At 74.0% G+C, this 57671-nt stretch carries 37 protein-coding genes and 2 pseudogenes (2 of these 39 only partly in view); 20 read left to right on the top strand and 19 right to left on the bottom strand.

Going from position 1 to position 57671, the window contains the following annotated elements:
- From OG556_RS38040 to asnB, 6 genes are all read right to left on the bottom strand, one after another.
- On the bottom strand, window positions 1-4164 hold the 5' portion of the coding sequence (locus OG556_RS38040; RefSeq protein ID WP_331744771.1) for an SDR family NAD(P)-dependent oxidoreductase. Its footprint begins 309 nt before the window's first position; the window shows 4164 of its 4473 coding nt (coding positions 1-4164); it begins with the start codon at window positions 4162-4164; the stop codon falls past the left edge of the window.
- 104 nt (window positions 4165-4268) lie between these two features.
- Window positions 4269-5006, bottom strand: a complete 738-nt coding sequence (locus OG556_RS38035; protein ID WP_331744769.1) for an aspartyl/asparaginyl beta-hydroxylase domain-containing protein — start codon at window positions 5004-5006, stop codon at window positions 4269-4271.
- 1 nt (window position 5007) lies between these two features.
- Complete coding sequence (locus OG556_RS38030) at window positions 5008-11499, bottom strand: amino acid adenylation domain-containing protein (RefSeq protein WP_331744767.1); 6492 nt, start codon at window positions 11497-11499, stop codon at window positions 5008-5010.
- The gene (locus OG556_RS38025) at window positions 11496-13283 is read right to left on the bottom strand and encodes a non-ribosomal peptide synthetase (protein ID WP_331744765.1); all 1788 of its coding nucleotides are present in this window, start codon (window positions 13281-13283) and stop codon (window positions 11496-11498) included. Before OG556_RS38025 ends, OG556_RS38030 begins: the two co-directional genes overlap by 4 nt.
- Window positions 13280-14023, bottom strand: a complete 744-nt coding sequence (locus OG556_RS38020; protein ID WP_331745473.1) for an aspartate/glutamate racemase family protein — start codon at window positions 14021-14023, stop codon at window positions 13280-13282. Before OG556_RS38020 ends, OG556_RS38025 begins: the two co-directional genes overlap by 4 nt.
- Window positions 14020-15903 carry an asparagine synthase (glutamine-hydrolyzing) gene (gene asnB, locus OG556_RS38015; protein ID WP_331744764.1) on the bottom strand — a complete coding sequence of 628 codons (1884 nt, stop codon included), beginning with the start codon at window positions 15901-15903 and terminating at the stop codon, window positions 14020-14022. The genes OG556_RS38020 and asnB overlap by 4 nt, the downstream gene beginning before the upstream one ends.
- A gap of 324 nt (window positions 15904-16227) precedes the next feature.
- On the opposite strand from asnB, the gene OG556_RS38010 reads away from it, so the two are divergent.
- Window positions 16228-17061, top strand: coding sequence for an alpha/beta fold hydrolase (locus OG556_RS38010; protein WP_331744763.1), 834 nt, complete (start codon window positions 16228-16230; stop codon window positions 17059-17061).
- A 74-nt stretch (window positions 17062-17135) separates the two neighbouring features.
- Here the strand turns inward: OG556_RS38010 and OG556_RS38005 are convergent, their stop codons facing one another.
- A complete protein-coding gene (locus OG556_RS38005; RefSeq protein ID WP_331744761.1) occupies window positions 17136-24392 on the bottom strand; it encodes an amino acid adenylation domain-containing protein in 7257 nt (2418 codons plus the stop codon).
- 446 nt (window positions 24393-24838) lie between these two features.
- Window positions 24839-25315 carry a GNAT family N-acetyltransferase gene (locus tag OG556_RS38000; RefSeq protein WP_331745471.1) on the bottom strand — a complete coding sequence of 159 codons (477 nt, stop codon included), beginning with the start codon at window positions 25313-25315 and terminating at the stop codon, window positions 24839-24841.
- A gap of 466 nt (window positions 25316-25781) precedes the next feature.
- Between OG556_RS38000 and OG556_RS37995 the strand changes: the two genes are divergently transcribed.
- The 6 genes and pseudogenes from OG556_RS37995 to OG556_RS37970 all read left to right on the top strand — a co-directional run bounded on the left by OG556_RS37995 (window position 25782) and on the right by OG556_RS37970 (window position 30561).
- Window positions 25782-26693, top strand: a complete 912-nt coding sequence (locus OG556_RS37995) for an ABC transporter ATP-binding protein (RefSeq protein ID WP_331744759.1) — start codon at window positions 25782-25784, stop codon at window positions 26691-26693.
- Between the two features lie 87 nt (window positions 26694-26780).
- Window positions 26781-27605, top strand: coding sequence for an ABC transporter permease (locus OG556_RS37990; protein ID WP_331744757.1), 825 nt, complete (start codon window positions 26781-26783; stop codon window positions 27603-27605).
- A 98-nt stretch (window positions 27606-27703) separates the two neighbouring features.
- Window positions 27704-28531 (top strand): annotated as a pseudogene (gene ddaH / locus OG556_RS37985) (dimethylargininase); the annotation flags it as partial.
- Between the two features lie 49 nt (window positions 28532-28580).
- Window positions 28581-28781: an MbtH family protein gene (locus OG556_RS37980; protein WP_331744753.1), complete on the top strand. Its 201-nt coding sequence runs from the start codon at window positions 28581-28583 to the stop codon at window positions 28779-28781.
- A 221-nt stretch (window positions 28782-29002) separates the two neighbouring features.
- Window positions 29003-29680, top strand: coding sequence for a hypothetical protein (locus OG556_RS37975; RefSeq protein WP_331744750.1), 678 nt, complete (start codon window positions 29003-29005; stop codon window positions 29678-29680).
- A 170-nt stretch (window positions 29681-29850) separates the two neighbouring features.
- The gene (locus OG556_RS37970; RefSeq protein WP_371523121.1) at window positions 29851-30561 is read left to right on the top strand and encodes a hypothetical protein; all 711 of its coding nucleotides are present in this window, start codon (window positions 29851-29853) and stop codon (window positions 30559-30561) included.
- A gap of 85 nt (window positions 30562-30646) precedes the next feature.
- Here the strand turns inward: OG556_RS37970 and OG556_RS37965 are convergent, their stop codons facing one another.
- Window positions 30647-31618, bottom strand: a complete 972-nt coding sequence (locus tag OG556_RS37965; protein ID WP_331744747.1) for a chlorophyllase — start codon at window positions 31616-31618, stop codon at window positions 30647-30649.
- 188 nt (window positions 31619-31806) lie between these two features.
- Here OG556_RS37965 and OG556_RS37960 point away from each other — a divergent pair, with 188 nt between their 5' ends.
- From OG556_RS37960 to murF, 3 genes are all read left to right on the top strand, one after another.
- Window positions 31807-32433: a TetR/AcrR family transcriptional regulator gene (locus OG556_RS37960; protein ID WP_371523120.1), complete on the top strand. Its 627-nt coding sequence runs from the start codon at window positions 31807-31809 to the stop codon at window positions 32431-32433.
- 620 nt (window positions 32434-33053) lie between these two features.
- The gene (locus tag OG556_RS37955; protein WP_331744745.1) at window positions 33054-34055 is read left to right on the top strand and encodes a hypothetical protein; all 1002 of its coding nucleotides are present in this window, start codon (window positions 33054-33056) and stop codon (window positions 34053-34055) included.
- Window positions 34056-34784: 729 nt separating this feature from the next.
- Window positions 34785-36182 (top strand): UDP-N-acetylmuramoyl-tripeptide--D-alanyl-D-alanine ligase, encoded by a 1398-nt coding sequence (murF, locus tag OG556_RS37950; RefSeq protein WP_331745468.1) that lies wholly within the window; start codon window positions 34785-34787, stop codon window positions 36180-36182.
- Here the strand turns inward: murF and murC are convergent, their stop codons facing one another.
- Together murC and OG556_RS37940 are read right to left on the bottom strand one after the other, a co-directional pair.
- The gene (gene murC / locus OG556_RS37945; protein ID WP_331744743.1) at window positions 36183-37610 is read right to left on the bottom strand and encodes a UDP-N-acetylmuramate--L-alanine ligase; all 1428 of its coding nucleotides are present in this window, start codon (window positions 37608-37610) and stop codon (window positions 36183-36185) included.
- Window positions 37611-37664: 54 nt separating this feature from the next.
- The gene (locus OG556_RS37940; RefSeq protein ID WP_331744740.1) at window positions 37665-37859 is read right to left on the bottom strand and encodes a hypothetical protein; all 195 of its coding nucleotides are present in this window, start codon (window positions 37857-37859) and stop codon (window positions 37665-37667) included.
- Window positions 37860-38018: 159 nt separating this feature from the next.
- On the opposite strand from OG556_RS37940, the pseudogene OG556_RS37935 reads away from it, so the two are divergent.
- The 3 genes and pseudogenes from OG556_RS37935 (at window position 38019) to OG556_RS37925 (ending at window position 41209) form a co-directional block, all read left to right on the top strand.
- Window positions 38019-39550: pseudogene (locus tag OG556_RS37935) on the top strand (peptide deformylase).
- Window positions 39551-39983: 433 nt separating this feature from the next.
- Window positions 39984-40310: a PadR family transcriptional regulator gene (locus tag OG556_RS37930; RefSeq protein WP_208869251.1), complete on the top strand. Its 327-nt coding sequence runs from the start codon at window positions 39984-39986 to the stop codon at window positions 40308-40310.
- Complete coding sequence (locus tag OG556_RS37925) at window positions 40307-41209, top strand: hypothetical protein (protein ID WP_331744734.1); 903 nt, start codon at window positions 40307-40309, stop codon at window positions 41207-41209. The genes OG556_RS37930 and OG556_RS37925 overlap by 4 nt, the downstream gene beginning before the upstream one ends.
- Window positions 41210-41488: 279 nt before the next feature.
- Here the strand turns inward: OG556_RS37925 and OG556_RS37920 are convergent, their stop codons facing one another.
- Window positions 41489-42646: a hypothetical protein gene (locus OG556_RS37920; RefSeq protein WP_331744732.1), complete on the bottom strand. Its 1158-nt coding sequence runs from the start codon at window positions 42644-42646 to the stop codon at window positions 41489-41491.
- Window positions 42647-42941: 295 nt separating this feature from the next.
- Here OG556_RS37920 and OG556_RS37915 point away from each other — a divergent pair, with 295 nt between their 5' ends.
- From OG556_RS37915 to OG556_RS37905, 3 genes are all read left to right on the top strand, one after another.
- Window positions 42942-43484, top strand: coding sequence for a GNAT family N-acetyltransferase (locus tag OG556_RS37915; RefSeq protein WP_331744726.1), 543 nt, complete (start codon window positions 42942-42944; stop codon window positions 43482-43484).
- A gap of 93 nt (window positions 43485-43577) precedes the next feature.
- Entirely contained in the window at window positions 43578-44552 is a 975-nt protein-coding gene (locus tag OG556_RS37910; RefSeq protein WP_331744723.1) for a DUF4184 family protein, read from the top strand.
- Entirely contained in the window at window positions 44522-47794 is a 3273-nt protein-coding gene (locus OG556_RS37905) for a BTAD domain-containing putative transcriptional regulator (RefSeq protein WP_331744721.1), read from the top strand. Before OG556_RS37910 ends, OG556_RS37905 begins: the two co-directional genes overlap by 31 nt.
- Here the strand turns inward: OG556_RS37905 and OG556_RS37900 are convergent.
- Window positions 47782-48012, bottom strand: a complete 231-nt coding sequence (locus OG556_RS37900) for a hypothetical protein (protein ID WP_331744718.1) — start codon at window positions 48010-48012, stop codon at window positions 47782-47784. The genes OG556_RS37905 and OG556_RS37900 overlap by 13 nt on opposite strands.
- A 164-nt stretch (window positions 48013-48176) precedes the next feature.
- Between OG556_RS37900 and OG556_RS37895 the strand changes: the two genes are divergently transcribed.
- The 3 genes from OG556_RS37895 (at window position 48177) to OG556_RS37885 (ending at window position 50971) form a co-directional block, all read left to right on the top strand.
- Entirely contained in the window at window positions 48177-49340 is a 1164-nt protein-coding gene (locus tag OG556_RS37895) for an alpha-hydroxy-acid oxidizing protein (RefSeq protein ID WP_331744716.1), read from the top strand.
- 384 nt (window positions 49341-49724) lie between these two features.
- Entirely contained in the window at window positions 49725-50627 is a 903-nt protein-coding gene (locus OG556_RS37890; protein WP_331744713.1) for a 2OG-Fe dioxygenase family protein, read from the top strand.
- Window positions 50627-50971, top strand: a complete 345-nt coding sequence (locus OG556_RS37885) for a tRNA-binding protein (RefSeq protein WP_331744710.1) — start codon at window positions 50627-50629, stop codon at window positions 50969-50971. The genes OG556_RS37890 and OG556_RS37885 overlap by 1 nt, the downstream gene beginning before the upstream one ends.
- Before the next feature lie 234 nt (window positions 50972-51205).
- Here the strand turns inward: OG556_RS37885 and OG556_RS37880 are convergent, their stop codons facing one another.
- Entirely contained in the window at window positions 51206-52387 is a 1182-nt protein-coding gene (locus OG556_RS37880; protein ID WP_331744708.1) for an agmatine deiminase family protein, read from the bottom strand.
- A 144-nt stretch (window positions 52388-52531) separates the two neighbouring features.
- Here OG556_RS37880 and OG556_RS37875 point away from each other — a divergent pair, with 144 nt between their 5' ends.
- Entirely contained in the window at window positions 52532-53176 is a 645-nt protein-coding gene (locus OG556_RS37875) for a TetR/AcrR family transcriptional regulator (protein WP_331744706.1), read from the top strand.
- Between the two features lie 129 nt (window positions 53177-53305).
- Here OG556_RS37875 and OG556_RS37870 read toward each other — a convergent pair whose 3' ends face one another.
- The 5 genes from OG556_RS37870 to OG556_RS37850 all read right to left on the bottom strand — a co-directional run.
- Window positions 53306-54103, bottom strand: coding sequence for an ABC transporter ATP-binding protein (locus tag OG556_RS37870; RefSeq protein ID WP_331745466.1), 798 nt, complete (start codon window positions 54101-54103; stop codon window positions 53306-53308).
- A gap of 49 nt (window positions 54104-54152) precedes the next feature.
- Window positions 54153-55142, bottom strand: a complete 990-nt coding sequence (locus OG556_RS37865; RefSeq protein WP_331744703.1) for an ABC transporter ATP-binding protein — start codon at window positions 55140-55142, stop codon at window positions 54153-54155.
- Complete coding sequence (locus OG556_RS37860) at window positions 55139-55993, bottom strand: ABC transporter permease (RefSeq protein ID WP_331744701.1); 855 nt, start codon at window positions 55991-55993, stop codon at window positions 55139-55141. The genes OG556_RS37865 and OG556_RS37860 overlap by 4 nt, the downstream gene beginning before the upstream one ends.
- Window positions 55990-56949 (bottom strand): ABC transporter permease, encoded by a 960-nt coding sequence (locus OG556_RS37855; RefSeq protein WP_079136532.1) that lies wholly within the window; start codon window positions 56947-56949, stop codon window positions 55990-55992. Before OG556_RS37855 ends, OG556_RS37860 begins: the two co-directional genes overlap by 4 nt.
- 73 nt (window positions 56950-57022) lie before the next feature.
- On the bottom strand, window positions 57023-57671 hold the final stretch of the coding sequence (locus OG556_RS37850) for an ABC transporter substrate-binding protein (RefSeq protein ID WP_331744694.1). 1010 nt of this gene lie beyond the right edge of the window; the window shows 649 of its 1659 coding nt (coding positions 1011-1659); the start codon falls outside the window, past its right edge; its stop codon occupies window positions 57023-57025.

The following is a 57671-nucleotide window of genomic DNA, read 5'->3' as shown; positions in this document are numbered from 1 at the left end:
GGCCGGGGCGGCGGAGGTGCGCAGCGTGCCGTCCGCGATCGCGGCGCCGGCCCGGGCCACCACGGCCCGTCCGGGCGGGCCCTCCAGCAGGGCGGCGAAGGCGCGGGCGCCCTGCTCGGGGGTGAGCGCGCCGGCCAGCATGTCGGCCTGGAAGGCCCGCAGGGCCTCGGGGACCTCGGCCCGGCTGGCCATGCCGACGCCAGCCCACATGTCCCAGTCGACGGCCACCGCGTGGCGCTCGCCGCGCGCGGCCTCGGCCTCCGCGACGGCGGCGAGGTAGGCGTTGGCGGCCGCGTAGTCGGCCTGGCCGTAGGTCGGGATCAGGGTGGCGAGCGAGGAGCAGAGCACCAGCACCTCGGCCTCCCCGGGCCGCAGCGCGGCGAGCAGGTGGCGCAGGCCGGCGGTCTTCGGGGCGAGGACCGTGCGCATGCTGTCGTCGGAGCGCAGCTCGATGGAGCCGCCGCCGGGCACGCCGGCCGCGTGGACGACGCCGTCGATCCGGCCGAAGGCCGAACGGGCCTGTTCCAGCGCCCGGTCCAGCGATTCGGCGTCGGTGACGTCGGCCTGGACGGCCAGCACCTCGGCGCCGCTCTCGCGCACTGCGGCGAGCGCGGCCTCGTCGGCGGCGCCGCGGCCGAGCAGGACGAGCCGGGCGGCGCCGGCCCGGGCCAGGGCCCGGGCGAGGGTCAGGCCGATCCCGCCGAGGCCGCCGGTGAGCAGCCAGGTGCTGCCGGCCCGCACCCGGGCCGGGGCGGTCGGGACGGGGCGCTCGGCGGGCTCGACCGCGCGGGTGAGCAGAGCGCCCTCGCGCAGGGCGAGCAGCCGGGCCGGGCCGGTGAGCACGGCGCGCACCACCGCGTCGGCGGCGGCCTCGTCGAGCGCGGCGCCGACGGCGAGGTCGACCTGGGTGCAGCGCAGGTTGCGGTACTCCTCGCCGAGCACCTGGACCGGGCCGCTGAGCAGGGCCGCGGCGGGCCGGGGCTGCTCGCCGGGGGCGGCCGGGAAGGCCCCGGCGGTCACGACGCCGAGCCGGACCTCGTTCAGCACGCTCTCGGCGGACATCGCCCGGGCGAGGTGGACCAGGCCGAAGTAGCCGGCGGTCTCGTCCGGCGTCTCGTCCAGGCCCCAGGCGTACAGGACGGCGGTGGGCGTGCGGACCAGGCCGCGCAGGTCGGCCAGCAGCTTCGCGTACTGGGCCGGGTCGGCGGGGTCGAGCTCGTAGACGCCGCGGCGCACCCGGCGGTAGGCCGGGCCGGGCTGGACGGTGGTGACGATCTGGCCGCGTGCGGTCAGCAGTTCCACCAGGGGCTGGGCGGCGGCGGCCCGGTCCAGCAGGACCAGCCAGGTCTGGCGGCGGCCGGCCAGCGGGTCGTCCCCGGCGCTCTCGCCGAGCGGGCGCCAGTCGACGGTCGCGTGGACGGCGTCGAGGTCCGCGGCGGGCAGCGCGGTGGCGGGCGCCCGGCCGGGGACGGCGGGCTCGATCCAGTGCGGGAGCCGCTCGAACGGGTAGCCGGGCAGGTCGGCGGGGCGGGCGTCGGCGTCGACGGGCTCCCAGTCGACGGCGGCGCCGTGCGCCCACAGGCTGCCGAGCGCGAGGACGGCGCTGCCGGGCTCGTCCTCGGCGCCGCGCCGCCCGCGGGTGGGCAGCGGCGGCAGGGCGAGCCGCGGCCCGGCGGTGCCCTCGGCGGCCGCGCGGGCCAGGTCGGTCAGCACGCTGCCGGGGCCGGTCTCCACCAGCACCATCCGCTCGTCGAGCGCCGCCAGGCGGGTGAGCCCGTCGTGGAAGCGCACCGGGGCGAGCATCTGGCGCACCCAGTAACCGGGGTCGGTGGCCTGCTCCGGGGTGATCCAGTCACCGGTGAGGTTGGACAGGAACGGCACGGTGGGCTCGTGCAGCGTGACCTTGGCGAGCTCGGCCGCGAACTGCTCGGCGGCGGGCGCGCACAGGGCGCTGTGGAACGCCCGCTCCACCGGCAGGCGCAGGGCGCGCAGGCCCCGCTCGCCCAGCTCGGCGGCGGCCCGCTCGACGGCCTCGGCGCTGCCGGACAGCACCGAGGCGCCCGGTCCGTTGACGGCGGCGAGGTCCAGGCCGTGCGCGGCGGCGAGGTCGGCCGCGGCCGCCTCGTCCAGCGGGACGGCCAGCATCGCGCCGGGCGCGGTCTGCTCCATCAGCCGGCCGCGGGCGGCGACCAGGGCGAGCGCCTCGGGCAGGTCGAGGACGCCGGAGAGCAGCGCCGCGGTGTACTCGCCGAGGCTGTGGCCCAGCAGCGCCGCCGGGCGCACGCCCCAGTGCCGCCACAGCGAGGCCGTGGCGTGGCCGACCGCCAGCACGGCGGGCTGGGTGACGGAGCTGCGGCGCAGCAGGTCGGCGTCGCCGCCGCGCAGCAGCTCGACCAGGTCGAGGCCCAGGTGCGGGCGCAGCAGGTCGGCGGCCTCGTCCAGGGCGGCCCGGAAGACCGGGTGCGCCCGGTGCAGGCCCAGGGCCATGCCCGGGTACTGCGCGCCCTGGCCGGGCAGCAGGAAGGCGACGGGGGCGGCGCCCTGCCCGGCGCGGGCCCGGACCGACTCCCGGCGGCCGGCGCCGCGCAGCGCGGCCACGGCGGCGGCGGTGTCGTCCGCGACCACGACGCGGCGCTGGACCAGCTGGCGGCGGCCGGTGCGCAGGGTGCGGGCGACGTCGGCCAGCGGGCGGTCCGGGTGGGCGGCGAGGTCGTCGGCGAGCCGTTCGGCGGCGGCGTCCAGCGCGGCGGCGGTGCGGGCCGACAGCGGCAGGGCGACGGGGACGGCGCCCGGTGCGGCGGCCTCGCGCGGTACCGGCTCGGGGGCCTGCTCCAGGATCACGTGCGCGTTGGTGCCGCCGATGCCGAAGGCGCTGACGGCGGCCCGGCGCGGGCCGTCGGCGACCGGCCAGTCGGTGAGGCCGGCCGGGACGAAGAACGGGCTGTCGGCGAGGCCGAGTTCGGGGTTGACGGCTTCGGCGTGCAGGCTCGCCGGGATGCGGCCGCCGCGCACCGTCAGGATGGCCTTGATCAGGCCGGTGACGCCGGCGGCGGTGTCCAGGTGGCCGAGGTTGGACTTGGCCGAGCCCAGGCCGCACCAGCCGGTGGCGGACCTGTCGTCGGCGTCCTGCTCGGCGCGGAAGGCGGCGGTGAGCGCCTCGACCTCGATCGGGTCGCCGATCGGGGTGCCGGTGCCGTGCGCCTCGACGTAGCCGATGCTGTCCGGGGCGACGCCCGCGACGGACAGCGCCTCGCGGATCACGGCGGTCTGGCCGGCGACCCCCGGGGCGGTGTAACCCGCCTTGTTCGCACCGTCGTTGTTGACGGCCGAGCCGAGGATGACGGCGTGCACCCGGTCGCCGTCGGCGAGCGCGTCGGCGAGGCGCTTGAGCACCACGACGCCCGCGCCGTTGCCGAAGACCGTGCCGGCCGCCTCGGCGCCGAAGGGCCGGCAGTGCCCGTCCGGGGACTCGATGCCGCCGGGCACCGGCAGGTAGCCGGAGCGGTGCGGCACGGTGACGGTGACGCCGCCGGCGAGCGCGAGGTCGCACTCCTCGGACAGCAGGCTCTGCACCGCGAGGTGCACCGCGACCAGCGAGGTCGAGCAGGCGGTCTGCACGCTGACCGCCGGGCCGCGCAGGTTGAGCTTGTACGCGGCGCGGGGGGCCAGCTGGTCGGGCTGGTTGCCCTGGAAGAGCATCGGCACGCCGAGGGAGTCCCGCAGGTCGGTGCGCGGCAGCAGGTTGTGGATCAGGTAGGTGCTCAGCAGCGACCCGGCGTAGACCGCGATCGGCCCGCGCGCCCGGTCGGGGTCGCAGCCGGCGTCCTCCAGCGCCTCCCAGGCGCATTCGAGGAAGATCCGCTGCTGCGGGTCGATGACCGAGGCCTCCAGCGCGTTGTAGCCGAACAGCTGGGAGTCGAAGCCGGCGACATCCGCCAGCACGCCCTTGGCGGCCACGTACCCGGGCTTGCCGGCCTCGCCGTCCGGCACCCCGGCGGCCCGCAGCTCCTCGGGGCCGAACCGGCTGATCGCCTCGGTGCCGGAGGCCAGCAGCTCCCACAGCGCGTCGACGGAATCGGCTCCGGGGAAGCGGCCCGAGAGGCCGACGACGGCGACCCGGCCGTCGGTCTCGGCCTCGTCGGGGATGACCGGCTGTGCGTTCAAGGTGTTCTCCGTGGGTGAGGTGGGCTCCGCGCGCGGCGGGGCGGGCAGGACCGGGTACGCGGCCGGGGCTCAGACCGCCATGGGGTTCAGGGCCGCCGTGCGGCTCAGACCGCCATGAGGTAGCGCTGGAAACGGGGCATCAGGAACTCCAGGGCCCGGACCTCGACGGGCGTCAGCTCCGGGTGCCAGACGTCCCAGAGCAGGACGGCGCGCTGCTGGGTGCCCTTGTTCCAGGCCTCGTGGATGAAGCTGTCGTCGAAGAGGATCACCTTGCCCTCCTCCCAGCCCCGCTCGTCGTCGCCGACCTTGATGGCGCAGCCGGGCGGCACGATCAGCGGCAGGTGCGCGGTCAGCAGCAGGTTCACGCCGCCGGTGTGCGGGGTGATGTGCACGCCGGGGTTGAGGATGGTGAACATGCCGTCGCGCGGCCCGTGCGGGCTCGCCGAGACGGCGGCGTGGGTCTCGGGGCAGCGCTCCAGGACCTCGTCGCGCCAGCTGCCGTTGCGGTACAGCTGGTAGGTGTCCCAGCCCTGCCAGCCGAGCTCCTTGGTGTACAGGTCCTCGTACGGGGCGAAGCGGGCCTGCTCGGCGCGCAGCTCCAGGAACTCGGCCTTGATCCGGTCGTACGCCTCCTCCATCCGGGCCACCCAGGGCAGTTCGGCGGTGTCGTGCCAGGGCAGGGCGCTGATCCCGGGGAAGAACAGCCGGGTCGGCTCCTGGTCGTCGTGCAGGTACTCCGGGGCCTGTTCGCCGGTGAGGATGCGCAGGCACTCCTCGACCCGCTCCAGCCCCTCGGTGCCGAGGATGCCGTGCAGCTCCGTCATCACGCCCTGAACGTCCATGTCAGTCCCTCCCTGTCGGTGCGGTCCGGGTCGTCGGCCCGGCCGGTGTGTGCTGGTCGGCGGCCGGGCCCTCGGCCCGGTCCCGGGCCTCGCGGCGGGCCCTGGCGCGGGCCCGGACGGCGCTCTGGCGGCGTTCGCCGCGCGGCTCGGCGGTCTCGGCGGCGGCTCGGCCGTCCGGGGCGGCGCCCTCGGTGAGGCCGGCCGCGAACTCGGCGATGGTGGGCCGCCCGAAGACGTCCACCAGCCGGACCGGCCGCTCCAGGCGGCGGGCCAGCTCCAGCTGGAGCCGGGCGGCCAGCAGCGAGTCGCCGCCGGCCTCGAAGAAGTTGGTGTGCCGGCCGACCGGGCCGCCGCCCAGCAACTGGCGCCAGGCGTCGGCGACGAGCTGCTCGACCCCGGCCAGCGGGGCGGCGTCGGCGGGCCGGGCGGCGGCCCCGGGCAGCGGCAGCCGGGCCCGGTCCCGCTTGTTGGTGCGCGTCCTGGGCAGCGCGTCCAGCAGCAGCACGGTGTCCGGCACGACCGCGGCCGGGAGCCGCTCGGCCAGGTGCGCCCGCAGCTCGGCGCCGGTGACCCCGGGCGCCGCGACGGCGTAGCCGACCAGTCGGCGGGCCCCGCCCTGGCCGTGCGCGGCGGCGGCCGCTTCGCGGACCCCGGGGTGCAGCTCCAGCAGCGCCTCGATCTCCTCCAGCTCGATCCGGTTGCCGCGGATCTTCAGCTGGCTGCCGATCCGGCCGACGAACGCCAGCTCGCCGTCCGGGAGGCGGCGGCCCAGGTCCCCGGTGCGGTACAGCCGGCCCCCGGCCTGCCAGGGGTCGGCGACGTACGCCCGGGCGCTCTCCTCGGGCCTGCGGTGGTACGAGCCGGCCAGGAAGTCGCTGCGCAGGTGGATCTCGCCGACCACGCCGACCGGGCAGAGCCGGCCCCGGCGGTCCAGGACCACCGCCTCGCGGCCCGGGATCGGGCTGCCGATCGGTACCCCGGCCGGGAACTCCTCGCCCGGCGCCAGCTCGCGGTGCGTCGCCAGCACGCACTCGGTGGGCCCGTAGAGGTTGTGCAGCCGCGGCCGGTCGGGACGGTGCGCCCAGGCGGCGGCCAGGGCCACCGGGAGCACCTCGCCGGCCATCAGCACGTGGGCGAGGTCCGGCAGGTGCGATCCGGTGGCGTCCAGCGCCTCGGTGACCAGTTGGAAGAAGGCCGGGACGGTCTGGATCTGGGTGATCCGCTCGGCCCGCAGCCACCCGGCCACCGCGAGCGGGTCGCGGCGCAGCCCCTGCGGCGGCAGGCAGAGCACCGCGCCCGAGCAGAGCGCGGCGAACACCTCGGTGTACGCGGCGTCGTAGGTGAACGGGGCCCACTGGGCGATCCGGCTGTCCGACCGGATGCCGAAGTGCTCGCGCTGCCAGTGGGCGAACTGGGCGAGCGCCGCGTGCGGCAGGGCGATGCCCTTGGGCGTGCCGGTGGAGCCGGAGGTGTAGACCAGGCAGAGCGGGTCGCCGGGGCCGGCGGGTGAGGCGGCCGGGGCGGGGCCCGCGGGCTCGTCGGCGGCCGGTACCCGCGGGTCGACGGCCTCGACCGGGACGCCGGCGAAGTGCCCGACGCCTTCCCGCAGTTCGGGGTGCAGGGCGAGCGTGCTCTCGGCGGCCAGCAGGCACACCGGTTCGGCGTCGGCCAGCAGCGCGGTCAGGCGGGCGTCCGGGTCGGCCGGGTCGAGCACCGCGAAGGCGGCCCCGGTCTTGGCGACGCCGAGGATCGCGGCGCTCTGCACCGGGCCGGCGGGCAGCAGCACCGAGACGAACCGGCCGGGGGCGGCGCCGCGCTCCAGCAGCCGGGACGCGATCCGGTCGCTCCAGACGTCGAGCTGCCGGTAGCCGACCGTCACGCCCTCGGCCCGGATCGCGGGGGCGTCCGGGCGGGCGGTGGCCCGGGCCCGGAACAGCTCGGACACCGAGACGGCGTGCCCGGCGCGCGCCTCGCCCGCGGGGCGGGCCGGGCGCGGGGCGGGCAGAGCGGGGTCGGTGAGCTCGACGGCGTCGAGGGGGGCCTGCGGCGAGGCCAGGGCGGCCCGCAGCAGGACGTGGAAGTGCCGGGCGAAGCGGTCCGCGAACTGCGGGCCGAAGCGGTCCGTGGCGTACTCCAGGGCGCCGGCGATCCGGTCGGCGCGCTCGTCCAGGGCCAGGGTCAGGTCGTACTTGGCCGCCCCGGTGGGGACCTGGCGCAGCACGCCGGCGGCCGCGCCCAGCCGGACGTCGGCCGGCGGCGCGTCCTGGAACACCAGCGAGGCCTGGACCAGGGTCGGGCGGCCCGGGTCGCGGGGCAGGCCGAGGCCGGCCACCAGCCGGTCGAAGGCGACCAGCGGACGGCCGAGGTCGCCCGCCAGCGCCCGCCCGGTGCGGGCGGCGAGCTCGGCGAAGGACGGCGCCCCGGCCAGGTCCACGCGCACCGGCAGGGTGTTGGCCAACGAGCCGACCAGCGACTCCAGTTCGGGCCGGTCGCGGTTGGCGACGGGCACGCCCACCAGCACGTCGTCGCTGCCCGCGTAGCGGCCCAGCAGCGCCGCGTACACGGCGAGCAGCAGGGTGAAGGGCGTGGTGCGCAGCCGGGCGGCGCCCTCGCGCAGCGCGGCCGTCAGCTCCGGGGCGAGCGCCACCGGCAGGGTCTCGCCGGCTCCCGTCGGCCGCGCCCGGGTCGGTGCGTCGGCGGGCAGGTCGAGCACGCCGGGGTGCCCGTCGAGCCGCTTCAGCCAGTACTCCAGGTGTTCCTGGCGCAGCCTCAGGCCCGCCTCGTCGGCGCAGTCGGCCGCGTAGCCGGCGAAGTCCAGGTCGAGCGCGGGCGGCGGCTCGGCCAGCCCGAGGCGGGCGGCGTACAGCGCGGCCAGCTCGCGCACGGCCACGCCGATCGACCAGCCGTCGACCGCGAGGTGGTGCGCGGTGCACAGCAGCACCGAGCGCTCGGGGCCGGTGCGCACCAGGGTGAGCCGCAGCGGCGGCTCACCGGCCAGGTCGAAGGGGCGCACCGCCTCCGCCCGGGCCAGCTCGGGCACCTCCTCGGGCGCCGCGTCCAGGACGGCCAGGGCCGGTGCGGCGGGCGGCGCGAGGACCAGCACCGGGCCGTCCTCGCGCAGCTCGCAGCAGGCGGCGAGCACCGGGTGCCGGGCGGTCAGGTCGGCGAGTGCCCCGGTCAGGGCCGCCTCGTCCACCGGGCCGGTCAGGTCGAGCGCGGCGGGCAGGTGGTAGGCGGGCGAGTCGGGGGCCAGGCGGTGCAGCAGCCACAGCTGGCGCTGCTGGTCGGTCATCGGGACGGCGTCCGGGGCCGGCCCGGCCGTCCGGACGGCGGGCGCCGGGGCGGCGGGCCGCACCCGCGCCAGGGAGGCGGGGGTGGGGTCGGTGTAGAACTCGGCGAGCGAGGGCGCGGCGCCGAAGCGGGCCCGGACCCGGCCGAGCAGCCGGGTCGCGGCGATGGAGTTGCCGCCGGCGGCGAAGAAGTCGTCGGTGGTGCCGACCCGCTCGGGCGGCAGGCCCAGGACCTCCGCCCAGAGCGCGACGGCGGCCCGCTCGGCCTCGGTGACCGGTGCGCTGCGCCGGGCGGCGGTGAGCTCCCCGGCGCGCAGCAGCAGCGCCGGCCGGTCCACCTTGCCGCTGGTGTTGAGCGGCAGCGCGGGCAGCGGGGCGATCACCCCGGGGACGGCGGCGGCGGGCAGCCGCTCGCGCAGGTGCCGGCGCAGGCGGTCGGGCAGCCCGTCGTCCCCGGTGCGGGCGGTGACGAAGGCGACCAGCCGGGGCCCGGCGGGCTGCCCCCGGTCCACGACCACCGCCGCCTGGCGGACCTCGGGGTGGGCGGCGAGCAGGGACTCCACCTCGCCGACCTCGATGCGGTGACCGAGGATCTTCACCTGCTGGTCGGCCCGGCCGAGCACGACGATCCGGCCGTCCGGCAGGTGGCGGGCCAGGTCGCCGGTGCGGTAGACGGTGCCGCCGGCCGGGTCGACCGGGTCGGCCACGAAGGCGGCGGCGGTCAGCTCCGGGCGGTTGCGGTACCCGGCGCTCACGCCGGCCCCGCCGATCACCAGCTCGCCGACGGCCCCGCGCGGCACCGGCCGCAGCCGCCGGTCCAGGACGTAGCAGACGGTGCCGGCCACCGGGCGCCCCACCGTGACGCCCTCGCCGGGCAGCACCCGCCCGACGGTGGACCAGATGGTCGTCTCGGTCGGCCCGTACAGGTTCCACAGCCCGGCGCAGCGAGCCAGCAGCCGATCCGCGAGGTCGGCGTCCAGGGCCTCGCCGCCGCACAGCGCCCGCAGTCCGGGCCGGCCCGCCCAGCCGCCGTCCAGCAGCCCGCGCCAGAGCGAGGGCGTGGCCTGCATGACGGTGGCGCCGCTGCGCTCCAGCAGCGCGCCCAGCGCCTCGGCGTCGCGGACGCTCTCGCGCGGGGCGACCACGACCCGGCCGCCGGCCAGCAGCGGGGCGAACAGCTCCAGGACGGAGATGTCGAAGGTGATCGAGGTGACGGCGAGCAGGGTGTCGTCGGCCCGCAGTCCCGGCTCGGCGCGGACCACGCTGTGCAGCAGGTTGGCGACGCAGCCGTGCGGCACCGCCACGCCCTTGGGCAGCCCGGTGGAGCCCGAGGTGTACATCAGGTACGCGAGGTCCTCGGGGCCGGCGCCGGGCAGCGGCTGCCCGGTCCCGGCGTCCGGGCCCTCGTCGAGCAGCGCGGCCGGGTCGGCGGCGGGCAGCCCCTCGGCGGGGTCGCCGATCAGCAGGCGGGCGCCGCTGTCGGCGAGCACGTGCTCGGCCCGCGCGGCGGGCATGGCCTCGTCCAGCGGGACCAGCACGGCCCCGGCCCGCCAGATGCCGACGATCAGCGGCACCAGCTGCGCGCCGCGCTCGACGCGCAGGGCCACCCGGTCGCCGGGCGCCACGCCGTACCGGGCCACCAGCCGGCGGGCGACCAGGTCGGCGGCCGCGTCGGCCGCGGCCCGGTTGAACGCGCGGCCGGGTGACTCGACGGCCGGTGCGGCGCCGTCCTGCCGGGCGAGTTCGCGCAGGGCCTCGGGCACGGTGGCCCAGGCGCGCTCGGCGTCGGGCGCCCGGTTGAAGTCCACCAGGACGCGCCGGCGCCGGCCTTCGGAGAGCACCGGAAGCTCGGCCAGCGGCCGGTCCGGGTCGGCTGCGGCGGCCTCCAGCAGGCACAGCAGCGAGTCCGCGAAGTCGGCCGCCGTCTCGGGGGCGAGCAGCGCCGTGCGGTACTCCAGCGTCGCGTCCAGCGCGCCCGAGGGGCGCGGGCGCAGGAAGAAGGTCAGGTCGTACTTGGCCGTGCCGCTGTGCGAGGGCGCCGGGGCGGTGGTGACGCCGGGCAGCTCCAGGGTGGTGGTGGGGCCGCTGTGGAAGGAGTACATCAGCTGGAACAGCGGCGTGCGCCCGCCCGCGGCCCGGCCCAGCCGCTCCAGGACCAGGTCGAAGGGGGTGTCGCGGTGGCGCAGGTCGGCCTTCAGGTGCCGGCGGGTGCGGGCCAGGGCCTGCCGGAAGCTCGGCTCGCCGCCGAGGTCGCTGCGGTGGGCGACGAGGTTGAGCAGCGGTCCGACGACGCCGGCCAGCGCGGTGCGGCCGCGGGTCGCCACCGGCATGCCGACCACCAGGTCGTCCTGGCCCGTCCAGCGGGCGGCGGTGGCGCAGAAGGCGGTGAGCAGCACGGTGGACAGGCTGGCCAGTTCGCCCCGGCCGAAGGCGCTGAGCCGGGCGGCCAGGTCGGCGGGGACGGTGAAGTGGTGCAGCGCGCCGGCCGCCGGGTCGCCGCCGGGGCCGACGTCGGACGGCAGGTCGGCGGTGGGCAGTTCGCCGCCCAGCCGGGTCTGCCAGTGATCGATTCCGCCGGCGTGGCTGGTGTCGCTGTCGTCGCCGCGCTGCCAGGCGGCGAAGTCGCCGAAGTCGGGTCCGGCGGCCGGTTCCTGGGCCGGGTCCGGGTCCGGGGCCTCGCCGCCGAGTTCGGCGGCGTAGCAGGCGGCCAGCGACTCCAGGAAGACGCCGAAGCCCCAGGCGTCGACCACGATGTGGTGGGCGGTGAACAGCAGCAGCGAGCGGTCCCCGCCCAGCAGGAACAGCTGGGTGCGCATCAGCGGGGGCCGGGCCAGGTCGAAGGGCACGGCCACGGCGCGGGCGGTGAGCTCGGCGAGCCGGTCCGCGCGCTCGCCCTCGGGGACGCCGGTCAGGTCGACGGTCTCGACGGCGGGGCGGACCCGGTCGGCGAACAGCTGCCACGGCTCGCCCGCCCCGTCGGCGGTGACGGCGCAGCGCACCACCTCGTGCCGCCGGGCGACGGCGGCCAGCGCCCGTTCCAGGGCGGCCACGTCCAGCGGGCCGCTGACGTGGAAGGCGGCGCTCTCGTTGTGCAGGGCGGTGCCGGGCAGCACCTGCTCGGCCCGCCAGATGGACCGCTGGGCGTAGGACAGCGGCGCGCGGGCGCGGTCGCCGCGCAGCGGCAGGGAGGTGTCGCGGCTCATCGGCGGCCGCCCTCCGGCGAGGCGTCCGCGCGGCCGGCGGCGACGGCCGCGGCCAGCCCGGCGACGGTCGGGTCGCCGACGTACACCCGCAGCGGCACCTCGACGCCGAAGCGGGTGCGCAGTCCGTCCAGCAGGCGGGCGATGCCCAGCGAGTCCCCGCCGAGCAGGGCGAAGTCGTCGTGCCGGCCGACGGCGGGCACGTGCAGCAGCTCGCGCCACAGCTCGGCGATGCCGGCCTCCAGGCCGTCCAGCGGCTGTTCGCCGGTGCGCCCGGCCAGGGCGGCGGCCGGGCTGGGCAGCGCCCGCCGGTCGGCCTTGCCGCTGAGGGTGCGCGGGATCGCGGCGAGCCGCAGGTACAGGGCGGGGCGGGCGGGGGCGGGCAGGCCCTCGGCGGCGTGCGCGCGCAGTTCCTCGTCGGTGGCGCCGTCGGCGACCAGGTAGGCGCAGAGCACCGGTTCGCCGTCGGCCTCCTCGACCAGGGCGGCGCAGACGTCCGCCACCGCGGGGTGGCGGCGCAGCAGGTCCTCGATCTCGCCGAGTTCGACCCGGGCGCCGTTCACCTTGACCTGCTGGTCGCGGCGGCCCAGGACCTCCAGGGTGCCGTCGGCGCCGAGGCGGCCGAGGTCGCCGGTGCGGTACCGGTCCGGTGCGGCGAAGCCGCCGGCCGCGTCGCCCAGGTAGCCGCGCAGCGGGAACGGGGTGCGGATCTCGATCTCGCCGATCGCGTCCACCACCGGGCGTCCGCCGAACAGCACCGCGATCTCGACCCCGGGCATCGGCCGGCCGGCCGGGACGGTCTCGGCCTCGGCGTCCTCGGCGGTGAGCCGGCGGAAGACCTTGGTCATGGTGGTCTCGGACGGCCCGTAGAGGTTGACCAGTTCCTTGCCGTCCCCGAACAGGCCCCGCCACCAGGCGATGTCGGCGGGGCGGACCGGCTCCCCGGCCATCAGCACGCTGCGCAGCCGCGGCAGGGAGTCGGCGGCCAGCCCGGCGGCGCGCAGGGTGCGGAACACGGTGGGCACGCAGTGCAGCAGGTCGACCTGCTGCTCGGTCAGCCAGCGGGCCAGGGCCGCGCCGACGGGGATGGCGCCGGGCGCCGGGAGCACGGCGGTGCCGCCGGCGCACAGCGGGACGAGGGCGTCGCGCAGGAAGGCGTCGAAGCCGGGGGAGGTGAGCATGGAGATCCGGGTGCCCGGGTCGATGCCGAACTCGGCGATCTCCCAGTCCAGGAAGTGCGCGACCGCCTCGAAGCTGCCCCGGATGCCCTTGGGGCGGCCGGTGGTGCCCGAGGTGAAGTAGACGTAGCCGGCGTCGGGGCCGCTGATGCCGGTCCAGTCGTCGGCCGCCCAGGGCAGCGGGGTGATCGACTCGGCGGCGAGCAGCGGCAGTTCGCCCTGTCCGGCGACGGCCAGGTGCTGCCCGGCGACGGTCGGGCCCGGCCCGGCGGCGGCCAGCGCGGAGCGGCCGGCGGCGTCGGCGAGCACGGTGCCCGGCCGGAGGTCCTCCAGCAGGGCCGTCCAGCGGGCGGCGGGCTGGCGGGTGTCCACCGGGGCGAACGGGCGGCCGGTGGCGGCGCAGGCGAGGATCGCCGCGACCACCGGGACGGGGTCCGCGCAGGCAACCAGGACCGGGCCGGTGCCGGTGGCGAGGCGGTCGCGCAGGCCGGCGGCCAGCCCGGCCAGCTCCTGGTGGCTCCAGACCCGCTCGGCGGTGGCGAGGGCGGGGGCGGCGGCTCGGCGCTCGACCTGGTCGGCCCAGCGGTCGAGGATGCTCGTGTGGCTCACAACTCTCCGTTCATGATCCGGTGGGCCACGACCGTCAGCGGGTCGAGGGAGGGCAGGGCCTCGCTCAGACCGGCGTCCTCGATCGCCCTGGTGACCAGGTGCAGCTCGGTGCAGGCGGCGACGAAGGCCCGCACGCCGTAGCGGGGCAGGGTCTCGCGCAGGAAGTCGATGGTGCGGGCCGGGTCCTCGCCGCGCTTGAGGCGGTGGATCTCCCGGTGCAGCGCCTCCTGGTCCGGTGGGCGCAGCGCCACCAGCTGGCCAGCGGCCCGGGCCCCGGCGGCGCCCGAGGTGAGGATGCCGGCCCGGGCGGTGCCGGAGGAGCAGAGCAGCAGGTGCGGTTCGCCGGCCGCGGCCAGTTCCTCGTGCACCACGTCGACCAGCGAGACGCAGCGCGCCGCGAGGTCGGCCGGCAGGTCGCCGAGCACGTGGTGGGCGGTGATGCAGGCGATCACCACGCGTTCCGCGCCGGCGGCCAGCAGGCCGCGCAGCGAGGACTCCACGGCGCGGCGCAGCTCGTCGAGTTCGCCGCTGCCGATGGCCTCGGTGCGGTCCACCACGGCCGGGTCGGACCAGAGCAGCACCCGCGGGGTGTCCTGCTCGGGGTGGAGCCGGCAGGCCCGGTAGACGGTGCGCAGAAGTTCGACGGAGGCCAGCGGGCCCATGCCGCCGACCACCCCGACCAGCGGGTGGCGCGGGCGGGTGCCGGGGTCGGCGATCGGCCCGGCGGCTGTGGCGGTCATCCCAGGCACGGCAGATCGAACTCCTCGACGAAGAGGGCGAAGGTCGCGACGAGCATCAGGTAGTCGGTGTCCAGGTGGGCGTGCACCTGCTGGCCGTCGCCGCGCTGACGCTGCGTCAGGGCGGCGACGGTGTCCGGGTCGAAGTAGCCCTGGCGGCGGACGGTCGCGGGGGAGACCAGCTCCTCGAACCAGTCGGCGCCGGTGCTCAGCAGGTGGCTGCTGGTCTGGCCGCGGAATCCGTACTTCTGCCGGCTGAGCACCTCGCCGGGCACCAGCCCCTCGGCCGCCCGGCGCAGCACGGCCTTCTCCCGGCCGTGGGCGAGCATCAACTCCGGTGGCAGCGTGGTGGCGTGGTCGACCACCGCGTTCGCCAGGAAGGGAAAGCGCAGCTCGACGCCGTTGGCCAGGGCCATCCGGTCGCCGTGGTCGCCGAGCAGGTGGTCGGCGAGCCGCAGGTGGTAGTCGAGGTAGGAGCGCTGGTGCAGCGGGTGGCGCCCGGCCAGCCGCCCGGGGTCGACCAGGCGCTGGTTGGTGACGGAGAACTCGTCCAGCCCGTAAGCCAGGTCCTCGGCGTACAGCTCGCGGCGGAACTCCTGGGCGGGCAGCTGGTCCTGCTCGTAGCCGAGGTCGACGCCCCACATCCGTTCGCGGATCTCGCGCTCCAGCCGGGCGTCCAGGCCGGTGAGCCGGCTGCCGCCGAGCCCGGTGGCGTCGAAGCGGTAGCCGGGGTAGCCGCCGAACAGCTCGTCGGCGCCCTCGCCGCTGAGCGCGCCGACCGTCCCGGCGGCGCGGACGGCCTCGGACAGCGCCAGCGAGCAGACGTTGTACGACTCGCGCACGGGTGCCTCGGCGTGGCGCACCATCGCGGTGATCCGCTCGGCCACCTCGTGCTCGCCGACCGGGACTTCGTGGTGCTCGGTGCCCAGCTTGGCGGCGACCAGCCGCTGGTGCGGGCCCTCGTCGAAGTCGCGGCCGGGGAAGGTGACGGAGAAGCTGGGCCAGGCGTGGCCGGGCCGGGCCCGGGCCATCAGGGCGCCGATCAGGCTGGAGTCGAGGCCGCCGCTGAGGTACATGCCGATCGGCACGTCCGCGAGCAGCCGGCTGCGCACGGCCCCGTCGAGCAGTTCGGCGGTGCGGTGGGCGTACCGCTCCAGCTCCCGGTCCAGGGCCTCGGGGGCCACCGGGTCGAGGTCGGCGGCGAGCGGGAAGTCGAGGTCCCAGTACCGTTCGGTGCGCACGCCGGAGCGGTCGGCGATCAGCCGCTCGCCGGGGCGCAGGGCGCTGATGCCCTCGAACATGGTGCGCGGGCTGACCAGTCCGGGCAGCGTCAGCACCTGGTCGAGGCCGCGCAGGTCCACCCGGGCGCTGACGGCCGGGTGGCGCAGGATCGCCTTGATCTCGGAGGCGAAGATCAGCTGGCCGTCGGCGACGGTGTAGAAGAGCGGGACGATGCCGGCCCGGTCGCGGGCGAGCAGCAGCCGCTGCGCGGCGGCGTCGTGCAGCGCGAAGCCGAACTGGCCGTCCAGGTGGGCCGTCAGGTCCTCGCCGTACTCGCGGTACAGGTGGAGCAGCACCTCGGTGTCGTTCTCGGTGCGGAACCGGTGGCCGCGGCGGCTCAGCGCGGTGCGCAGCTCGCGGTGGTTGTAGATCTCGCCGTTGCAGACCGAGACCAGGGTGCCGTCCTCGGTGCGGTGCGGCTGGTTGCCGCCGGCGAGGTCGTTCAGGGCCAGCCGGCGAAAGCCCAGGCACAGGCCGTCCGTGGCGTAGTGGCCGTCGTCGTCGGGGCCGCGGTGCACCAGGCACGCCGTCATCTCCCGGACCACGGCGGCATCGGCCGGGCGACCGCCGCCCAGGACGAATACGCCGGTTATTCCGCACATTCTGTCCGCCCTCTCCCGTCGTGCGTTCGGAACTCGTCGTCGGAACTCGTCGTCGGAACTCGCCGATCGAAATACTCTGGAAATATCCGAAAGAAACCCGGACGAGGAGCACCGTAACAGAGCTCGGTGTTCCGGGAAAGACTCAAGATCCTTATGCGCCAACCAACTATTTCAGGGCACAACTGAGCTGCGGCATCGCCCGGTTGGATCTGCTCAGGGCATGCCGGAAAGCAGGCTGGACCAACCCGTGAATTACCGCATAAAGTCGTGCGGGAGGCCTGTTCAGGCTTCGCGTAATTGACTGGGGAAGAAAAAGGAGCAGCGATGACCGGTTCGTCCGCCGTACAGCACGACGAGGTGGCCCGATGGACGCCGTGGCACCGGGACGCCGCGCCGAACGGGCGGTCCGGGCCCGTGCGCGTCTACTGCCTGCCGCACGCCGGCGGCTCCGCGAGCGCCTACCTGCCGTGGGCCCGGTCCGGCGAGCAGCCGGGCCTGACGATCGTTCCGGTGGAACTGGCGGGCCGGGGCACCCGCCTCGCCGAGCAGCCGTCGGCCGTCATGGACGAGGTCGTCGACGGCCTGCTCGCCCTGCTGGCGAGCCGCCCGGCGGACGAACCGTTCATCCTCTTCGGCCACAGCATGGGCGCCCGGATCGCCTACGAGACGACCCGCCGGCTCGCCGCCGAGGCGCGGCCGCTGCCGCTGTCCCTCGTGGTCTCCGGCGGCCGGGCCCCCGGCACGCCGGACGTCACCCGGCTGCACGGACTCACCGACGACGAACTCCTGGAGCGCATCGTCGGCCTCGGCGGGACCCCGGCCGAGGTGCTGGAGTTCGCCGACCTGATGCAGATGATCCTGCCGGTGCTCCGGGCCGACGTCACCCTGCTGGGCGAGTACAACGACCGGATCCGGCCGACCGTGCTGCCCTGCCCGGTGCTGGCGCTCGGCGGCGCCGACGACCTGATGGCCGGACCGGAGTGGATCACCGGCTGGCGGTCCACCACGGCGGCCGGCTTCCGCCACCGCATCCTGCCGGGCGACCACTTCTTCCTGCACCAGCAGCGGGCCGAGGTGCTCGCGGAGCTCGCGGCGCAGGCCCGGGCGTGCCTGGACACCGCGGACGGCCCCCAGGAGGGCCGGGCGCCGGGCGCCTGACCCCGGCCGCCCGGTTCCGTACGACGGGGCCGGGCGGCGGGTGGCGGTCCGTCCGGAACGCTCCGGACGGACCGTCATCGCCGGCCCTCGTCGGCCCGTCGCAGGACGGCGGCGACGACCCGGGCGATCTCGTCGATCGGCCCGGCGTCGGCGAGGTCCAGGTGCCGGGCGGCGAGCGGGTGGTCGGCCACCGGCCCGGTGGTGTGGGCCGACCAGACGGCCACCGTCTGCTGCGGCCGGTGGTCGCCGGTCGCGGTGAAGGTGGTCAGCGGCGCGTCGAGCACCCCCGGGGTCCACGCCGCCATCAGCCCGGCGTGGTAGCGGCAGGAGTCGAGGAACACCGCCAGCTCGTCCTCGTCGCGCGGCGCGGCCTCGCGCAGCGCCACGGCCAGCCGGTCGAGGAGCTCCGAGGGCTTGGGCCGCCACTGCTGCGCCAGGACGGCCGCCACCTCGGCGGCGGGCGCGCCCGTCGCCGTCAGCAGCTCGGCCAGCACGGCGGTGTCGGTGACCTCCCCGGCGTCCGGCGGCGCCGGATGGCTGTCCAGCAGCGCGACCAGGTCGACCTGCTCGCCCTGCTCGCGCAGCAGCACGCCGATCTGGTGCGCGACCAGCCCGCCGAAGGACCAGCCGAGCACCCGGTAGGGGCCGTGCGGCTGGACGGCGCGCATCCGCGCCAGGTACTCCCGCGCCAGGCCGTCCACGTCGGCCGGCCGCTCCCCGCCGCCGACCGGGCCGATGCCCTGGAAGGCGTAGACCGGCTGGTCCGGGTCGAGCCCGCGCAGCAGGCCGATGAAGCCGAGGCCGTCGCCCGTCACCGGATGGACGCAGAACAGCGGTGCCCGGCCGCCCGCGGCCCGCAGCGCCAGCAGCGGTTCGAAGGGGGCGTCGGCGCGCCCGGGCCGCTGCCCGGTCAGCCGCTGCGCCAGCGCGGCCGGGGTCGGCGCCTCGAACAGCGTCTTCACGGGCAGGTCGACGCCGAACTCCGCGTGGATGCGCTCGACCAGCCGGATCAGCAGCAGCGAGTGGCCGCCGAGCAGGAAGAAGTCGTCCTCCGGGCCGACCGCGGGCACGCCCAGCAGCTCGGCGAAGACCGCGACCAGCGTGCGTTCGGCCGGCGTGCGCGGCTCCCGGGCCCGGCTCTCGACGTGGGTCTGCGGCTCGGGCAGCGCCCGGCGGTCCAGCTTGCCGTTGGCCGTCACCGGGAGCGCGCCGAGCAGCACGTAGGCGGTGGGCACCATGTGGTCGGGCAGGTGGCCGCGCAGGTGGGCGCGCAGCGTGGCGGCCGTGGGCGGCTGCGCGGCGCCGTCCGGCACCACGTACGCGACCAGCCGTACGGCGCCGGCCCGGTCCTCGCGCACGGCGACGGCGCAGGCCGTGACCGCCGGGTGCTCGCCGAGCCGGGTCTCGATCTCGCCGAGCTCGATCCGGTGGCCGCGCAGCTTCACCTGGCTGTCCACCCGGCCCAGGTACTCCACCACGCCGTCGGGGCGGTGGCGGGCCAGGTCGCCCGTGCGGTACATCCGGGTGCCCGGCGCGCCGTGCGGGTCCGCGACGAAGCGCTCGGCGGTGAGCGCCGAGCGGCCGAGGTAGCCGTACGCGAGCTGCTCGCCGGTCAGGTAGAACTCGCCCGGCACGCCCGGCGGGACGGGGTTGAGGGCGGTGTCCAGGACGTAGCCGCCGGAGTTCCAGACCGGCCGCCCGATCGGCACCGGGTGCGCCTGCTCGTCCGCCGGGCCGCACTCCCAGGCCGTCACCTCCACGGTGGCCTCGGTGGGCCCGTAGAGGTTGTCCAGCCGGACGCCCGGGAGCACCTGCCGGAACCGGCGCACGGTGGCCGCGGGCAGCGCCTCGCCGCTGGCCACGACCAGGCGCAGCCCGGTGCACTCGGCGGCCCGCGGGTGCTGGAGGAAGACGTCCAGCATGGACGGCACGAACTGGGCGACGCTCACGCCCTCGCGCTGGATCAGCTCCGCCAGGTAGGCCGGGTCGCGGTGCCCGTCGGGCTTCGCCAGCACCAGGGTGGCGCCGGTGATCAGCGGCCAGAAGAACTCCCACAGCGAGATGTCGAAGCTGGCCGAGGTCTTCTGCAGGACGCCGTCCCGGGCGCCGAGCCGGTACTCCTCCTGGCCCCAGCGCAGCCGGTTGGCGATGGCGTGGTGCGGGACGAGCACGCCCTTCGGCCGCCCGGTCGAGCCCGAGGTGTAGATCACGTAGGCCGGGTCCCCGGGGCCGGGGGCGGTCGGCGTGACGCCCTCGGGCGCCGGCAGGTCCTCCGGTGACAGGCACGGCACGCCCTCGGCGGGGCGCAGCGCGGCGGCCTGCTCCGGGGCGGCGATCACCGCGGCCGGGCGGGCGTCCGCCAGCATGTACGCGAGCCGGTCGGCCGGGTAGTCCGGGTCCAGCGGCAGGTAGGCGCCGCCGGCGCGGTGGACGGCGCACAGCGCCACCACGAGCTCCACCGAGCGGGGCACGGCCACCGCGACCCGGCTGCCCGGGCGGACGCCGACCGCGGCGAGCCGGCGGGCCAGCGCGTCGATCCGGCGGTCCAGCTCGGCCGGGCCGAGTTCCCGGCCCTCGAACACCAGGGCGGGGGTGTCGGACGGCGCGGCGAGCCCTGCCGACACCAGGGCGGCCAGCGTGGTCGGCGCCAGCTCCCGCCGCTCGCCGGCGGAGCGCTCCAGCAGCCGAGGCCGCTCGCCCTCGGCGGACAGTTCGAGCCGGGAGATCGGCCGCTCGGGGTCGGCCGCGGCCGCGCCGAGCAGCCGCGTCAGGTAGCCGGCGATCGCCTCGACCGTGGCCCGGTCGAACAGGTCGGCGCGGTACTCGACGGCGCCGGTCAGCTCGTCGTCCGGGCCGGCGGGCGTGCCCAGGGTGACGGTGAGGTCGAACTTGGCCGGCGCCGGGCCGGCGGTGAGCAACTCGCTGTCGAGGCCGGGGATCTCCACGGCGGCGCCCGCCTGCTCCATCACCAGGGCGACCTGGAAGAGCGGGTGGCGGCCGGGGGAGCGCTCCGGGTTGACCAGCTCGACGATCCGCTCGAACGGCAGGTCCTGGTGGGCGTAGGCGGCGAGGTCGGCGTCCTTGACGCGGCGCAGCAGCTCCCGGAAGCCCGGGTCCCCGTCGGTGTCGGTGCGCAGCACCAGCGTGTTGACGAAGAAGCCGACCAGGTCGTCCAGGGCCTCGTCGGTGCGCCCGGCGACCGGGGTGCCGATCGGCAGGTCGGTGCCCGCGCCGAGGCGGGTGAGCAGCGCGGCCAGACCGGCCTGGACGGCCATGAAGAGGCTGGCGCCGTCGGCCCGGGCGAGCTCCGCCAGGGCGCGGTGGTCCGCGCCGCTCAGCCGCAGCGGCACCCGGCCGGCCTGCTGGCCGGTCTCGGCGGTGCGCCGCCGGTCCACCGGCAGCGTGATCTCCTCGGGCAGGCCGGCCAGCGCCCCGCTCCAGTACTGCCACTGCCGGGCGGCGGTGCTGCCCGGGTCCTGGTCGTCCCCGAGCAGGGCGAGCTGCCACTGGGTGTAGTCGGCGTACTGGACGGGCAGGGCGCTCCACTCGGGGGCCCGGCCGGCCGTGCGGGCCTGGTAGGCGGCGCCCAGGTCGCGGGCGAGCGGGCCCATCGACCAGCCGTCGCAGGCGATGTGGTGGACCGTCAGCAGCAGGACGTGCCGCTCGGGGGCGAGGGCGAAGAGGTGGGCGCGCAGCGGCGGTTCCGACGCGAGGTCGAAGGGCTGGGCGGCGGCGGTGCGCAGGGCCTCGGCCAGGCGCTCCTCGGTCACCGGGGCGGGGACGGAGTGCCGCAGCAGCGGCGGGAGCTGCTCCGGGGCGAGGATCCGCTGGTGGGGAGCCGCGTCCCCGCCGCGGGGGAGCGGGAAGACGGTGCGCAGGGCCTCGTGGCGCACGGCGCAGTCGTGCAGCGCGGCGGCGAGGGCGTCCACGTCCAGGGTGCCGGTCAGGCGCAGAGCCAGCGGGATGTGGTACGCGTCGCTGTGCGGGTCCAGCTGCTGGAGGAACCAGAGCCGGCGCTGGGCGTGCGAGAGCGGGATCCGCTCGGGGCGGGCGGCGGCGGTCAGCGCCGGGCGACATCGCCCGGCGTCCACCGCGCGGGCGAGCCCGGCGGCCGTCGGGCTCTCGAAGACCGCCCGGATGGGCAGTTCGGCCCCCAGGGCGGTGCGCACCCGGCTGACCAGCCGGGTGGCGAGCAGGGAGTGGCCGCCGAGCGCGAAGAAGTCGTCGTCGGGGCCGACCTCGGCCACGCCGAGGACCTCGGCGAGCAGCGCGCACAGCGCGGCCTCGCGGGCATCCCGGGGGGCCCGGGAGCGGCCGGTGGCGGCCCGCAGCTCGGGCTCGGGCAGAGCGGAACCGTCCAGCTTCCCGCTGGAGTTGAGCGGGAGCCGGGCCAGGACGGCGTAGGCCGCCGGGATCATGTAGTCGGGCAGCTGCCCGGCCAGCAGCTCGCGCACCTCGGCGAGGTCGGGGGCGTTCCCGTCCTCGGTCACCAGGTAGGCGGCGAGGTGGCGCTCCTCGGCGCCGGCGCCCCGGGCCAGGACGGCGGCCTGCACGATCGCGGGGTGGCGCAGCAGCACCGCCTCGATCTCGCCGGGCTCGATCCGGAAGCCGCGGATCTTGATCTGCCCGTCGGCCCGGCCGAGGTACTCCACCTGGCCGTCGCGGCGCATCCGGGCGAGGTCGCCGGTGCGGTACATCCGGGCGCCGGGCGGGCCGTACGGGTCGGCGACGAAGCGCTCGGCGGTCAGGGCGGGGCGGCGCAGGTAGCCGCGGGCCAGGTGCGGCCCGGACAGGTAGAGCTCGCCGGGCACGCCGAGCGGGACGGGGCGCAGCAGGTCGTCCAGCAGGTACGCCCGGGTGTTGTCGAGCGGGCGGCCGATGACGGGGGTGCGGCTGTCGGCCAGGGAGCAGGCGAGCGCGTCGACGGTGCACTCGGTCGGGCCGTAGTAGTTGAACACCGCGACGTCCGGCAGGGCGGAGAGCTCGGTCCACAGCGCCGGCCCGACGGCCTCGCCGCCCAGCATCAGCACGGCCGGGCGGTGGTGGCCCTCGGCGAAGAGGCCGGCGGCGGTGAGCGCCGGGACGTACGTCGGGGTGAGGTCCAGGAAGTCGAGGCGCTCCCGGCGGACGTAGCCGACCAGGGCCTGCGGGTCGAGCCGGACCTCGTCGCTCAGCAGGTGCAGCGGGTGGCCCTCCAGCAGCCAGAACAGCGGCTCCCAGGCGGTGTCGAAGGTGATCGAGGCGACCAGGCCGAGCTGGAGGCGCCGGCCCTGCGGGCCGCCGGACGGGCGGACCATGCGGGTGCGGTGGTGGCGCATCAGGCTGCTGAGGCCGCCGTGCGGGATCACCACGCCCTTGGGCACCCCGGTCGAGCCGGAGGTGTGGATGACGTAGGCCGGGTCGTCCGGACCGGTGGGGCCGGTGCGGTCGGCGTCCGTCAGGTTCCCGCCGGGGTGGGCGGCGACGGCGGCCCGCGCCCCGGGCTCGTCCAGCACCAGGACGGGCGCGCCGTCCGGCAGCCGGTCGGCGTCGGCGGCCGTGGCGAGCACGCAGACCGGGGCGGCGTCGGCGAGGATGCCGGCCAGCCGCTCGCGCGGCACGGCGGGGCTGACCGGTATGTAGGCGGCGCCCGACTTGAGGACGGCGAGCAGCGCGATCAGCAGGTCGGTGGTGCGCGGCAGCGCCAGGACGACGTAGCGCTCGGGGCCGGCGCCGCGCCGCACGAGCTCCCGGGCGAGCCGGTTGGCGCGCTCGTTGACCTCGGCGAAGGTGAACCGGCCGTCCTCGGCGACGAGGGCCGTGACCTCGCCCTCCAGGGCGGCGCGCTCCTCGAAGGCGCCGTGGTACGTCACCGCGGGGGCGCCGTGGTGGGTCACCGCGGGGGCCGGCAGGGCGGGCAGGGCGGGCAGGGCGGGCAGGGCCGGCAGGGCGGGCCCGTGGGCGCGCTCGAACAGGTCTAGCCGCTCCTCGGCGCCGAGCAGGTCGTACGCGCCGATCCGCTGGTCCGGGTCGGCGGCGGCCGCGGCGAGCAGCCGGCCGAGCCGGGCGGTCAGGGCCTCGGCGCCCGCGCGGGTGAACAGGTCGGTGCTGTACTCGACGAAGCAGCCGAGCCCGGCCGGGGCGCCGTCGGCGTCGTGCACCTCGCGCATGTTGAAGGACAGGTCGAACTTGGCTCCGCCCGGGCCCGCCTCGGTGATCTCGGTCTCGATGCCGGGCAGCGTGAGGGAGGCCTCGGGGGTGTTCTGGAAGGCCAGCATCACCTGGAACAGCGGGTGCCAGCCCAGCGAGCGGTGCGGGTTGAGCGCGGTGATCAGCCGCTCGAACGGGAACTCCTGGTGGGCGAAGCCCTGGAGGTCGGTGCGGCGCACCCGCTTGAGCAGCTCGCGGAAGGTCGGGTCACCGGAGGTGTCCAGGCGCAGGACCAGCGGGTTGACGAAGTAGCCGACCACGTCGTCGTAGCGCTCGTCGGTGCGGCCCGCGATCGGGCTGGCGATCGGGATGTCCGTACCGGCCCCCGACCGGGTCAGCACCGTCGCCAGCGCCGCCTGGAGCACCATGAACATGCTGACCCGGCAGGAGCGGGACAGCGCCAGCAGCTCGCGGTGCAGCTCGGCCGGGAGGTCCCACGGGAAGTACTCGCCCCGGTGCGACATCGCGGCCGGGCGGGGGTGGTCGGTGGGCAGCTCCAGGAAGTCCGGCAGGCCCGCCAACGCCTGGCGCCAGTAGACGAGTTGGCGCCCTCCCTGGCCCTGCGGGTCGTCCAGGTCGCCGAGGTTCGCGTGCTGGCGCACGGCGTACTCGGCGTACGTGCCGGGCAGCGGGGACCAGACGGGCGCCCGGCCCTGGCTGCGGGCCAGGTAGGCGGTGCTCAGGTCGCGGGCCAGCGGGGCCAGCGACCAGCCGTCGCCGGCGATGTGGTGCAGCACCATCAGCACCACGTGCTGCTGCGGGCCGAGCACGAACAGCTGCACCCGCAGCGGGGCCTCGGACTCCAGGTCGAAGACGTGCCCGGCCCCGGCCTCGATCAGGGCGGGCAGCTCCTCCTCCGTGACGGGCACCACGGTGAGGACCGGCGGCAGCTCGGCCATCGCCAGCACGTGCTGGCGCGGCACGCCGTCGCGCTCGGGGAAGACGGTACGCAGGGCCGCGTGCCGCTCCACCACGTCGGCGAGGGCGGACCGCAGCGCCTCGTGGTCGACCGGCCCGGTCAGCCGCAGCGCCACCGGGACGTTGTACGAGGCGTCGCCGCCTTGGAGGCGGTCGTTGAACCAGAGCGCCAACTGTGCGTACGACAGCGGTGTCTCCGCGGGCAGGCTGTGTTCGCCCAGCACGGGGCATCCCTCCAGGTGGAACCGCCCCGCCGGCCGGGTGGGTCGGGCGGGCCGGACGGTGGTTTCCGGTGGCTCTTGGCCGTTGTGGGCCCCGGCCGTTGTGGGCCCCGGCCGTGGTGAGTCGCGGCCGGGGCGAGTCGCGGCCGTGGTGGGTGACGGGCCGACGGGGGGCCCCGGCCGTGGTGAGTTCAGGCCGTTGTGGGCCCAGCCGTGGCGAGTTGCGGGCCATGGTGATGCACGGACCGTGGTGATCCACGGACCGTGGTGATGTGGGGCCGTCGTGATTGACGGACCGTGGTGATGTTGTGGGCCGCCGGGCCCCCGGGGCCGTCGCGGGCCCCCGGCCGTGGTGGCCTCCGGGGGTCCTTGTGGGCTCCGGGGCCGCGGGGGCCCGCCGACGTCCCTCGGCGGGGGGACTACCGGCTACCGCGCTGTGCGGGCGGGAGTCACGCGGTCCAGCGGTAGGTCATGTCCGGCTCGTTCTCCTCGTTGCGGCTGCCGTCGTTGGTGTCCACCACGACGAAGCCGTGCCGCTCGTAGAAGGCGCGCGCCTCGGTGTTCTTCTGGAAGACGTGCAGCGAGAGCTCCTGCGGGCTGGCCGACTTGACGGCCTCCAGCAGCACCGTCCCGATGCCGCGGCGACGCGCCTCGGGCCGCAGGTAGAGGTGGTCGAGCAGGTTGCCGTCGAGCGAGGCGAAGCCCAGCACGGCCCCGGTCCCGGCGTCCTCGGCGAGCCACACCCGGGTGTCCGGGAGCACGACGTGGGTGATCCAGCTGAGGGTGGCCTCGTCACTGTGCAGACGGGGCAGGTACGGCATGGTCGCGGTGCGGGAGGCCAGGAAGACCTCGGTGACGACATCGGCGTCCTCGGCTACCGCGGCCCGCAGGCGGACGTTCGCGGTGAGCGGTCCGTCGGACTGCATCCACATCTCCTCGGTCAGGTGCGTGAAGGGGTGGTGGTGCCGCGGGTGACGACCGAAGGAGGAATACGTGATCAGCACCCGTCGCACACCGACGCTACGGTCGCGAACTACGGGTGATGGAGCCGAATTTCCCCCCGGATGGGCCGACATAGTGCGTCCCGGCGGCATTGATCTTCGAGCAACCTAACACCTGGTCATGGACAGGGGAACCCCCGAAAGCAGGTTCCTGACAAGTCGATTCTGCGGTTAGATGATCGCGCGGGCCCGGCCCCCGGGGAGCGAGGATTTCGGCGCACCGGGCGGTGACATTCCCCGACTTCCCTTGTACCTTCCCGACGCCGAACTTCCCCTGGCTTCGCCCGACTTCCTTCGCCTTCCTCGCCTTGCCCTGCACTTCCCCTGCACTTCCCCCGCGCATCCCCTGCGCTTCTCCTGCCTTCCCCGACTCCCCGAAAGGAGCGCCCGCGTGGACACTCCTGCCGTCCGAATCAGCGGCGCGGTCAAGACGTTCGGTGCCACCACCGCGGTGGGCGGCCTGGACCTGGAAGTGCCGCCCGGCATGTTCCTGGGCCTGCTCGGGCCCAACGGCGCGGGCAAGTCCACCACCATGCGGATGCTCACCGGGCAGACCCGCGCGGACGCGGGCACCGTGGAGGTGTTCGGGCACCGGATGCCGGAGGACTCCCGCCGCGCCCGCTCCCTGGTCGGCGTCGTCCCGCAGCACGACAACATCGACCCCGAACTGACGGTGCGCCAGAATCTCGACGTCTTCGTCCGGTTCACGGCCCTGCCGCGCGAGCGCTACCGTGAGGCGGTCGACCAGGCGCTGGCCGCCGTCCGGCTGACCGACCGCGCGCACACCCGCGCCGACGCGCTCTCCGGCGGCATGCGCCGACGGGTCCTACTGGCCCGGGGCATCGTCAACAACCCGCGGCTGCTGCTCATGGACGAGCCCACCGTCGGCCTGGACCCGCAGATCCGGCAGGACCTGTGGGACGTCATCGACGGGATGCGCGAGAGCGGCACCACGGTGGTCATGTCGACCCACTACATCGAAGAGGCGGAACGGCTCGCCGACGAGGTGGCCGTGGTGACCGGCGGCCGGGTGATCGCCCGGGGCACCCCCGCCGAACTGCTGCGCGCGCACGCGGGCGCGCAGGCCGCCGAGTACCGGGGCGACGCGGCCCGGCGCGAACTCGTCGAGGCCGAGGCCACCCGGGCCGGACTGCCCAGCCGGCGCACCGGGCCCGCGGTCTCCGTCCTGCGCGCCGAGACGATCTCCGCGGAACTGCGCGAGCGCCTCGGCCCGCCGGACGTGCTGCGCCCGACCTCCCTGGAGGACGTGTTCGTCGCGCTGACCGGAGAACTGTTCGGCTGAGCCCGGGCCGGCCGCTCCCCCGCTCCCTCGTCCCCCTCGCTCCCTCGCCTACCGCCCGCCTGCCCGCCCCCACAGAGAGGACACCCGATGACCACGGCGACGCCCATGCCCCGCACCGAGGCCCAGACCGGTCCCGCCCCAGGCCTCCCGCCCGCCCTGTGGCCGACCATGCGGGCGGTGTGGCTGCGCGAACTGCTGCTCTTCCGCCGCTACTGGCCCGCCATCACCTTCGGCTCGCTGATCGAGCCGCTGGTCTACATGACCGGGTTCGGCATCGGCTTCAGCCGGCTGATCGACTCGGTCCAGGGGCACCCGTACCCGCAGTTCGTCGGCGTCGGCATGGTGGTGACCTCGGTGCTCTTCGCCTCGGCCTTCGCCGGGATGTTCGAGAGCTTCAACCGCCGCAAGTACCAGAAGATCTACGACGCCGTCCTGTGCCAGCCCGTCGACGTCTGGGAACTGGTCACGGCCGAGGCGTCCTGGATCGCCGTCAAGTCCTCCGTCTACGGCACCGCGCCACTGCTGGTCTGCCTCGCCATCGGCCTGCCGCCGGGGCCGGAGCTGCTGCTGGTGCCGCTGGTGGCGCTGGTCTCCGGCTTCGCCTTCGCCCTGCTCGGCATGTGGGTGTCCTGCCTGGTGCCGGCGATCGACTGGCTGCGGCTCGTGGTGTCCGGCGTGCTCACCCCGCTGGTGATGGCCGCGGGCGTGTTCTTCCCGCTGGACGGGCTGCCCGACTGGGTCCAGGGGGTGGCGGCCGTCAACCCGATCTACCACTGCACGCAGCTGGTGCGCCACGGCGCTTTCGGGACGCTCGGGGCGGGCGACGCCCTGCACGGGGCCGTCCTGGCCGCGTTCGCCGTCCTCGCCTGGTTCCTGGCCGTCCGCGGGATGCGCCGCCGGCTCATCGACTGAACGGCTCCCGGAACCTCCCGGGCCCCGGAGCAACACGAAGACCACGCAGCACGTAGCTCGCAGATTGCACCACGCAGCACGCAGCACGCAGACCGAGGAGAACCACCCCGATGACAGCCCGCGTCGCAAGCCAGCGCCGTTTCCTGATGTGCCGGCCCAGCCACTTCGGCGTCAGCTACTCCATCAACCCCTGGATGCACCCGGAGAAGCCGGTCGACGGCGCACTCGCGCTCGCCCAGTGGACCAGGCTGCGCGACCTCTACCGCGAACTCGGCCACACCGTCGAGGAGATCGCCCCGCTGCCCGGACTGCCCGACATGGTCTTCGCGGCCAACGGCGCGACCGTGATCGACGGGAAGGTCCTGGGCGCTCGCTTCCGCCACGCCGAGCGCACGGCCGAGGGCCCGGCCTACCTGTCCTGGTTCCGCGAGCAGGGCTGGTCCGAACTGCTGTGGCCCGAGCACATCAACGAGGGCGAGGGCGACTACCTGCTGGCCGGCCGTCGCCTGCTGGCCGGCACCGACTTCCGCACCGACCCGAGGTCGCACGCCGAGGCCCAGGAGTTCTTCGGCGTCCCCGTGACCAGCCTGACCCTGGTCGACCCGGAGTTCTACCACCTGGACACGGCGCTCGCCGTCCTCTCCGACGACGAGATCATGTACTACCCGCAGGCCTTCACCCCCGGCAGCCGAGCCGTACTGCGCGAACTGTTCCCCGACGCGATCCAGGCGACCGCCGAGGACGCCGCCGTCTTCGGCCTCAACGCGCTCTCCGACGGCCGCCACGTCCTGCTCCCCGAATCGGCCACCCACCTGATCGGCGAACTGCGCCGCCGCGGCTTCGAGCCGATCGGCGTGGACCTCGCCGAACTCCTCAAGGCGGGCGGCAGCGTCAAGTGCTGCACCCTGGAACTGCGCGGCCACTGACCACACCGGAAAGCCCACCGGATTTCACCGAGCACGAGAGGACGACGTGGTGACGAACCCCTTCGACGACCCCGACGCCGACTACCTGGTCCTGGTCAACGGCGAGGGCCAGCACTCACTGTGGCCCGCCTTCGCCACCGTGCCCGAGGGCTGGACGACGGTCTTCGGCGCAGCCCGACGCCAGGCCTGCCTCGACCACATCGAGCACACCTGGCCCGACATCCGCCCCCGAACCCTGACCCACGACTGACCGGTAGCCGGCCCCGGCCCTCGCGTATTGGCAGCGGCATCACACACCCGCAAGGTCTCTCGGGTCTGGCATCATGGGCGCCATGATCCAGACCCGAAAGGCCCATGGCGCGTAGGCCGCCCGGCGCCATCCGCTCTCAGCGGTGGCCGGCCCGCAGCGATGCTCCTCCGCCCGCCAGTTCTTCGGCATTTCCCGCCGAACCGGCTCAGCCATCGCGAGAAATGACCGCTGACCTGCTGCCGGGCGGCGTTGTTCTCGACCGGAACGAGACGGACATCGTCGAGCGGGCGCTCTTCATCGCCATCCACCATCGTCTCCCGCCTGAGGACGCCGACCCTTCGGCGGGCGCGTGCAGAGCTCTCTTCGACGAGCTCCGTCGCGTCAGGAGGACGGAAACGTCTCCGGCCCCCGATCCTCACCGGCCCGCTGTCGGCACAGTCCGGGCACTGCGGGCTGGGCGGGTGGACCGTGTCCTCTTCTCGGAGACTGCCTGGTCCACCGCCCGGTCGGCCCTCTTGTTGGCCTGTTTCGACGACACCCTGTGTGAGCACGACTTCCAGACCATCGTGGGTTGGCGGCGGAGCGACTTCCATGCCCTCGCGGCGGAGTGCGAGGGCATGGACTCCGAGAGCCTGCGGGCCGAGCTCTTCCGTGCCCGCTCGCTGGAGGACGGCGTCCGGCACGGCAAGTTGCTGACCTTCGCCGTCGACCACATGGGCATGGAGCCGAGCCGCAGGGATGTCGAAGCGGCGGAGCGAACCCTTTCCGCCCTGGCCAGTGCCTGCGACAGGGAGGTGTTGGCCGATCTGGTAGCCAGGACTCGGGCTATGGCCGCGAAAGCCGGGCGGCGCACCAGACGCGCGGAATTCGGTCGCCGCGGCCAACGGGCCGTCCGATGAGCGTCGTTGGCCGTGATCTGCGCCGTCGACGACCAGGGGTTGCCGCCACCTGGTCGTCATCGGCGTCCAGGATGGCGGGGAGGGGTCCTTGGCGGTAGTCGTCCGTACGATGGATCGACTCCAGGGGGGCGTTGAGCATGAAGAGTCCGGTCAGGGAATCGGCGCGGGTGATGTGGGCACACAAGACACTGCTGCTCCTGCCCGGGATCGCCGGGGTGGCGTTGGCCGGTGTGGTCGGGGTGCTCGCCTTGGGGGTGACGGGGCTGTGGTCGGAGGCCCTCGCGGGGGACATCGCGCTGGTGGTGGTCGCGGTCCTCGTCGTGGCGGTCTTCGCCACGTTCTTCAACGCGGTGCTGATCGTCGCGGCGGACGACGCGTTGCGGGGGCGGCCGGTCGGGATCGGGGCCGGCTACGGGCGGGCGCTGCGGCGGCTGCCGGCGATCGTGGTGTGGGCGCTGGTCGGTGTGGTGGTGATCTTCTTCGGCTCGCTGCTGCTGGTCGGGATCTGGTGGGCGATGGCCTCCTACCTGGTACTGCCGGCGATGATGATCGACGGCGTCGGGGTCCGTGAGGCGATGCGGACGTCCCGGCGGGCGTTCCGGGCCCACGGCGGGGACAGCGGGCGCAGTTCGACCTGGATCGCTCTGCCCGTCACGCTGTCCTTCTTTCCGTCGGTGGCGGTCTTCGGCGTGGGCCTCACAGCGGCCGACCGGGTCTCCGGGGTGCTGGCCATGGTGGGCGCGGCCCTGTGGCTGGCGGTCGCCGTGACGGTGACGGCGAGCCTGTCCGGGGTGTTCCGGGTGCGCCATTACCGCGAGTTGACGGGACGACCGGCCCCGGCGCCCACGCTTCCTGCGCTGCACGTTTCGCCGGTGGAGTAGCGCGGGTGGTCGTCGGCCGTCGACCACCCGCGCCCTCGCACTCACCGGGGTGACGGCGTCGAGTGACGCACGGGCTCGGCCGGTGCTACTTGGAGTCGACCCGGCCGAGCGGGTCGGCTTCGGCCGCCAGCGCCTCGCATGCCGTCTGCCAGGCGGGGTCGCCGGGGTGGAGCGCGGTGCGCAGGTAGGCCCAGGTGAGCCGTTGGAGCAGTGCGACCCGTGCGGGGTTCTCGTCCGTGGTCTCGGCGACGTCGTATCCGGAGATCCCGCCGAGCCCGTGCTCCGCGTCGAACAGGGTGAGCAGCGACTTGGGGCCGGGGGAGAGGGCGTACGGATCGGTGTGCCAGTCCGGGCCCCGGACCGTCAGGTGGGCGGAGGCGTCCTTGTCCCCGGCGACCACGAGCGCGGGCGTCGTCATCCGGGAGAAGTCCGGGGTCGAGAGGAAGGGGTAGTTCTCGGCCACCAGCGGGGTGAGGGCGTCGCCGCCCCTGCCGGGTGCGGCCAGGAGGACGCCCGCCGTGATCCGGGGCTCGACCAGATGCACGGTTGTCCCGTCGTCGGGGTCGGTGAGGCGGGCGCCGAGCAGCAGGCTCGCGGTGTGCCCGCCCATCGAGTGCCCGGCGACGGCGACCCTGCCGTGGTCCAGGCGTCCGAGGAGTTGGGGGACGGCGGCCTCGATCGCGTCGAGCCGGTCGAGGATGTGCGTCATGTCCTCGGCCCGGGACCGCCAGTACATGGGTGCCCCGGGGGTGTCGGGGGCGAGGTCCAGCGTCGTCGAGCTGAGGTGGGTGGGCTGGATCACGGCGAAGCCGTGCGCGGCCCAGAAGTTGACGAGGGGGGCGTAGCCGTTCAGCGAGGAGAGGTTGTTCGAGTGGCCCTGGCCGTGGGAGAGGAGGACGACCGGCAGGTCGCTCCCGGTCAGCGGGACGGAGACCCGCACCTCCAGGTCCACGGCCCGGCCGGGCACCGGCAGGACGACCGGACTGACGGAGAGGACGGGGACGGGGACGGGGGCGGGCGGGCCGAAGGTGTCGGCCGGGTGCGTCGATTCGCTCATGGTGCGCATGTCCCTTCAGGGGCCTCTCCCGGCCGGGCCTGAGCGGCCGGCGGCGGGCGAGGCGGTCGGGAGCGTCCGGTTTCGGCTATGCTGAAACCGGAACCTTGTTCCACTTACTATACGGAACGTTGTTCCGCTTAGTCAACGGTCGGTGGTCGACGGCCAACGGCTGTCGGAAGGAGAGCATCGTGTCCACTGCGGGCCAGTCCGGGCAGACCCAGCCAGGGGAGACCCCGCCCGAGGAAGCGCCGACCAGGGGAAGGCGGGCCGACGCGCAGCGCAACCGGCAGACGCTGCTGGCCGCCGCCGCCGAGGTGTTCGTCTCCTCCGGCGTCGACGCGCCGATCCGCGAGATCGCGGCCAGGGCGGGCGTCGGAACGGGAACGATCTACCGCCACTTCCCGACCCGCGCGGATCTCGTCGTCGCCGTCTACCGCCACCAGGTCGAGGCCTGCGCCGAAGCCGGCCCGGCGCTGCTGGCCGAGGCCGACTCCCCGCTCGCGGCACTTCGCCAATGGGTCGACCTCTTCGTCGACTTCCTGGTCACCAAACACGGACTCGCCAACGCGCTGCAGTCGGACGGCAGCGGCTTCGACGCGCTGCACGCCTACTTCCTCGACCGCCTGGTGCCCGTCTGCGCCCAACTGCTCGCCGCCGCGGCCGAGTCCGGCGAGATCAGGCCCGGAACCCAGGCCTACGAACTGATGCGCGGCATCGGCAACCTCTGCGCCGGCCGCGACGGCGACCCCCGCTACGACCCCCGCCGCCTGGTCGACCTTCTCCTCCAAGGCCTCCAGCGCCCGCCGTCGTCCTGACGCGCGAGGGCCCTCCGAAACCGCGAGCTCCCCGGCTCAGCCGGTCCCGGCCGGCATGGCGTGGATGGCCCCGATCACGACGCCGGGGCGGTCGAGCGGCATCCTGCGGCGAGGCCTCGAACGGTGCCCTGGCCGACGCGATGACCGTCGCGGCCACGACCCGGTCGATCTCGCCGTCGGTGTAGAAGCCGGGCGGGCTGGCGCCGATCAGAACCGCACCGCCGCCCCACCCGGGGTGGCTGCGCGCGAAGTAGGTGGCGATCGAACCGGCCGACGGGTGCGAAGCCAGGACCACGTGGCTCGTGGCGCCTGCCGCCGTCAGCGCCGCCGCCAGGTCCGGCACGGCGTCGTCGAGCCGCCGCGCTCCGGCCACCTCCTCAGCACAAATCCCCAGCCACAGACCCTCCTTGACGAACTCTTGACGTCGTCCGCGTGCCGTCAAGGGGCTATGCTTTGGCCAGGCGACCACGCTCGCCGTTACGTCGGACCCGGGCTTCTCCCGCAGCCGCCCCGGGGTTGAGGGCGCAAAGTGCCGTCGGGCGCGCGTGGTGCAGAGCTGCCGTTCCTCCTATGGGGTGCAGTGGGCGGGAGCACTGAGTCGCGCCCACCGGGAGCCGGACATGACGCTCGACAGGGACATCGTTACGCTCGCACGCCGCATCCAGTGCGAGTCCGGGGACACGATCCCCTTCCAGCAGGCGTGGTTGACCGCCGCGCGCGAGTTGGGTGGGCTGCCCGTCCACACCATGACTGCCGAGGAGCGGATCCCGCTCCGCATTCAGTACACCGCGGAGAGTGACGCGGCCGCCCGATCCGCGGTCAGCGGCGACACCCACGGGCTCGGCCTGGACCACTGCTCGGACAACCAGCGTGCCTTTCGGGCCCTGTTGGCGCTCGCGCTGTTCAATGAGAACGTATACAGCGGTCCGACTGCGAGGTGGGGCTACGCGGTCGTCGCCTCGTACGACCCGGTGATGTCGCCCCGCCGGGACCATTTGGTGATGGTGGCGGAGCGGGCTCCGGAGAACGTCGCCACCAGACTGCTGGCCACCAAGGGGGCCGACTCGCGCGGCATCCCCGGACTACGACACGAGGTCAGCTATACGTGCCACGGGCAACGCTCCCTCTGCCTTCGCCATCTGCCCACCGGTGCACTGCTGACCATCACCGGTGACCCGGCCGGATGCCAGCGCGGCAACAGGCGCAGCCGTGTGCCCCTGCACTCCTATCTCACGGTGGACTACGACCTCACCGGGCACGAACGCCGCGCCCTGGCATCAGTTCCCCCGATCTCGCGGGACGCCACCACTCTGCTGGCCGGTCTCGTCTCCCGCTACAACCTGGTTGACCGGCGCGGCCGCTGGGCGACCAGCCTGTCATGGGACCCCCTGCAGCGCCCCGCAGTCGATCGCAGGATCCGGCACGGTGCCGTACGCCGGCTCTGGGGTGCAGAGGACTCGTGGACGTTCCGCTGGACCGGCTATCCCGAACCTTATGACCTGGCGTTAGCCCTGACCCACCGGGAGGCTGGAATCAGGGGCGCGGGATTCACTCGACACGGCGACGCCTTCCGGGTGGCGCTGGGCGCTGCCACGCTCGAACTGTGCGACGGGAAGGGCTGATCCGTGCCGTTTCTCGCCGACCACCCGGGGTCCGCGCCCGTTCTGGTGGCCGCCGTCATCCTCGGAGTCCTCCGCTTTACATTCCCGAAGGACTCCCTCCACCGCCTGGAGCTGTGGAAGGCATTCCTCGAACACCGGCGCCGACGCTGGCACATGACGGAGCGCCGCCGTACGACTGAATGGTCTGGAAAGCCTGGACGGCGGGATCGCTCTGTTGGAGCGGCGCGACGCGGCGGTCACCGATCGCGCCGCACGGACATCAGCCGACCAGCATCCGGCCGGGGCCGTTCACCTGACAGGTGAACGGCCCCGGCCGGCCCACCTCTTGAGGCCAACCATCCGAGTTGCGAAGCGGTCGAGTCGGAAATCGGTATCCACGCTGTCGGGTGTGTGACCTGAATTGGCTCGGAACGGGACCATGCCGTTCTGGTGGCCTGTGACGAGCACCAGGCGTCCGCCGCGTGCGGGTGCCGGGCAGTTGAGGCGACGGATCGCCTTGCGGACGGATGCCATGGCGAGGTGGCCGCGGTCGAGTTCGGCGAGGAGTCGGTCCGGAGCGGACACCGGTGACGAGGGCGATACGAGGGGCGTCAGACATTCTCATCTTCCTTTTGTCACAATCTGGTTCGGAATGCGTGGGATGGCAGGAGAGGTGCCGGGGAGCCGCTAGCGTCGAGGGCAGGCCGCCCCGGGACGAGCGGGCGGGTGCGTCGATGGATCGGAGCCACCGTGGTCCCCATGACCCTGCAAGAGATCGCCGAGGCTGTCGGGGGCGCTCTGCACGATGTCCCCGATCCGGCCGCGGTGGTGGACCGGCCCGGGGTCACCGACTCGCGGCTGGTGGAGCCGGGGGCGCTGTTCATCGCGCTGCCGGGTGAGCACACGGACGGGCACCGGTTCGCCGAGGCGGCCGTCCGCGCCGGGGCGATGGCAGTGCTCGCTGCTCGGCCGGTCGGGGTGCCGGCGGTCGTGGTGCCGGACGTCCAGGACGCGATGGGTGCGCTGGCCCGTGCGGTGCTCGACCGGCTGAAGGCGCCGACCGTGATCGGGCTGACCGGGTCGGCCGGGAAGACCAGCACCAAGGATCTGCTGGCCCAGGTGCTGGAGACCATGGACACCACGGTGGCCACGCCGCTGTCGTACAACGGCGAGATCGGTTTGCCGCTGACTGTTTTCCGGGCGGACGAGCGCACTCGCCTGCTGGTGTTGGAGATGGGCTCGCGCGGCGCCGGGCACATCAAGTACCTGACGGGGATCGTCCCGCCGAAGGTCGGCCTGGTGCTGAACGTCGGAACCGCGCACGTGGGCGAGTTCGGCGGCGGGAAGGAGTCGATCGCGGTCGCGAAGGGCGAACTCGTCGAGGCCCTGCCCGTCGATGGCCTGGCGGTGCTGAACGCCGACGACCCGTACGTCATGTCGATGGCACCGCGCACGGTCGCGCCGGTCCTGACCTTCGGGATGCAGGCCGGGGACGTAAGGGCCGTCGACGTCGAGCTGGACGCTGCGGGTCGGCCGTCGTTCACCCTCGCGTACCGGGGTGAGAGCGCCCCGGTGAAGCTGGGGCTGCACGGCGCCCACCACGTGTCCAACGCGACGGCCGCCGCCGCGGTGGCGATCGGCCTGGGTGCGAGCGTGCGGCAGGCGGCGGATGCGCTGAGCAGGGCTCGGCAGCTGACACCGGGCCGGATGGACGTCACCGAGCGGCCGGACGGTGTGACGGTGATCAACGACGCGTTCAACGCGAACCCCGATTCGATGGCCGTCGCCCTCGCCGCGCTTACCGCCATGGCCGGCGGCGGACGCAGGACGGTGGCGGTGCTGGGCGAGATGCGGGAGCTGGGCGAGGAGTCCGAGGCCCACCACGCTGAGCTGGGCCGCATGGTGGCCCGGAACGGTGTCACGGACCTGATCGCGGTCGGCGGCGCGGAGGCCGCCCTGGTGCACGCGAGCGCGGCCGACGGCGGAGTGGCGGCGACGCTGGTCCCGGACCGCGACGCCGCCCTCGATCTGCTGCTGACCTACCTCAAGTCCGGAGACGTGGTGCTGGTGAAGGGCTCCCACAGCGTCGGGCTGGAGGACACCGCGATGCGGCTCGCCGAGCCCGACGCCATGGGTATCACCGGCTGACTACGAGGCCCGGACCGCCGCCGGGGCCTCGGCCAGCCGCAGCAGGACCGCCCTGCCGACGCGACCAGCGGTCCCGGTGCCCATCGTCACCACCAGGTCGCCGGGCCCCGCCAACTCGGCGACCACGTCCGCCACGTTGCGCCCGTCGCTCGCGGTGTGGGCCCGGCCGCCGCAGGCGGCGATCTGCACGGCCATCGGCGCGGTGCTGATCCCGGTGAGGGGGGACTCGACCGAGGCGTGCACGTCGAGGAGGACGACCTCGTCGGCCGCCGCGAGCCGGCGGCCCATCTCCTCGCCGAGGGCGGCAGTGCGGGTCCAGCCGGTGGGCTCGAACACCGCGATCACCCGGCCCTCGGTGAGCATCCGGGCGGTGGCGAGGTCGGCGGTGATCTCGCTCGGGTGGTGGGCGTAGGAGTCCAGCACCGTCACCCCGGCGTGGTTGCCGGTGGTGGTGAGCCTGCGTTTGATGCCCTGGAAGGCGTTGATACCGGCTACCAGGTCGGCGGGCTCGGCCCCGAGCACGCGACCGGCGGCGAACGCGGCGGCGGCGTTCAGCGCGTTGTGCCGGCCGGGGACGGCCAGGGTGAACTCGTGCCACAACCCGTCCGTGTCCTGGACAGTGACGTGGCTGACGCTGCCGTCCCACACCACGCGCAGCACCCGCACGTCGGCGTTCTTGGCCTCACCGACCGTGACGACCCGCGGTCCGGGCGCCGTCTGGAGACGCCCGATCAGCAGCCGGGCGCCCGGGTCGTCGGCGGAGACGACGAGCACGGAGCTGTTGCGGGCCAGGCGCTCGAAGACGTCCAGGACGTCGTTCAGGTCGACGTACTGCTCGGGGTGGTCGTCGTCCACGTTCAGGACGACGGCGACCTGCGGGTGGTAGCGGCCGGCGGTGCGGTCGCTCTCGTCCGCCTCGGCGACCAGGAGGCCGCCGAGGCCCTGGTGGGCGTTGGGGCGGCCGACGGGGGTGCCGCCGATGGCGTACGAGGGGTCGAGGTGGGTCAGGGCGGCGCTGAGGATGCCGGTGGTCATGGTCTTGCCATGGGTGCCCGCCACGGCGACGGACTGCCCGGCGGTGGCGATCATGCGGGCCAGCACGTCCGAGCGGTGCACCACCGGGATGCCGGTCCGGCGGGCGGCGGCGACCTCGGGGTTGCTCGGGGTCACCGCGCTGGACCACACGAGGACCGTCGTGTCGGCGGGCAGGTTGCTGGCGGCGTGGCCGATGGCGACGGCGGCACCGGCGTCCTCCAGCTCGCGCAGGGCGGTGGTGTCGCTGGTGTCGGAGCCGGACACGTGGCTGCCGCTCTCCAGCAGCAGGCGGGCGACGGCCGACATGCCGGCGCCGCCGATGCCCACGAAGTGCGGGCGGGTGAGGTCGATGGGGCCGTCGTGGACGGGGACGATCACGTTCCTGGTTTCCATGCTGTGCGCTCCAGTTCGGAGTCCAGCCCGTGATGGGCGATGGGTGAAAGGCCGCTACGTGGAGGTGCCGTCGTCCGGCGCCGAGTTGGCGGCCGGGTGAGCACCGATTCGGGCCGCGTCGAAGTCGTCGTGCACGATGACGCCGAGCAGAGCGATCACGACGGCGTTGCCGACCGCCCACAGGGCACCGAGGAAAGCGCCGGCCGGATCGCGGTGCTCGCCTCGACGAGGGGACGGGGACTCGTACACGGTTAACTCCTCATGGCAGGAGGGAAGATGGAGATCTCTTACGGGTCGGACGCTCGCGGTGCGCGCCCGATGAGGTAATGAGAGCCGGAGGTGGAACCGTGACGGAATGGTGAGCTAAGGTCACTCACGGTTCATTCATCACTCACTGGGGCGGAGCGGATGGAGACGACGGCCAGCCACGACGCGGTCGACCAGGCCATGGAGGCGTTCGCAGCCGAAGTCGCGCACTGGCGCGAGGTGCGCGGCCTCTCCAAGCGAGCACTGGCCGGAAAGATGGGCTTCGATCCCTCGTACGTCAGCCACATGGAGTCCGGCCGTCACAAGCCCACCGAGGAGTTCGCCCGCCTCGCCGATGAGACCCTCAACGCCGGAAAGGCCATCTGGCGGCGCTGGCTCGACTACGACGCCGCCCGCTCCCGCAGCCGCACCCCGACCAGGCCGCCGCCACCTCGTCGCGCCGAGCAGCCGTATGCTTCCGGGGCGGCGATCGTGGTCGAGCACGACGAAGCCGCGCTCCACTTCGATGGCTCCACCTACCGGTTGACCATGCGCCGACGGCTGCGGAACACCGGCGCCGAGCCCATCACCCGCTACCTCATCCGCATCGCCGTCGACCGCTACCCCGGTGAACCCGAGCGCTCCAACGCCCACTACCGTGAGGATCCGCTGACCTGGGACGAGCTGGCGCTCGCCGCATCGTGCCAGGGCGAGGACATGCGGTGGCAGGCCAAGCACGACCGCGACGCCTTCAAGGAGGTCTGGCTCCTGTTCAACAACGAGCACGGCCGCTTCCCGCTCTACCCGGGTGACGCGACCTGGATCGAGTACGCCTACAGCGTCGGCGCCGACAAATGGGGCCACTGGTTCCAGCGCGCCGTCCGCCTGCCCACCGAACACCTCGCCGTCCGACTCGACTTCCCCGCCGCCCTCGACCCGGTCGTGTGGGGCACCGAAACCTCCATGACTGCCGAAGCCGTCCCCCTACGCACCGCTGTCAGCCGCCGCGACGAGGGCGAACGACGGCACTTCGCCTGGGCCACCGACGGCCCGCCGCTGCACGCCCGCTTCCGCCTCGAATGGCGCTTCCGCGCCACCGCCAACAACGCGCAACGGACCAAGGAGACCAGGTGATCGAGGTGCGGCCCAGCCAGCAGATGCAGTCTCTCGGCGTGATCCAGCAGGGTGCCCCCATCCTCAACCGTCCGGCCGAGCCCTTCGACCTACCCTCCGAGCGCGCTGCCGCCCAGGCCGTGATCGACGAACTGTTCACCGCCGTCGACCGGATCGGCCGCGTCCACTCCTTCGCCAAGGGGATGGGCCTCGCCGCCCCGCAGATCGGCATCCCCCGCGCCGCCGCCCTCGTCCTGCCCCCGACCCCCGGCGCCGACCCGATCATCCTGCTCAACCCGAAGGTCACCGCCGTCTCCGACGAGACCGACGAACAGTACGAGGGCTGCCTCAGCTTCTTCGACGTCCGCGGCATGGTCCCCCGCCCGCTCCGCATGGACGTCACCGCCACCACCCTCGACGGCGCCATCACCACCGCCACCTACGAGTTCGGCCTCGCCCGCCTCATTGCCCACGAGGTCGACCACCTCGACGGCCTGCTCTACATCGACCGCATGCGCCCCGACGTCCACCCGATCCCGGTCGAGGAGTACCGGGGTACCGGCTCGACCTGGACCTACTGACATCCGGAGGTATGTCACTCCACGCAGTGTGGCTAGCGCGGGATTTGGCTCAGACCAGTAGATCTGGCGCAGCACCGGCACATGTGCGGGTGGCTGACCATCAGGCCGCGTCTGGCAGGCGACGGGCTGCGCGGCGTGGTCGCCGGCCCTCCTCGGCCGCGACCGCAGCGAACCCCCTCACGGACCGGCTCGAACCCTTCGGCCACCGTGCCCAGCACCACGTTCTCGTCCATCGGCGCTCCCTCCCGGCTCGATCACGACAGGGACGTCGACGGGTGGCGCCAGCGGTCCTGGCTCGCGCACCTCGCGCCGGGCCTGCACGGCCACGCACCTCACGGCTGCGCACCTCACGGCTGCGCACCTCACGGCGATGGCCGGCCGCGTTGAGATGGTCCGGCGGAGTGACTATCTTCGTGAGGTGAGTGAACGTGTGATGCAAGAGCCCACCCTGATGGTGCTGACGGCCCTCGCCGACGCGCCCCGGCACGGATACGCCATCGCGCAGGAGGTCAAGGTGATGACCGGCGGCCGGGTCGCGCTGCGGACGGGGGCGCTGTACGGGGCCCTGGACCGGCTGCTGGCCGACGGACTGATCGACATCGACCGCGAGGAGATCGTCGACGGCCGGGCCCGGCGGATCTTCACCCTGTCCCCGGCGGGGCGGGAGCGGCTCGCGGTGGAGGCCGAGCGTCTGGCCGCGGCGGCGAAGGAGGCCACCCGCCGTCTGTCCGTCGCGAAGCCGCCGGCGGCCTCCGCATGATCGAGCGCGTCCTGCGGCTCTATCCCGCCGCCTACCGCCGGGCCCACGGCGGGGAGATCGTGGCGACCTTCCGCGAGATGACCGCGGGCGAGCCGCTGGGCTCGCGGCTGCGGGAGGGCGCGGGTCTGGCGGCGCACGCGATGAGGATGCGGATGGGGCTGGGCACGGCCGCTCCCGTCGCGAAGGTCCTCGCGCTGGCGTACCCCTTCGCTCTGGCCGCCGCGGCCGCCGCCTGCGGCCTGCACCTGCTGGGCTGGTACGCCGATGTCGTCTCCTCGCCCGCCCCGTTGGGGGTGCGAATCGGAACCGACCTGTCGGGGGCGTGGGGCGCGCTGCTCGTCTCGTCGCTGGTCGTGGTCGCGGGGTCGGTGGCGGCGCTGGCCGGCCGGTGGCGCGTGGGGGTGCCCTGCGCGGTGGCCGGGCTGCTCTCCTTCGCGGCGGCCGCGGTGGTCAGCGGGCGGGCGTTCGGTGACCCGGTGGTCACCCCGGCCGCGATGGTCCTGGCGGCGGCCGTGCTGCTCGCCTGCCCGCAGGACCGGCGGACGGAGGGCGTCGCGGCGGGACGGGCGGGCGCGGCCGCCGCCGTGGTCGCGCTCGTGGTCGTGCCCCGGGCGGCCATCGCCTCGCACGGGGTGCCGTGGGTCAGCACCGACTACGGGTGCTGGCCGCTGGTCGTCCTCGCCGCGACCGGTGTCGCGCTGACCTGGTCCAGCGGATCGCGGGGCGGCCGCGAGCTGGCGGCGATGGCCCTGGCCTCCCCGCCGCTGCTCGCCCAGGCCTACACGGTGGCATGGGGCGAGGCGGCTGTCGTCGTGTGCCTGGCGGCCGCGTTGCCGGCCACCGCGGTGGCCGCCGGGCTCGCCGGCCGCCTGAAGCGAAGCGGCCGCACCCTCCGCTGAATTGCCCGCTGCGGCTGGTGAACTCGATCGGGTGATGTCGGAGCCGATTTCTTCGGAATGGCTGGGGCGCTGGCTCACCTTCCGCCCAGGAACAGATGCTTCAGGCAGTAAGAGGGCCCAGCCGCAACCAGCGGCTGGGCCCTCTTCGCATCCTCGTTCAGCCTGGCTGCGAGCTGCTTGACGTCGGGTGCGAGGCGTCCGGCCCACGGGTCGGATCGACGTCGGCCGGGATGCGCGGTGCGTCGAGCGGATGGTCGCCGTACGGGTCGGGCGACCGGGTCAGCTCTTCCCGTCCTCGGCCCAGGTGATGTCCATCTGGTCGATGAAGTAGCGGCCGTCGAAGCAGAGGAAGACCTTGGACGTGGTGTCGTTGTCCGCGATCCAGGTCTTGTTCCACTGCACAACGGTGCCGGCGCCGTCGCGCTTGGGGAAGTAGAGGCCCTCGCGGCGCTCGGGCTGGTTGTAGAAGCCGTGTCCGTTGGGCAGCCGGTACGGCGTCCGGAAGATGGCGTCGCTGCCGCCGATGCGGTCGAAGAGCGCGGCGGGGAAGTTGGTGCGGGCGACGAGCTTCGGCGGGACGTAGTGGACGTCCACCTCCTCGGAGTTCACGTAGCGGGCGGGCTCCCCCTTCAGTCGGTGGAAGGCCCTGCGCGCGGCGCCCGCCGTGTCGTAGCTGTCCGTGAAGGTCACGAGACTTCCCTCCCGGCCCTCCTGGTACCAGTCGCCCTGGGAGTACTGGTCGAAGTCGAAGGCCTCGATGCGGGTGCCCGGGGTGAGGAGTTCGCCGGGGATCTCCCGGAAGCTGGTCTCGTCGTAGATCTGCTCGATGGTCCGCACGCGCTTCTCGTAGCGGCGGGCCGGTACCCGGACCCGTCCCGTTCCCACCGGGAGGTCGGTGGCCTTCGGCGCCGGAGCGGGTGCGGGCTTCGGCGGTGCGACGGGCGCGGGCGCCCAGGCGGTGCAGGACCGGTCCTCGGCCCCGGCACCCTTCTCCAGGATCAGCGGTCCGCCCGGCCGCTCGGCAGCCGGGTCGGCCAGGCCGAGGAGGCAGTTGGAGGAGTCGTGGAGGGCCATCAGCCGACCGGTGTCGCGCTGGACGAAGGCCCGCCACGCCTGCCGCCAGTACGAGGAATCACTGCCGGTGTCGGGGAACTTGGGCCGCAGGGTGACCGTGGCGCCCCGGCTCGATTCCTCGGCGGTCAGGTAGAGGCCGGTGGCGGCGTGCCGGATCCGGTGGTTGATCACCCGGAACCGCTCGGCCACCCACTGCTCGCCGTCACCACCGGTCTCCGGTCCGAGCACCACGGGGGTGCCCTCCGGGCTCCCCGCCGGGGCGCCCGCCACCAGGCCGGGAATGCGGTGCAGGCGCAGTACGAAGGTCTCGGTGGGCCAGTCGACCAGCATCGTGAACAGCCTCTCGGTAGTCGAATATGACATGACGTCACAACATGATCACCTGATCGGGTGGGGGTGCGCCATGGCGCACGGCACACCGTGGGCGCCGTACGCCCTGGACCGCTCCCGGACCGCGCGCCGATCACGGTTGGCCTGCTGGAACTCGTCTTCCCGATCGGTCGTCACCCGCACCCCGGGAAGGCCGGCGCGCAGCGGGCGGGCCTGCTGGGCGACGGCTGGGGCCGGCGGATCGGCCGGGTGGCGGGGGCCAGGTCGGCCGCCATAGCGTGGTGGGCCGGGACAGTGCTGGTCCGGTGGGAGAGGTGACATGCCAGGGATGGATCCGCGGTTCGCCGCCTACTCTCCGAACCCGGCCGAGCGGCATGCTCCGGTGACCGCGGTGGTGGCGGAGGCCGTCGAGGACGATGTGCCGACGCTGGCCGTGATGCAGGCCCGGGCGCGAGGTGGTTCGGCCGGCGAGTGGGCGGACCGCATCCATCGGGCGCTCCGCAGTGAGCGCAGCCGCAGCCTGGTGATCACCGCGAAGGTATCCGGTGAAGCTGTCGGGTACGCGAATGTGGCGTTCCTGCCCGAGCATGCCGTGGACGGTGCCCCGGCCGGCTACTACCTGACCGGTGTCACGGTGGATCCCGACTGGCGGCGTCGCGGCATAGCGAGGCTGCTGACCCTGCGGCGGATGGAATGGGTCTGGAAAAGCGGCTCGGCGGTCTGGTGCTTCATTTCCGCCAGGAACCGCGCTTCGCTCGACCTGCACCGGGAAGTCGGGTTCGACCGGGTGGCGTTCGGTGCCTCCTTCCAGGGCGTTGAGTTCGCCGGTGGTGAGGGATGGCTTCTGCGAGCGGACCCGCCGCGACCGTGACGGGGCGGCGCGGCGCGTCCGCCAGAGCTCATTAGTCCGTTTGACGTAGCATTCCGTTCGACGGACTATTGAGGTCTGTGCGAGAGGATGTTCATGCCGTTCACCCTGGCCCACCCCGCGGCCGTACTGCCGTTGCTGCGATCGCCCTTCAGCCGGGCCGCGCTGGTCGCCGGAGCCGTCGCACCGGACCTGCCCTACTTCGTCACCACCACGGGGCTGCCCGTCAGCGCGCAGTCCTGGTACGAACCCTTCGTCAACGCCACGACCTCGCACAGCGCTCAGGGCGCCGTCACCGTCGCCCTGCCGTACGCCCTCGCTCTGTGGGGACTGCTCCGCGCCGGCCATCGTCCCCTGGCGTCGCTGCTGCCGGTGCCCGTCACCGCGTCGCGGGGGCTCCGTAATACCGGTGCGTTGGCGCGGCGAGCCGGGTGGATCGTGCTGTCCGCCCTGATCGGTATCGCCACGCACCTGGTCTGGGACGCCTTCACCCACTTCGACGGCTTCGTGGTCACCCGTACGCCCTGGCTCAACTCCACGCTGGTGGGCAGCCTCACCTGGGCGCGGGCGTTGCAGCACGCGAGCACGATCGGCGGCCTGGCCGCCATCGCGGTGTACGTGTGGCCGAGGCGGGCCCGCTTCCTCTCCGGTGGGGGCCGAGCGAAGCCCGGCGGCGCAATCCGGCGGCCCGTCCTCCTCGCCATGGCCCTGGTCTCGCTCGTCGGAACCGTCGCCCACGCCTGGTGGTGGCACGCCGGCCCGGAGGCGGCGACCGACGGGCTGCCGCTGAGCGCCGTGGTCGAAGGGGTGCTGTCCGACGCGGCGAAGGGCGCCGGCGCCGGCCTGATCGGCAGCCTGACCCTGTACGTCCTCATGTGGTGGATTCGGCGCGCCCTCACGGCAACCCGCATTCGCAGGGGCAGAGTTGACACAGTATGCCCGGGCTCGCAGGGAGAACGCGGGGCCGTCCACCGACAATGGAACACCAGGCAGAGGTCGATGGCCGGATCGGTACCGGGCCGACCAGATGAGGGGAACACGTGCGTCCAGATCATGATCAGGATTCGCTGAGCTTCGCGTTACTCGGCGCGCTGCAGGTCCGGCGCTCCGACACGGATCTGAACCTCGGCGGCCCGCAGCAGCGGTCGGTACTGGCCGCCCTGTTGCTGCGCCCGAACGCGGCCGTGACGGTCGACGAACTGATCGCCGGCCTGTGGGGAGACCGGCCGCCCGGTGCGCCCGACGCCACCTTGCGCACCTACGTGTGGCAGCTGCGGAATCTGCTGGAGCCCGTACGCACGGCACCCAGGGTGCTGGTCTCCCTGACGGGCGGCTACCGTCTGGCCGTTGATCCGGAACGCGTGGATGTGTGGCGGGTCAAACGTTGGCAGGAACTGGCCGGGACGTGTGCCGCCGCCGAGCGGCCGCAGGACGCCCGGAACGCACTGGGAGAGGCCCTGGCGCAGTGGCGCGGGGAGCCGCTCGCCGGCCTGCCGGGGCCGCTCATGTGCCGCGAGCGGGAACGGCTTTCGAGGCTGCGCCTCACACTCCTGGAGGAGCGCCTAGCCCTCGACGTGTCCCTCGACGTGTCCCTCGACGTGTCCCGTGGCGCGGGACACGGCGCGGCCCGCGACACCGCACTCGACGCCCCCTCCGGCTACCTGCCGGAGCTGGAGCAGCTGGCCGGTGACCACCCGCTCCACGAGCGCCTCCAGGAACTGCTCATCCGCGCGCTGTGCCGGCAGGGGCGCACGTCCGAGGCGCGCGCGGTCTACGACGCGCTTCGATTACGGCTGGCGGAGCAGCTGGGGATCGAACCGGCGCCCGCGCTCACGGAGTTGTGTCACGATCTCGGTGTGGATGCCGCCGTGCGATCGAGGGCCGCCGCATCCGGTCCGGACTTACGCCCGGACGTACCGTTGTCGCCCGCGCCGGCAGACCGAACGGCCGACCGAGGCGCCGGCCGAGACGTCGACCGAGACAACGAGCGCGGCCCAGGCGAGGCGGCCGACAGTGAGGCACTGGACCAACTCCCGCCGGTGCTGTCGCAGTTCATCGGACGGCAGGACCACATCGCCGGAATCGGACGAGCGCTGACCGGGCAAGCGCTGACCGGGCAAGCACCGACCGGGCAAGCACCGACCGGACGGACCAGCCCCGCACTGCGACTGGTGACCGTGACCGGGATGGCCGGGGTGGGGAAGACGACCCTCGCGGTGCGAGCCGCCCACACCGTGCGCCCGGACTTCCCCGACGGCCGGCTGTACGCGGACCTGCGCGGCGCCGACCTGGTGCCCGCGAACGCGTCCGACATCCTGGCGGACTTCCTGACGACGCTGGGCGTCCGGGCGGCAGTCGTGCCCAAGGACCTCGAAAGCAGGTCGGCGCTGTTCCGGACCGCCAGCGCGGGACGGCGGCTGCTCATCCTCCTGGACAACGCACGCGACGAGGCCCAGATCCAGCCGTTGCTGCCCGGCTCGTCGGACTGTGCGGTCATCGTCACCAGCCGCACGGTGCTCACCAGCATGCCGTCGGTCCTGCACGTCGCACTCGATGTGTTCAGCGAGCCCGAGGCGATCGGTCTGCTCGACTCGGTCATCGGCGCGGCACGCCGGTCCGGACAGGGCGCCCAGGCCAGGATGCTGGTCGATGCCTGTGGCCGGCTCCCCCTGGCCGTACGGATCGCCGCGGCCCGGCTCGCCGCCACCCCGGACCAGCCGATCGCCGAGCTCGTCCGGAGCCTGGCCGACGACCGTGAGGGCATCGACGCCCTGCGCACGGGCGACCTGGCGATCGAGCAGGTCTTCGAGCTCAGCTACCGGCTGCTCCCAGCACCCCTGGCCACGGCGTTCCGGATACTCTCCTGGGCGGAGCCCGACCTCGGTCTGGCGTCGGCAGCCGCAGTCCTGGGCCTGGCGGAGTACCAGGCGGAGCGGCTCGCGGAGTCGCTGGTGGACCAGGCGCTGCTGGAGTCGACGGGTGCCGGGCGCTACCGCTACCACGACCTGGTGCGCGCCTTCGCCCGCCGGGCGTCGCTGCGGACCGGCGACCACGAACGGGCCGGCGCCCAGCAGCGGCTGCTGACCCACCTGCTCGGCCGCGCCCGTACGGCCTTCACCCTCGCCGTACCCGGCGACCCGGTCGCCGACGTCTTCGGCGAGCCGCTCCAGCAGCCGGCCGGCCCTCCTGACCGCTCCCTGGCCGCCCGTCCTGGCCGCTCCCCGGCCGCCGGTCCAGGCCGCTCCTCGGTCTCCCGCGCCGGCTTCTCCCCGGTCTTCGCGGATCTGGCGGACGCCCGCCGCTGGGCCCGGACCGAGACACCCGGCGCCGTGGCGCTCGCCGCCGCCGTCGCGACGGACACCCTGCGCGCCCTCGCCGACGGCAGGCCCTCGGCGATGACCGACCTGCGGGCGGCCGTCAACCTGCTGATCGCCCTCAGCCCGCTCGGTCTCGGCGCCGTGGGCGGCCGGGTGGAGGACGCCACCCGCACGCTGATCGCCGCCGCCGTCGCGGCCGGCGACCGTTGCGCGGAGGGCCGGTCGCGGTTCCTCCTCGGCACGGTCCTGCTGGCCCGGGCCCGGCTCGGCGAGGCCGGCGCACAGGCCCGGCAGGCGGCCGAAGCCTGCCGGGAGGCGGAGGACCCGGCCGTCCTCCGGCAAGCCCTCAACGACCTGGGCCTCATCGCCCAGGCCGAGGGCCGGCACGAGGAGGCGATCGCCGCCTTCGACGAGGCGGTGGCGCTCGCCCGGCAGCTCGGCCACCGGTCCGGCGAGGTGGCGAGCACCGCGAACGCGGCCCTGTCCCGCATCCGCACCGGTCACGCGGCCACGGCGGTGCGGACCTGTCAGCGGATCCTCGCCGAGCCCGGGGGGACCGCCGACGTCGCGATGACCGCGTACGTGCACTACGTCCTCGGCCTCGCCTACCAGGAGCTGGGCCGACTCGATGACGCCGCGGTGCAACTGCGGTCCTGCATCTGCTGCGCGGGCGTCACCGGCGACCTCGACCGCGAGTCGGCCGCCCGAAGCCGCCTGGCCGACGTCCTGCGCCTGCTCGGACGGCTCGACGAGGCCGTGCAGCAGGCGGAGCGGGCCCTGGACCTCGCAGAAGCAGGTGGGCGACAGCGCGAACGCGCTCTCGCCCACCTGGTGTTGGCCCATGCGATGACGGCCCGCGGTGACCACCACGCCGCCCGGCATCAGGAAGCGAAGGCGCGGCTACTGCTCAGCCGTCTCAGCGCCCCGGAGGCCGCCGCCGTGACGTCGATGCTGGCCGCCCTGGCGACCGCCGACCGGACCCCTCACCCCCGGTAGCGAATGACGAGACCGGTGCCGTTCCAGGTGACATGCCCCGAGAGGCAGTGCACGCCGGCCGAGCCGCCGCAGGCCTGTGCCGACGGCTCGGCCGGCGAGCCCTGCCGCACGGGGGCCCCCGCGCCCACGGCAACAGCGCCCACGGCAACAGCGCCCACCACCGGCACCAGCACGGCCGCACCGGCAACAGCCGTACGGACAACAATCGTTCTCAACACGGATGACTCTCCCTACGTACCTACGGCAAGACGTCCGAACGCTCGCAGGGGCCGGTAGACATCAGATCAACGCAACCGTCACTCCCGTCACTCCGGTCACCCCCGCACACGGACAACACGCCGCACCGCACCGCACCGCACACACCAACAGGAGGTTGGGAACCATGGCCCAGCAGTTCGGCGACTACCAGAACGAGATCTACTTCGACGGCCTGCGCGGCGTGCAGCCCGCCCTGCCGATGACGTACGCCGGGCTGGAGGCCGGGGCGCAGGCCGCGCTCCCGCCGTCGATCTGGTCGTACGTGGCCGGCGGCGCGGGGGACGAGCACACCCAGCGCGCCAACGTCCGGGCCTTCGAGCGGTGGGGCCTCTACCCCCGGATGATGGTCGGCGCGGCCCGCCGCGACCTGACCGTCGACCTGTTCGGCCACACCCTGCCCTCGCCGCTGTTCCTGGCACCCGTCGGCGTGATCGGCCTCTGCGCCCAGGACGGCCATGGAGACCTCGCCGCCGCCAGGGCCGCCGCCCGCACGGGCGTGCCGATGGTGGCCTCCACCCTCACCGTCGACCCGCTGGAGCAGGTCGCGGCCGAGTTCGGCGACACGCCCGGCTTCTTCCAGCTCTACACCCCGACCGACCGCGACCTCGCCGCCAGCCTGGTGCACCGCGCGGAGGCGGCCGGCTTCCGAGGCATCGTGGTCACCCTGGACACCTGGATCACCGGCTGGCGCCCGCGCGACCTCGCCACCTCCAACTTCCCCCAGCTGCGCGGCCACTGCCTGGCGAACTACTTCACCGACCCGGTCTTCCGGGCCCGCCTGGCCAAGGCCCCCGAGGAGGATCCGGGCGCGGCGATCCTGGAGTGGGCCGGTGTCTTCGGCAACCCGCTGACCTGGGACGACCTGCCGTGGCTGCGCTCGCTCACCGACCTGCCGATCATCCTCAAGGGCGTCTGTCACCCCGAGGACGTCCGCCGGGCCCGGGACGGCGGCGTCGACGGCCTCTACTGCTCCAACCACGGCGGCCGCCAGGCCAACGGAGGCCTGCCCGCCCTGGACGCGCTGCCCGCCGTGGTCGAGGCGGCGGGCGCTCTGCCGGTGCTCTTCGACTCCGGGGTGCGCAGCGGCGCCGACGTCGTCAAGGCGCTCGCCCTCGGCGCCACCGCGGTCGGCGTCGGCCGCCCGTACGCGTACGGGCTGGCGCTCGGCGGCGAGGACGGCGTCGTGCACGTGCTGCGCTCACTGCTGGCGGAGGCCGACCTGCTCATGGCGGTCGACGGCTACCCGACCCTGGCCGACCTGACCCGCGAGGCGCTGGTGCGCCTCTGAGACGGCCGACGGTCGACGGCCGACGGGGTCGACGGCCGAATTCACCACACGTATTCGGTGGCGACGCGGTCCGTACTTCCCCGAACCACTTGAACCCGGTTGTGGTGAAAGCGGTCCTGACCGGATCTCTGTGGTCGGCTTTGACCGTCGGGAGTTCATGTGTATGACTGGCCGTCATAAGACCGTGATCTGCGGGCCCGTGGAGCCGTCAAGACCTTGAATCAGCCATGACGCGCACGTAGATCCATCGTTGACTGATCATTGATCAGCTGCTCGTAGGTTTCTCGTCGGAGGCGATCGGTTCCGCCCCAGGGTGGACGTCGCCGATGACACGAGAGATCCCGCGGGGAGTCGTCCCCTTAACCGGAACGGAGTATTCATTCTATGAACACCAACGAACTCGACCAGGTCATATCCGAGTTGACCCGGATCAAGAAGGAGTACGTCGAGCAGCGTTCGGCTTTCATCCCCGGAGAGCGCATGGCCGGCTTACTGAAGGGGCTCGGCGCCACCGATGCCGACCTGGCCCAGCTCCAGCGGGTGAGCGACGACCTGCCGGACGACCCCACCCTCCCCTTCCGCCAGTCGAAGAACGGCCGCTTCCACTTCGACGTGAAGAACGGGACGATCGACCGGGGCGAATTCCAGCCGTTCGCGCTCTCGGCCGACGAGGACTTCGTCCGCCACGACTCCGGACAGAAGCGCGAGTTCGCGGAGGTCGGCGACGACCTCCAGCTGAACCGGGCCTTCCAGGGGCTGCTCCTGTTCAAGGCGTTCATGGTCCAGGACGTGGAGATCGCGCACCGCCCGAAGCTGGACTACGACTACCCCGGCTGGGTGTGCACCCTGTTCAACCTGCGGACCGTCACCACGCCCCAACTCGTCGGCGAGCCCGCCCTCGAAGGGGTGCACAGCGACGGCGTGGACCACACCATGACCACCCTGCTCGGCAGCGAGAACATGACCGCCGACAGCGCGATCACCTTCCTCCACGACATGCAGCAGATCAACGCGGTCCGCTGGGACGAGGTCGAGCCGGAGCTCGTCGTGGGCCAGTACCAGCACCGCCACTTCCTCGACACCATGCTGGTCGTCGACCACGAGCGGAAGCACAGCCTCTCCCCGGTGGTCGCCGCCGACCCGCAGCAGACCTCCACCAGGGATATGCTCATCTTCTTCACGCGGAAGCCTGCCATGGAGGGTCACATCTCCCACACGCACGACTCCCTAGCCTGCCACTCCGCCCTGCCGATGTCGGTCGGGCTGCTCCCCTCGGTGATGGTGTGATGACGGCGGACGACATCACGATCACCGACTTCCTGAACGTCGACATCCGTGCGGGCCGGATCGTCCGCGCCGAAGCGTTCCCGCGCGCCCGCCGACCCGCGTACAAGCTGTGGATCGACTTCGGCGATCTGGGCGTCCGGAAGTCCAGCGCCCAGATCACCGATCTGTACGCGCTCGACGACCTCGAAGGCCGCCTGGTGATGGCCGTGGTCAACCTCCCGCCCCGCCAGGTCGCGGACTTCATGTCCGAGGTCCTCGTCCTCGGCGTGCCGGGCGAGGGCGGCGGCGACGTGGTCCTGATCGCCCCGGACCGGGAGGTCAAGCCGGGAGCGCGGCTGCTCTGACGCGAACCGGCAGGTCACCGGCCGGACGACCGGGCCGTGGACGCCGCGGAGGAGCGACCTGACGTCACTCTGAGGGAGGCCCGGGGGTGTGATTCCCCGGGCCTCCCGACCGGCTGGCCCGGTCGCATCCGTGGCGGGTGACCAACCGCTTCCTGCGCGCCCCCGCCGGCCGGGTCCTGCACCGATCGTTCAAAACTCCGTCCGTGCATGCCACGCACGTGTCGCTGACGTGTGTCAGACGGCGGGCTGTTGCTGGGTGACGCAGTGGATGCCGCCGCCGCCGGCGCCGAGGGAGTCGATGTTGAGTTGCTCGACGGTGCGTCCGGGGAAGAGCCGGGCCAGGGTCGCCCGGGCGGCGGCGTCGGCCGTGCTGTCTCCGAACTGGGCGGAGATCACGGCGCCGTTGCACGCGTAGTAGTTGGCGTAGGAGGCGACGAAGTTCTGGTTGGTGGAGCGGATCTTGTAGTAGTCCGGGCCCTGGAGCTTGGTCACCGCGGTCGGACCGCCTGCGGCCGTCGTGGCGGCGGACAGGATCTGGTACTGCTCGCGCGCGTCGTTGGCCCACGCGTCGGTGTCGGTCGCCAGCGGCATCTGGACCAGCCCGGCGCCGGGGGCGAGGAAGCGCGAGGTGGCGTCGACGTGGTCGTCGGTGATGTCCTGGTTCCTGATGCCGGTGAACCAGATGACCTTGGACGCGCCGTAGGCCTGGCACATCGCGGTCTCGATCTGTGCCTGGCTCATCCCGGGGTTGCGGTTGTCGTTGACGATGCTGCTGCGGGTGGCCATCAGGGTGCCGGCGCCGTCCTGTTCGATGGCGCCGCCTTCGGCGATCAGGCCGGCGGCGGTGAACGGCACCCCGACGTAGGCGGCGATGCGTCCGGCGACCAGCGCGTCGTTGGCGTGGGTCTGCCGGTTCCCCCAGCCGTTGAAGTTGAGGCCGACGGCGTCGAGGGCCCCCGACCCGTTGGTGCGGAAGACCGGCCCGGTGTCGCGCATCCAGCAGTCGTCGACGGGGATCGTGGTGATCACGGTGACCGACGAGCCGCACAGGGAGCGGGCCTTGGCGGCGCTCGCGGGGTTGGCGCACATGATGACCGGCTCGTACTTGGCGATGGTCTTGGCGATCAGTGCGATGTTCGACTGGACGCCGCTGAGCTGGTTGCGCCAGATCGCGGTGCTGTCGGGCCAGGCCATCCAGGTCCGGGTGTGCCGCACGCCGTCGATCGGGACGGCGAACGCGCCCGCCGGCGCGGTGTCCTCGGTGCGGGAGCTGCGGAGGCCGGCCGCGGTGGCGGTGGAGCCTGCCGCCGACGTCACGGCCAGGCCGGCGGCGGTGAGGCCGGCCGCGGTGAGGAACTGTCGTCTGCCCAGGCCGGGTCTGTCCAGGCCGGGTCTGCTCGGGACGTGATCGTTCATCGGGTCCTCCGGTCAACTGCCCGTCTGGGCAACGGGATTGACTCGAAAGGTAGAACTAACCGAGCGCTCGGTCAATTATCTGCGCAGGATCGGACGGAGATTCCTGGAGCGGGGGCGTGGCCGGCCACGCCCTAGAGTTGCGCCATGGCGACAGGCGAGAAGGAACAGGTTCAGGCGGCCCCCGTGGTTCCGCAGGGGCGCACGCGCTCGTCGGCCAAGGGGGAGCAGACCCGGTCGCGTCTCGTCTCCGCCGCCCGGACCCTGCTGGCCGGCGAGAGCGCCGGGCGCTTCACCACGCGCAACGTCGCCGCGCTGTGCGGCGTTTCGCACGGGATGTGCCACTACCACTTCCGCGACCGCACCGATCTGATCGTCGCGGTGATCGAGGACATCAGGCCGGAGTGGATCTCCCCGCTGGAGGAAGCGGTGGACGGCCCCGGCGACTTCGCCGAGCGGGCCGAGCGCGTGATCGGCCTGCTGACCCGGGGCGAGAGCCCGGACCTGTCGCACCTGCACGCGGCCCTGCACTGGCACGCCCTCAACGACGAACGCGTGCGGGGGAGTCTGGAGCAGGAGTACCTGCGCTGGCGGTCGTGCTTCGTCCGGCTCTTCCAGGTGCTCGCTGACGAGCGGGGCGGCGGCATCGACCCGCGGCCCCTGGGCGAGGCGGTCGCGGCGGCGGTGGACGGCCTCGCGGCCATCCAGTCCCTCGACTCGGACGTGGACGCGGCAACGGTGCTGGGGACGCTGGTGCGCGCGCTCGCCGGAGCACCGTCCGGGACGGCATAGCACGTCCAACGCCCCGGCGTCGGCCGCCCATCGGCCGCCCGTCGGACGGACGACACCGGGGCCCCGTGGAGTCCGCCGACCCCGCGGGACCCCGGCAGTCGGGAGAGCCCGGCAGCCCGGGGGGCCCGGCTACAGGGCCCGGCGGGCGTCCGCGATGGACCGCGGGTCCCAGCCCGGCCTGGGCACGGAGTCGAGCAGCAGCCGGGTGTAGGCGTGCCGGGGGCGGGCCAGGACCTCGGCGGTGGGGCCGGACTCGACGATCCGGCCGTGCCGCATCACGACCACCTCGTCCGTGACGCACCGCACGACGCCCAGGTCGTGGGTGATGAACAGGTAGCCGATGCCGGTCTGTTCGCGGATGTCGGCGAGCAGGTTGAGGATCTGCGCCTGCACCGAGACGTCGAGGGCGGCCACCGCCTCGTCGAGGACGAGGACGGCGGGCTCGACGGCCAGCGCGCGGGCGATGGCGACGCGCTGGCGCTGGCCGCCGGAGAGCTGGCGGGGCAGGGCCTCGGCCTCGCGCTCGCCGAGGCCGACCTGGTCGAGGAGTTCGGCGATCCGGCGGGGGTGGTCGGCGTCGGGGAAGTGCAGCCTGAGCGTTTCGCGCAGGGCGGCGCCGACGCTGGTGCGGGGGTCGAGGGACAGGTACGGGTCCTGGAAGACCATCTGGACCTCGCGGGCGCGGGCCAGCCGGTGGGCCCGGCCGCGCCGGTGCTCGGTGCGGTCCCGGCCGTGCACCAGGACCCGTCCGGAGTCCGCCCGTTCGAGCCCGACGACGATCCGGGCGGTGGTGGTCTTGCCCGATCCGGACTCGCCGACGATGCCCAGCGATCCGCCTTCGGCCAGGGTGAACGAGACGTTGTCGGCCGCCTGGACGCTCCCGTAGGCGCGGTGCAGGCCGACGGCCTCCAGGACGGTCTTCGGCATCGTCGGCTCTCCTCCGGGGTTCGTCGTGGCGGGGCTGGTCGTGGTGCGGCTACCGGCGGTGCTGCTGGGCATCGGCGGTCACCTCCGCGACGCGGTCGCCGTGGTGGCAGGCGGCCCGCCGGGCGGGCTCGTCGGCGAGCGGCAGCAGGACCGGCGCCTGCTCGGTGCACACCTCGGTCGCGAGCGGGCAGCGGGCGGCGAAGAGGCAGCCCGTCAGGTCCTCGCGCAGGCTCGGCGGCCTGCCGCCGATGGCGGCCAGCCGGCCCCGGGGGGTGTCCAGGCGGGGGGTGGAGGCGAGCAGCGCGGCCGTGTAGGGGTGGCGCGGCCGCTCGAACAGGGCCTCGGCGGGCCCGGTTTCGGCGATCCGCCCCGCGTACATGACGTAGACGCGGTCGCTGATGGCGGCGGCGAGTCCGAGGTCGTGGGTGACGAAGACCAGCGCGGTGCCGAAGCAGTCGCGCAGGTCGCCGAGGAGGGCGACGACCTCGGCCTGGGTGGTGACGTCCAGCGCGGTGGTGGCCTCGTCGGCGAGGATCAGGGCGGGGTCGCCCATCAGCGCCCCCGCGATCATGACGCGTTGCAGCATGCCGCCGGACAGCTGCCCCGGGTACTTGCCGAGCGTGGTCTCCGGGAGCCCGACGGCGGCCAGCATCTCCGCGGCCCGTGCGGCGGCGGCGTCGGCCCCGCCGGGGCCCCGGCGGCTGGTCTCGGTGAGGAAGTCGCCGATGCGCCGGAGCGGGTTGATGGAGGCGCGCGGGTCCTGGAAGACCATGGCCGCGGTGTCGGTGCGCAGCCGGCGCAGCTGCTCGGGGCTCATGGTGAGGACGTCGTCGCCGTTGACGCGCACGACGCCCTCGGTGGTGGCGCCGCGCGGCAGCAGCCCGAGGACGCTGCGGGAGGTGAGGCTCTTGCCGGAGCCGGATTCGCCGACGAGGGCGACGGTCTCGCGGGCGTCGACGGTGAGGTCGACGCCGTCGAGGACGGGCCGGGCGGTGCCGGGCAGCCGCAGCCGCAGGCCCTGGATGTCGAGGACGTTCATCGGTCCCTCCTGGCGACCTGGTCGGCCCAGCGCTCGCCGACGACGTTGAAGGCGACGACGGTCAGCACGATGGCGACGCACGGCAGGATCGCCGACAGGGGGTAGCCGTGCTGGATGGCGGTCTGGCCGTCGAAGACCATGCGGCCCCAGTCGGGGGTGAGCGCCGGGACGCCGAGTCCGAGGAAGGAGAGGCCGGCGAGGTCGATCAGGGCGTAGCCGAAGTTGATGGTGGACTGGGCGAGGACGACGGGGGCGATGCCGGGGATGATGTGGCGCAGGCAGATCTGGAGCCCGGAATGGCCCTGGACGCGGTAGGCCTCGACGTAGGGGCGCGAGCGTTCGGCGAGGACGAGTGAGCGGCTGAGGCGGCTGACGTAGGGCAGGTAGGCGATGGCGAGGGCGATCACCGGGGCGATCAGCCCCTCGCCGTAGACCGCGACGATCAGGATCGCCAGCAGCATGCCGGGGAAGGCGAAGACCAGTTCGGTGGAGCGGGACAGGACGGAGTCGAGCCAGCCGCCCCGCCAGGCCGCGGTGACGCCGATGGCGACGCCGGCCACGGTGGAGAAGGCGACCACCCCGAGCGGGCCGAGCAGCGAGGTGCGGGCGCCGAGCATCAGCCGGGACAGGGTGTCCCGGCCGGCCGCGTCGACGCCGAGCAGGTGGTCGCCGGAGGGGCCGGCGAGGGCGTTGCCCAGGTCGACGGCGTTCGGGTCGTACGGGGCGAGCCAGGAGGCGAGCACGGCGACCAGGACGACCACGGCGACGAGGCCGAGGCAGAGGTGGTACAGGGGTGCTCGGGCGGTGCGCAGGCGGGCGAGGCCGGGGCGGCGCAGGACGGTGGTGCTCATGCGGCGGACCTCTTCGGCGCGAGGGTGACCCTGGGGTCGACCAGCGGGTGCAGCAGGTCGACGACGAGGTTCACCGCCATGAACAGCCCCACCATGAGCAGGGAGATGGCCTGCACGGTGGGGAAGTCCTTGGTGGTGGTGGACAGTTCGAGGAGCTGGCCGATGCCGCCGACGCTGAACGCGGACTCGACCAGGACGGTGCACACCAGCAGGGTGGAGACGATCAGGCCTCCCGTGGTCAGGACGGTGCCCAGGGCGTTGCGGAACACGTGCCGGCGGATCACCTCGTGCTCGGCGACGCCCCGGCTGCGGGCCACGGTGACGTGCTCCTGGCCGAGGACCTCCTGCATCGCGGCGCGGGTGACCCGGGCGAGCATGCCGATCAGGTAGAGCGCCAGCGCGACGGCGGGCAGGGCCAGGTGCCACAGCATCTGGCCGAGTCCGTCGCCGGTGCCGCCGGTCGGGAACCAGCCCAGCTTCACCGCGAACAGGCCCTGCAGCAGGACGGCCGCGACGAAGGACGGGGTGCCGACGGCCACGGTGGTGGCGACCAGGATGGTCGAGTCCACGGCGCCGCCGCGGACGGCCCCGATCCAGCCGAGGAGCACGCCGATGGCGACGACCAGGAGCAGCGCCATGGTGACGAGCAGGAGGGTGGCGGGCAGCCGGTCGGCCAGCAGCCGCGACACGTCGGTGCGGTAGGTGATGGAGCGGCCGAAGTCGCCGTGGACGATCTGGCCGAGCCAGCGCAGGTACTGCAGCAGGAACGGTTCGTCCAGGTGGTACTGGTCGTTGATGGCCTTGAGTGCCTCGGGGGAGGCGGAGCGGCCCGAGAGCAGGAAGCTGGCCGGGTTGCCCGGGGCCAGGTACATCGCGCCGAAGATCACGAAGGAGGCGCCGAGGAGGGTGGCCGCCATCTCGGCCAGCCGTCGTGCGGTGAAGCGCAGGAAACTCACGTGGAAGCCCTCACGTCCGGGGGCGGGGCGGCGGCCGGGAGGACCGGCCGCCGCACGGTGGATCCGGGAGACGTCACTGGGCCGAACCCACGTCGGCCGCCCACGGGTAGTACATGTAGGAGATGGTGGTCGGGGCGCCGGTGATCCTCTTGTTGAGGAACACGGCGGTGGGCCACTCGGCGACCGGGATCCACAGCAGCTGGTCGGACGCGGTCTTCTGGAGCTGCGCTTCGAGGGTGAAGCGCTCCGCCGGGTCGGCGGCGGCGGTCGCCTTGTCGACCAGGTCGTCGTAGGCCTGGTCGCTGTAGCCGGCGAAGTTCTGGTAGGCGCCGGTCTTGAAGTTGGCCAGCAGGTCCAGCGGGTCGGTGATGGAGTCGTAGTACGTCTCCGGGAACAGGTCGATGCCCTCGCGCGCCTTCGCGTCCGTGAACAGCGCGGTGAAGGCGTTGGGCGCGATCGTCTTGAGCTGGACGTCGAGGCCGATCCTGGCGCCGGCCGACTGGACGGCGGTGGCCAGCAGCGAGACGTCCTGGCCGATGGAGCTGGTCGCGACCGTGACGGTCTTTCCGGTGGCGCCGGCCTCCTTGACCAGGGCCTTGGCCCGGTCGATGTCCGGGGCGGTCGGGGTGAGCCCCTCGAACGCCTCCTTCCGGACGTCCGGCGGCGCCGCGGCCCAGGCCGCGCGGGAGGTGAGGGAGCCGGTGGCGCTGCCGGCGCCGGCG

The organism is Kitasatospora sp. NBC_01300 (assembly GCF_041435235.1).
Taxonomy (GTDB): Bacteria; Actinomycetota; Actinomycetes; order Streptomycetales; family Streptomycetaceae; genus Kitasatospora.
Note: the sequence above shows the minus strand (reverse complement) of the source record. Positions and strands in the feature narration are given on the sequence as shown.

Excerpts from the sequence above, each read along its gene's own strand:
- OG556_RS37860 (WP_331744701.1), bottom strand. The coding sequence starts at position 55,993 with ATGAGCACCACCGTCCTGCGCCGCCCCGGCCTCGCCCGCCTGCGCACC.
- asnB (WP_331744764.1), bottom strand. The coding sequence starts at position 15,903 with ATGTGCGGAATAACCGGCGTATTCGTCCTGGGCGGCGGTCGCCCGGCC.
- OG556_RS38000 (WP_331745471.1), bottom strand. The coding sequence starts at position 25,315 with ATGCAGTCCGACGGACCGCTCACCGCGAACGTCCGCCTGCGGGCCGCG.
- OG556_RS37925 (WP_331744734.1), top strand. The coding sequence starts at position 40,307 with ATGATCGAGCGCGTCCTGCGGCTCTATCCCGCCGCCTACCGCCGGGCC.
- OG556_RS37880 (WP_331744708.1), bottom strand. The coding sequence starts at position 52,387 with ATGAACGATCACGTCCCGAGCAGACCCGGCCTGGACAGACCCGGCCTG.
- OG556_RS38030 (WP_331744767.1), bottom strand. The coding sequence starts at position 11,499 with ATGAGCCGCGACACCTCCCTGCCGCTGCGCGGCGACCGCGCCCGCGCG.
- OG556_RS37930 (WP_208869251.1), top strand. The coding sequence starts at position 39,984 with ATGCAAGAGCCCACCCTGATGGTGCTGACGGCCCTCGCCGACGCGCCC.
- OG556_RS38035 (WP_331744769.1), bottom strand. The coding sequence starts at position 5,006 with ATGGACGTTCAGGGCGTGATGACGGAGCTGCACGGCATCCTCGGCACC.
- OG556_RS37975 (WP_331744750.1), top strand. The coding sequence starts at position 29,003 with ATGACCGCTGACCTGCTGCCGGGCGGCGTTGTTCTCGACCGGAACGAG.
- OG556_RS37865 (WP_331744703.1), bottom strand. The coding sequence starts at position 55,142 with ATGAACGTCCTCGACATCCAGGGCCTGCGGCTGCGGCTGCCCGGCACC.
- OG556_RS37920 (WP_331744732.1), bottom strand. The coding sequence starts at position 42,646 with ATGTCATATTCGACTACCGAGAGGCTGTTCACGATGCTGGTCGACTGG.
- OG556_RS37895 (WP_331744716.1), top strand. The coding sequence starts at position 48,177 with ATGGCCCAGCAGTTCGGCGACTACCAGAACGAGATCTACTTCGACGGC.
- OG556_RS37970 (WP_371523121.1), top strand. The coding sequence starts at position 29,851 with ATGTGGGCACACAAGACACTGCTGCTCCTGCCCGGGATCGCCGGGGTG.
- OG556_RS37915 (WP_331744726.1), top strand. The coding sequence starts at position 42,942 with ATGGATCCGCGGTTCGCCGCCTACTCTCCGAACCCGGCCGAGCGGCAT.
- OG556_RS37870 (WP_331745466.1), bottom strand. The coding sequence starts at position 54,103 with ATGCCGAAGACCGTCCTGGAGGCCGTCGGCCTGCACCGCGCCTACGGG.
- OG556_RS37875 (WP_331744706.1), top strand. The coding sequence starts at position 52,532 with ATGGCGACAGGCGAGAAGGAACAGGTTCAGGCGGCCCCCGTGGTTCCG.
- OG556_RS37890 (WP_331744713.1), top strand. The coding sequence starts at position 49,725 with ATGAACACCAACGAACTCGACCAGGTCATATCCGAGTTGACCCGGATC.
- OG556_RS37885 (WP_331744710.1), top strand. The coding sequence starts at position 50,627 with ATGACGGCGGACGACATCACGATCACCGACTTCCTGAACGTCGACATC.
- OG556_RS38010 (WP_331744763.1), top strand. The coding sequence starts at position 16,228 with ATGACCGGTTCGTCCGCCGTACAGCACGACGAGGTGGCCCGATGGACG.
- OG556_RS37955 (WP_331744745.1), top strand. The coding sequence starts at position 33,054 with ATGACGCTCGACAGGGACATCGTTACGCTCGCACGCCGCATCCAGTGC.
- OG556_RS37910 (WP_331744723.1), top strand. The coding sequence starts at position 43,578 with ATGCCGTTCACCCTGGCCCACCCCGCGGCCGTACTGCCGTTGCTGCGA.
- OG556_RS37990 (WP_331744757.1), top strand. The coding sequence starts at position 26,781 with ATGACCACGGCGACGCCCATGCCCCGCACCGAGGCCCAGACCGGTCCC.
- murC (WP_331744743.1), bottom strand. The coding sequence starts at position 37,610 with ATGGAAACCAGGAACGTGATCGTCCCCGTCCACGACGGCCCCATCGAC.
- OG556_RS37965 (WP_331744747.1), bottom strand. The coding sequence starts at position 31,618 with ATGAGCGAATCGACGCACCCGGCCGACACCTTCGGCCCGCCCGCCCCC.
- OG556_RS38020 (WP_331745473.1), bottom strand. The coding sequence starts at position 14,023 with ATGACCGCCACAGCCGCCGGGCCGATCGCCGACCCCGGCACCCGCCCG.